Annotated in this window: 53 protein-coding genes, 1 pseudogene and 1 riboswitch (1 of these 55 running past the window's edge); of the genes and pseudogenes, 34 read left to right on the top strand and 20 right to left on the bottom strand. The window is 42.2% G+C overall.

Annotated features, from left to right (window positions below; all coding sequences use genetic code 11):
* Positions 1-815, bottom strand: partial view of a PTS transporter subunit EIIC gene (locus O2Q26_RS07770; RefSeq protein WP_289215380.1) — the 5' portion only. The gene continues 742 nt to the left of window position 1, outside the view; only the first 815 of its 1,557 coding nucleotides appear in the window; it begins with the start codon at positions 813-815; its stop codon lies beyond the left edge, outside the window.
* Positions 816-901: 86 nt separating this feature from the next.
* Positions 902-2,251, bottom strand: a complete 1,350-nt coding sequence (locus O2Q26_RS07765; protein WP_289215379.1) for a 6-phospho-alpha-glucosidase — start codon at positions 2,249-2,251, stop codon at positions 902-904.
* 148 nt (positions 2,252-2,399) lie between these two features.
* Between O2Q26_RS07765 and O2Q26_RS07760 the strand changes: the two genes are divergently transcribed.
* Positions 2,400-3,110, top strand: coding sequence for a GntR family transcriptional regulator (locus O2Q26_RS07760; RefSeq protein ID WP_289215378.1), 711 nt, complete (start codon positions 2,400-2,402; stop codon positions 3,108-3,110).
* Positions 3,111-3,405: 295 nt separating this feature from the next.
* Here the strand turns inward: O2Q26_RS07760 and O2Q26_RS07755 are convergent.
* A pseudogene (locus O2Q26_RS07755) lies at positions 3,406-3,747 on the bottom strand (6-phosphogluconolactonase); the annotation flags it as partial.
* On the opposite strand from O2Q26_RS07755, the gene O2Q26_RS07750 reads away from it, so the two are divergent.
* Positions 3,677-3,973: a PTS sugar transporter subunit IIB gene (locus tag O2Q26_RS07750; protein ID WP_352232224.1), complete on the top strand. Its 297-nt coding sequence runs from the start codon at positions 3,677-3,679 to the stop codon at positions 3,971-3,973. The pseudogene O2Q26_RS07755 and the gene O2Q26_RS07750 overlap by 71 nt on opposite strands.
* Before the next feature lie 793 nt (positions 3,974-4,766).
* On the opposite strand, the gene O2Q26_RS07745 is transcribed toward O2Q26_RS07750, so the two are convergent.
* Together O2Q26_RS07745 and O2Q26_RS07740 are read right to left on the bottom strand one after the other, a co-directional pair.
* Entirely contained in the window at positions 4,767-4,976 is a 210-nt protein-coding gene (locus tag O2Q26_RS07745) for a PspC domain-containing protein (protein WP_289215376.1), read from the bottom strand.
* A 14-nt stretch (positions 4,977-4,990) separates the two neighbouring features.
* A complete protein-coding gene (locus tag O2Q26_RS07740) occupies positions 4,991-5,443 on the bottom strand; it encodes a GNAT family N-acetyltransferase (RefSeq protein ID WP_253934924.1) in 453 nt (150 codons plus the stop codon).
* Positions 5,444-5,556: 113 nt separating this feature from the next.
* Between O2Q26_RS07740 and O2Q26_RS07735 the strand changes: the two genes are divergently transcribed.
* A complete protein-coding gene (locus tag O2Q26_RS07735; protein WP_289215375.1) occupies positions 5,557-5,727 on the top strand; it encodes a hypothetical protein in 171 nt (56 codons plus the stop codon).
* A gap of 115 nt (positions 5,728-5,842) precedes the next feature.
* Here O2Q26_RS07735 and O2Q26_RS07730 read toward each other — a convergent pair whose 3' ends face one another.
* Positions 5,843-7,339, bottom strand: a complete 1,497-nt coding sequence (locus O2Q26_RS07730; protein ID WP_289215374.1) for a sodium:solute symporter family protein — start codon at positions 7,337-7,339, stop codon at positions 5,843-5,845.
* 229 nt (positions 7,340-7,568) lie between these two features.
* On the bottom strand, positions 7,569-7,715 hold the full coding sequence (locus O2Q26_RS07725) for a YezD family protein (RefSeq protein WP_289215710.1): 147 nt from the start codon (positions 7,713-7,715) through the stop codon (positions 7,569-7,571).
* A 102-nt stretch (positions 7,716-7,817) separates the two neighbouring features.
* Positions 7,818-7,922: riboswitch (SAM riboswitch) on the bottom strand.
* A 144-nt stretch (positions 7,923-8,066) separates the two neighbouring features.
* On the opposite strand from O2Q26_RS07725, the gene O2Q26_RS07720 reads away from it, so the two are divergent.
* The 9 genes from O2Q26_RS07720 to argF all read left to right on the top strand — a co-directional run bounded on the left by O2Q26_RS07720 (position 8,067) and on the right by argF (position 20,551).
* Entirely contained in the window at positions 8,067-8,513 is a 447-nt protein-coding gene (locus O2Q26_RS07720; protein ID WP_289215373.1) for a hypothetical protein, read from the top strand.
* Between the two features lie 1,033 nt (positions 8,514-9,546).
* Positions 9,547-10,857, top strand: a complete 1,311-nt coding sequence (locus tag O2Q26_RS07715; RefSeq protein WP_289215372.1) for a lysine N(6)-hydroxylase/L-ornithine N(5)-oxygenase family protein — start codon at positions 9,547-9,549, stop codon at positions 10,855-10,857.
* Between the two features lie 323 nt (positions 10,858-11,180).
* Positions 11,181-12,215 (top strand): N-acetyl-gamma-glutamyl-phosphate reductase, encoded by a 1,035-nt coding sequence (gene argC, locus O2Q26_RS07710; RefSeq protein ID WP_289215371.1) that lies wholly within the window; start codon positions 11,181-11,183, stop codon positions 12,213-12,215.
* A gap of 22 nt (positions 12,216-12,237) precedes the next feature.
* On the top strand, positions 12,238-13,464 hold the full coding sequence (gene argJ / locus O2Q26_RS07705) for a bifunctional ornithine acetyltransferase/N-acetylglutamate synthase (protein WP_289215370.1): 1,227 nt from the start codon (positions 12,238-12,240) through the stop codon (positions 13,462-13,464).
* The gene (gene argB, locus O2Q26_RS07700; RefSeq protein ID WP_289215369.1) at positions 13,427-14,245 is read left to right on the top strand and encodes an acetylglutamate kinase; all 819 of its coding nucleotides are present in this window, start codon (positions 13,427-13,429) and stop codon (positions 14,243-14,245) included. Before argJ ends, argB begins: the two co-directional genes overlap by 38 nt.
* On the top strand, positions 14,242-15,399 hold the full coding sequence (gene argD, locus O2Q26_RS07695) for an acetylornithine transaminase (RefSeq protein WP_289215368.1): 1,158 nt from the start codon (positions 14,242-14,244) through the stop codon (positions 15,397-15,399). The genes argB and argD overlap by 4 nt, the downstream gene beginning before the upstream one ends.
* A 107-nt stretch (positions 15,400-15,506) precedes the next feature.
* Positions 15,507-16,571, top strand: coding sequence for a carbamoyl phosphate synthase small subunit (locus O2Q26_RS07690; protein WP_289215367.1), 1,065 nt, complete (start codon positions 15,507-15,509; stop codon positions 16,569-16,571).
* Positions 16,564-19,587, top strand: a complete 3,024-nt coding sequence (carB, locus tag O2Q26_RS07685) for a carbamoyl-phosphate synthase (glutamine-hydrolyzing) large subunit (protein ID WP_289215366.1) — start codon at positions 16,564-16,566, stop codon at positions 19,585-19,587. The genes O2Q26_RS07690 and carB overlap by 8 nt, the downstream gene beginning before the upstream one ends.
* A gap of 1 nt (position 19,588) precedes the next feature.
* Positions 19,589-20,551 (top strand): ornithine carbamoyltransferase, encoded by a 963-nt coding sequence (gene argF / locus O2Q26_RS07680; RefSeq protein ID WP_289215365.1) that lies wholly within the window; start codon positions 19,589-19,591, stop codon positions 20,549-20,551.
* A gap of 1,178 nt (positions 20,552-21,729) precedes the next feature.
* Here argF and O2Q26_RS07675 read toward each other — a convergent pair.
* Together O2Q26_RS07675 and O2Q26_RS07670 are read right to left on the bottom strand one after the other, a co-directional pair.
* The gene (locus tag O2Q26_RS07675) at positions 21,730-23,142 is read right to left on the bottom strand and encodes a Na+/H+ antiporter NhaC family protein (protein WP_289215364.1); all 1,413 of its coding nucleotides are present in this window, start codon (positions 23,140-23,142) and stop codon (positions 21,730-21,732) included.
* A 93-nt stretch (positions 23,143-23,235) separates the two neighbouring features.
* Positions 23,236-23,658: a VOC family protein gene (locus O2Q26_RS07670; protein WP_253934938.1), complete on the bottom strand. Its 423-nt coding sequence runs from the start codon at positions 23,656-23,658 to the stop codon at positions 23,236-23,238.
* 538 nt (positions 23,659-24,196) lie between these two features.
* On the opposite strand from O2Q26_RS07670, the gene O2Q26_RS07665 reads away from it, so the two are divergent.
* The 11 genes from O2Q26_RS07665 (at position 24,197) to O2Q26_RS19130 (ending at position 34,363) form a co-directional block, all read left to right on the top strand.
* Positions 24,197-25,225 carry a LacI family DNA-binding transcriptional regulator gene (locus O2Q26_RS07665; protein ID WP_289215363.1) on the top strand — a complete coding sequence of 343 codons (1,029 nt, stop codon included), beginning with the start codon at positions 24,197-24,199 and terminating at the stop codon, positions 25,223-25,225.
* The gene (locus O2Q26_RS07660) at positions 25,222-26,178 is read left to right on the top strand and encodes a sugar kinase (RefSeq protein WP_289215362.1); all 957 of its coding nucleotides are present in this window, start codon (positions 25,222-25,224) and stop codon (positions 26,176-26,178) included. The genes O2Q26_RS07665 and O2Q26_RS07660 overlap by 4 nt, the downstream gene beginning before the upstream one ends.
* A gap of 4 nt (positions 26,179-26,182) precedes the next feature.
* Entirely contained in the window at positions 26,183-26,833 is a 651-nt protein-coding gene (gene hxlA, locus O2Q26_RS07655) for a 3-hexulose-6-phosphate synthase (protein WP_289215361.1), read from the top strand.
* On the top strand, positions 26,802-27,356 hold the full coding sequence (gene hxlB, locus O2Q26_RS07650) for a 6-phospho-3-hexuloisomerase (protein ID WP_289215360.1): 555 nt from the start codon (positions 26,802-26,804) through the stop codon (positions 27,354-27,356). Before hxlA ends, hxlB begins: the two co-directional genes overlap by 32 nt.
* Before the next feature lie 11 nt (positions 27,357-27,367).
* Entirely contained in the window at positions 27,368-27,988 is a 621-nt protein-coding gene (locus tag O2Q26_RS07645; RefSeq protein WP_289215359.1) for a bifunctional 4-hydroxy-2-oxoglutarate aldolase/2-dehydro-3-deoxy-phosphogluconate aldolase, read from the top strand.
* 58 nt (positions 27,989-28,046) lie between these two features.
* Positions 28,047-29,072: a TRAP transporter substrate-binding protein gene (locus O2Q26_RS07640; RefSeq protein WP_289215358.1), complete on the top strand. Its 1,026-nt coding sequence runs from the start codon at positions 28,047-28,049 to the stop codon at positions 29,070-29,072.
* 40 nt (positions 29,073-29,112) lie between these two features.
* Positions 29,113-29,592: a TRAP transporter small permease gene (locus O2Q26_RS07635; protein ID WP_289215357.1), complete on the top strand. Its 480-nt coding sequence runs from the start codon at positions 29,113-29,115 to the stop codon at positions 29,590-29,592.
* Positions 29,589-30,878 carry a TRAP transporter large permease gene (locus tag O2Q26_RS07630; RefSeq protein ID WP_289215356.1) on the top strand — a complete coding sequence of 430 codons (1,290 nt, stop codon included), beginning with the start codon at positions 29,589-29,591 and terminating at the stop codon, positions 30,876-30,878. Before O2Q26_RS07635 ends, O2Q26_RS07630 begins: the two co-directional genes overlap by 4 nt.
* 141 nt (positions 30,879-31,019) lie before the next feature.
* On the top strand, positions 31,020-31,457 hold the full coding sequence (locus O2Q26_RS07625; RefSeq protein WP_289215355.1) for an SRPBCC family protein: 438 nt from the start codon (positions 31,020-31,022) through the stop codon (positions 31,455-31,457).
* An 864-nt stretch (positions 31,458-32,321) separates the two neighbouring features.
* Positions 32,322-33,461, top strand: coding sequence for a DEAD/DEAH box helicase (locus O2Q26_RS07620; protein ID WP_289215354.1), 1,140 nt, complete (start codon positions 32,322-32,324; stop codon positions 33,459-33,461).
* Positions 33,462-33,640: 179 nt separating this feature from the next.
* A complete protein-coding gene (locus O2Q26_RS19130) occupies positions 33,641-34,363 on the top strand; it encodes a CAP domain-containing protein (RefSeq protein ID WP_390216032.1) in 723 nt (240 codons plus the stop codon).
* 36 nt (positions 34,364-34,399) lie between these two features.
* Here O2Q26_RS19130 and O2Q26_RS07610 read toward each other — a convergent pair whose 3' ends face one another.
* On the bottom strand, positions 34,400-35,014 hold the full coding sequence (locus O2Q26_RS07610) for a hypothetical protein (RefSeq protein ID WP_289215353.1): 615 nt from the start codon (positions 35,012-35,014) through the stop codon (positions 34,400-34,402).
* Between the two features lie 901 nt (positions 35,015-35,915).
* On the opposite strand from O2Q26_RS07610, the gene O2Q26_RS07605 reads away from it, so the two are divergent.
* From O2Q26_RS07605 to O2Q26_RS07590, 4 genes are all read left to right on the top strand, one after another.
* A complete protein-coding gene (locus O2Q26_RS07605; RefSeq protein ID WP_289215352.1) occupies positions 35,916-37,439 on the top strand; it encodes a methyl-accepting chemotaxis protein in 1,524 nt (507 codons plus the stop codon).
* A gap of 141 nt (positions 37,440-37,580) precedes the next feature.
* Complete coding sequence (locus tag O2Q26_RS07600) at positions 37,581-38,549, top strand: Gfo/Idh/MocA family protein (protein ID WP_289215351.1); 969 nt, start codon at positions 37,581-37,583, stop codon at positions 38,547-38,549.
* Between the two features lie 28 nt (positions 38,550-38,577).
* Complete coding sequence (locus O2Q26_RS07595) at positions 38,578-39,984, top strand: amidase (protein ID WP_289215350.1); 1,407 nt, start codon at positions 38,578-38,580, stop codon at positions 39,982-39,984.
* A 96-nt stretch (positions 39,985-40,080) separates the two neighbouring features.
* Complete coding sequence (locus O2Q26_RS07590) at positions 40,081-40,224, top strand: hypothetical protein (protein ID WP_253934946.1); 144 nt, start codon at positions 40,081-40,083, stop codon at positions 40,222-40,224.
* 207 nt (positions 40,225-40,431) lie between these two features.
* On the opposite strand, the gene O2Q26_RS07585 is transcribed toward O2Q26_RS07590, so the two are convergent.
* The 7 genes from O2Q26_RS07585 to O2Q26_RS07555 all read right to left on the bottom strand — a co-directional run bounded on the left by O2Q26_RS07585 (position 40,432) and on the right by O2Q26_RS07555 (position 46,909).
* Positions 40,432-41,190 (bottom strand): class I SAM-dependent methyltransferase, encoded by a 759-nt coding sequence (locus O2Q26_RS07585; RefSeq protein WP_289215349.1) that lies wholly within the window; start codon positions 41,188-41,190, stop codon positions 40,432-40,434.
* 498 nt (positions 41,191-41,688) lie between these two features.
* Positions 41,689-42,309 carry a response regulator gene (locus O2Q26_RS07580; protein ID WP_289215348.1) on the bottom strand — a complete coding sequence of 207 codons (621 nt, stop codon included), beginning with the start codon at positions 42,307-42,309 and terminating at the stop codon, positions 41,689-41,691.
* Between the two features lie 171 nt (positions 42,310-42,480).
* Positions 42,481-43,470 (bottom strand): zinc-binding dehydrogenase, encoded by a 990-nt coding sequence (locus O2Q26_RS07575; RefSeq protein ID WP_289215347.1) that lies wholly within the window; start codon positions 43,468-43,470, stop codon positions 42,481-42,483.
* Positions 43,467-44,423, bottom strand: a complete 957-nt coding sequence (locus O2Q26_RS07570; RefSeq protein WP_289215346.1) for an ArsA family ATPase — start codon at positions 44,421-44,423, stop codon at positions 43,467-43,469. Before O2Q26_RS07570 ends, O2Q26_RS07575 begins: the two co-directional genes overlap by 4 nt.
* 16 nt (positions 44,424-44,439) lie before the next feature.
* Positions 44,440-44,706 (bottom strand): cory-CC-star protein, encoded by a 267-nt coding sequence (locus tag O2Q26_RS07565; RefSeq protein ID WP_253934951.1) that lies wholly within the window; start codon positions 44,704-44,706, stop codon positions 44,440-44,442.
* A gap of 30 nt (positions 44,707-44,736) precedes the next feature.
* A complete protein-coding gene (locus O2Q26_RS07560; RefSeq protein WP_289215345.1) occupies positions 44,737-45,108 on the bottom strand; it encodes a hypothetical protein in 372 nt (123 codons plus the stop codon).
* Positions 45,109-45,172: 64 nt separating this feature from the next.
* On the bottom strand, positions 45,173-46,909 hold the full coding sequence (locus tag O2Q26_RS07555; RefSeq protein WP_289215344.1) for a carbon starvation CstA family protein: 1,737 nt from the start codon (positions 46,907-46,909) through the stop codon (positions 45,173-45,175).
* Positions 46,910-47,150: 241 nt separating this feature from the next.
* Here O2Q26_RS07555 and O2Q26_RS07550 point away from each other — a divergent pair, with 241 nt between their 5' ends.
* The 4 genes from O2Q26_RS07550 (at position 47,151) to O2Q26_RS07535 (ending at position 50,766) form a co-directional block, all read left to right on the top strand.
* Positions 47,151-47,756 carry an anthranilate synthase component II gene (locus O2Q26_RS07550; protein ID WP_289215343.1) on the top strand — a complete coding sequence of 202 codons (606 nt, stop codon included), beginning with the start codon at positions 47,151-47,153 and terminating at the stop codon, positions 47,754-47,756.
* A complete protein-coding gene (gene pabB, locus O2Q26_RS07545; RefSeq protein WP_289215342.1) occupies positions 47,753-49,480 on the top strand; it encodes an aminodeoxychorismate synthase component I in 1,728 nt (575 codons plus the stop codon). Before O2Q26_RS07550 ends, pabB begins: the two co-directional genes overlap by 4 nt.
* 14 nt (positions 49,481-49,494) lie before the next feature.
* Entirely contained in the window at positions 49,495-49,860 is a 366-nt protein-coding gene (locus O2Q26_RS07540) for a thiol-disulfide oxidoreductase DCC family protein (protein WP_289215341.1), read from the top strand.
* A gap of 69 nt (positions 49,861-49,929) precedes the next feature.
* Entirely contained in the window at positions 49,930-50,766 is an 837-nt protein-coding gene (locus tag O2Q26_RS07535; RefSeq protein WP_289215340.1) for an STAS domain-containing protein, read from the top strand.
* 569 nt (positions 50,767-51,335) lie between these two features.
* Here the strand turns inward: O2Q26_RS07535 and O2Q26_RS07530 are convergent.
* On the bottom strand, positions 51,336-52,337 hold the full coding sequence (locus tag O2Q26_RS07530) for an NADP-dependent oxidoreductase (protein ID WP_289215339.1): 1,002 nt from the start codon (positions 52,335-52,337) through the stop codon (positions 51,336-51,338).
* A gap of 122 nt (positions 52,338-52,459) precedes the next feature.
* Here O2Q26_RS07530 and O2Q26_RS07525 point away from each other — a divergent pair, with 122 nt between their 5' ends.
* The gene (locus O2Q26_RS07525) at positions 52,460-53,197 is read left to right on the top strand and encodes a GNAT family N-acetyltransferase (RefSeq protein WP_289215338.1); all 738 of its coding nucleotides are present in this window, start codon (positions 52,460-52,462) and stop codon (positions 53,195-53,197) included.
* 76 nt (positions 53,198-53,273) lie between these two features.
* Entirely contained in the window at positions 53,274-54,053 is a 780-nt protein-coding gene (locus O2Q26_RS07520) for a DUF4037 domain-containing protein (protein ID WP_289215337.1), read from the top strand.
* Positions 54,054-54,101: 48 nt separating this feature from the next.
* Here O2Q26_RS07520 and O2Q26_RS07515 read toward each other — a convergent pair whose 3' ends face one another.
* Both O2Q26_RS07515 and exaC read right to left on the bottom strand, forming a co-directional pair.
* A complete protein-coding gene (locus tag O2Q26_RS07515; RefSeq protein WP_289215709.1) occupies positions 54,102-54,473 on the bottom strand; it encodes a DUF779 domain-containing protein in 372 nt (123 codons plus the stop codon).
* Positions 54,474-54,728: 255 nt separating this feature from the next.
* Positions 54,729-56,249, bottom strand: a complete 1,521-nt coding sequence (gene exaC, locus O2Q26_RS07510; protein ID WP_289215336.1) for an acetaldehyde dehydrogenase ExaC — start codon at positions 56,247-56,249, stop codon at positions 54,729-54,731.
* 234 nt (positions 56,250-56,483) lie between these two features.
* On the opposite strand from exaC, the gene O2Q26_RS07505 reads away from it, so the two are divergent.
* A complete protein-coding gene (locus tag O2Q26_RS07505) occupies positions 56,484-57,359 on the top strand; it encodes a 5'-3' exonuclease (protein WP_289215335.1) in 876 nt (291 codons plus the stop codon).
* Positions 57,360-57,671 lie beyond the last annotated feature (312 nt).

The following is a 57,671-nucleotide window of genomic DNA, read 5'->3' as shown; positions in this document are numbered from 1 at the left end:
AAGCGGCCAGCTGTTACCTCTACACCTTCTGCAACCTGAGCTAGGAAAATGTACTGGTCACCAGACACAGAACTGCCGGCAACTTCAACGGTACCCCCAAGAGAAGTCCATAGAAACGGAGCGTACCAAATATGGTGAAGACCTGTTGGTATCAGAACTCGTTCAAGGAAACCATATAAACCAATGTAAAGAGGGTTAGTTGCTCCATTGGCGATAACATTTGCTACAGCGTTGATTCCGCCCTGGATAGGCGGCCAAACAATCATCATAGCTATAGCTAGAAAAATAGAGGAAAAAACCATGGCAATCCCCACAGAGCGGTCTCCGGCAAAAAAGCCTAGAACTTCTGGCGGATCAAATTCATGAAATTTGTTGTAAATCCAAACGGCAAGTAATCCCACGATTATACCGCCAAGAACCCCGGTTTCTAACGTCGGGATACCAAGCGCCATTCCATATTCTCCGCCCTCCTGAGCCATTTCAGGGGTTATATCAAGGGCAAAAGAAATAGTTTTGTTCATAATAATATAACCTAATAACGCTGCCAAAGCTGCAATCCCAGAGCCGCTCGTAAGCCCTATGGCTACACCAATTGCGAATATAATCGCTAAATTGTCAAATATACTGATTCCGATATCCGACATCCCGGTACCGATGAATTGGATCGTATCATTTTGTAAAAAAGTTAATGTATCTGCCAGCGGACCGGTGAGAGCAGCACCAATTCCAAGTAGTATACCTGCAGCGGGCAGAAGGGCGACAGGAACCATGAGTGATTTACCAAATTTCTGCAAACTTCCGAAATACTTTTTCACTTTTTAAATCCTCCTTTTAGGCAAGCGCTTTCTTTATAAGGGGAATAATAGACCCGAATTGTATATTGCGGGTCTATTATTTTCCATTAAATGTTTAAGGCTTGTTTGCTCGCGTGTAGTTCAGGCCAGTAATTTTTGTTTGCATCAATCATATCGTCAAGAATCTTTCTGGCTCTTGGCGCATCGATAACTGTGCGGTTCAACGTTAAAGCTTGAAGTGCTTTTTCGTAGCTGTTTTCGTAATAGGCGTCAACGACAAGTTTCTCATAGGCAAGCTGCCCTTCAATTAACCCTTTGTAAAAGGTGGAAATATAGCCGACCGAGAAAGGTTTAGGGCCGCGGTTCGTAATGACAGATGGAACTTCAACCATGGCATCATCTGGCAAGTTAGCGATGGTCCCGTTATTTTCAACCATCACGATAAAGATATCTCCGTTGTTATAAGCCATAGAAGCAGCTACACGAATCATATAACGTCCGTGAATATCGACTTCTAATTCGACATTTTCAGTTGTGTCATCTGCAATGATTTGATCAGCTAGAGAATGCACTCTTTTCTCGCGTCCATTAATAACCTGGCGTGCGCGAGTGTTGTCAGGCTCCTCTTTTTCAACCATCTGCGAAGGGTATAAATAATACTGCAAGTACGTATTCGGTAAATATTCAGGGAAATCGGTGACCATTTGTTCTACTTGCTTAAACGTTTTAATCCAGGAAGGGTCATTAGCAATCTCAGCATCTTCAGGAATAAAGCCATCTTCAGTTATAGCCCGTTTAATCGTGTCCGTGTGGTCAACACCGTCTTTGTCTAAAATGCTAGTAAACCAGCCAAAATGGTTAAGGCCGAAGTATTCAGGCACCAAGTCGAATACATCTTTGCCAAGAATCCCCGCGTAGCTGACCATAATAGCTGCGGGCATATCGCAAATGTTCAGAAGCTTCTTATCGTCAGGGAATTCACGACGGAGAGCCTCTGCCACGATAGCGGCTGGATTTGTATAATTTAGAATCCAGGCATTCGGTGAAAAATGACGAATATCGTTAACGAGATCGATCATATCTCCAATTGAACGAAGACCGTAGGCCATACCGCCAGGTCCGCACGTTTCTTGACCTACCGCACCATGACGTAGAGGGATTTGTTCATCTTGTTCACGCATTGCAAGGCCACCGGTTCGAATTTGAACGAATACAAAATCTGCATCAGTTAATGCTTCTTCTTTGTTCGTAGTATAAGAGAAATTTTCGAGTTCAGGATATTTCTCACGCAAAATGATTTCGGAAGCTTTAGCTATCTTCTCCTGGCGTTCAGCATTCGTATCATAAAACGTAATTGACTTTAATGGAAATTGCTCTTTCTCTGCTACTAAACTCATAATCATCCCGATGGTATACGTACTGCCACCGCCTACAACAACAAGATTTTGCTTTTTCATAGGGATTTCCCTCCTGATAGGTATTATATTTGTATTAATTAGTATTTAATATGAATATAATACATATTTATGAAAGCGTCAACATTTGTATCGAATTTTTTATAATTTTTCTGTATAATGTCTAGTGTGAAGAACAGGAGGAATACGTATGTCAGCGCCTTTATATAGAAGAATTGCACAAAAAATTAAAGAAGATATTTCTGAAGGGATTTGGAAAGATGGGGAGGCAATACCGACCGAACTTCACCTGTCTGAACAATATCAAGCCTCTCGTGTGACAGTACGTCAGGCAATTAAGGTCCTAGTGGAAGAAGGTTTACTTGAAAGAATTCAAGGAAGCGGGACTTATGTAAAAGAACAAAAAATTGAACATAATATATTTGACTTGCTGAGCTTTACAGAAGAAATGAGGCAGCTTGGTAAGGAACCGGTGAACAAAATCCTTAATTTTCAATTGATAGACCCTGATGATCATGTAAGGAAAATGCTTCAGCTTGCCGAAGGGGAAAAGGTATTTTATATACGGAGGCAAAGGTTGGTCGATGATGTTCCGTACGTGGTAGAAGATACTTATTTGCCAGTTTCTCTGTTTCCGAACTTATCCTATGGGATTATGAAGAAGTCCAAGTATGACTATATAGAGAAAGAGGTTGGCAAAAAAATAAAGGAAAGTTTTCAAGAAGTGATTCCTGTTTTGCCGAGTGAGGATGTCGCTCAAGCATTAACGGTAGATGAGTCTACTCCAATATTGAAAATGCAGTCCTACAGCGTTTTAGTAGATGGGACCGTTTTTGAATACAGTGAGAACCATTTTAAGAGTGATGAATATAAATTCACTCTTCGAGCCAAGAGACCGTAATGACATGAAATTGATAAGATTGCGTTTTGTTGTATCGGCTCCAGGCAGCATGTGGTTCGTTCATTATTGGTAATATAGAGGGGACGTTACTTTAAAAAATTGGGTGGCGGAAAATAACTTGTTTTCTATAAGCGTTAGACGAGTTCCCTCGGACTAAAGCCCTTTAGGGTCTTACCAAACATGCGTAAAGTAAGAGAGAGCTTTAAAGAAATTAGCAACTAAAAATAAACGTCCAGGATCACTATCCTAGACGTTTTCGCATTTGTTTTTTAAATATTTGATGCCAGCTTTTTGCCTATAGCTCCGTATGAGATAAAGCTGCTTCATCAGCAATTAAGGTGACGTTCAGGTGATTTCTTAAAATAGAGGCTGGGAAGTCTCCTGATATCTTTCCTTCAAGAAGCTTGGAAATGGCTTCTGCTTTTTTCTGTCCTGAAGCGAGCAGCAAAATTTCTTTACTTTCAAAGATGGATTGAATACCCATAGTGATAGCTTGTTCCGGGACGGATTCTAAAGTAGGAAAATAGCGGGAATTCGCCTTCCTTGTAGATTCCATCAGATGGATAATGTGGGTCTTACTATTAAAGGGAGTACCTGGTTCATTGAAGCCGATGTGCCCATTTAAATATATGGCTAAGAAAATCCTCCAATACATCGGAGGAAAAGAAAACGTAACGACGAACGACCATTGTATGACAAGATTGCGACTGGAATTAAAAGATACAGATATTGTAGATACTGAGAAAATCAAACAGACAGGTGCTCACGGAGTCGTCAAGATCGACAAACACAACCTTCAAATTATAATTGGTTCAGAAGCGACGACTGTGAAGAAGGAAATGGATAAATTTCTAGATGAATAAGAAGAGAGGGCTTTCCACTAAGTTTTTAAAAAAGAAAACCCCTTCTAATTAATCGTTCCAATCGTTTATATTTAGGCTTAGTCGCTTACAATATAACGATTGGAGCATTTTTTTGTATTGAACAATGACGAAGGCTGTTTTGATATTTCAATAAGAAAGTTATTCAATGATATGAATGAACGAACCCCTGACATCGGGTGGGGAGGTCTTCCTTAAGCTGCATTAAAGAAAGCGTCCTGCTGTAGGATTCCATATCTTTGCCACGTGAAGCAGTGCCTTAGTAGTTTCCGTTATTCACCCAAACGCAAGAAGGTCCGGGAAATTGCGAGACTCCTTTTTTAAATGCGGAAGCGCTTCGTTCAGCGGCGTGTGGACTGGACTGAGCTGGCGGAGATAAAGGAAACACGAAGAACGGAGCGATTCGATGTTTACTTATCGTACAGAAGTGAAGGAAGTCTCAGTAGCCGCTAAGCGCTGGAGCTGGATAATCCCCCATAAGGTTTATGAGCTGATGTACGGCTCTCAACTAATTTACGTGTAAGAGATGGGAAGATAGTACAGGGTGAGATCCCACAGGGCGTTAGCTTGAGGAAGCTCACCGTACGCCCATGGAAAGCGAGTGATTTCCCGGACCTTCAATCTCTATTTATAGAGACGGAAACAGTCCAATCTACCCAAACTGAATTTTCAATATAAAGGAGCTTATAGGGGGGATTTCAACAAGGGTATTAAACAGAGCTTGGAATAGAAAAAAAGAGCTGTCCCAAAATAACATGGGGACAGCTCCATTTCTCTATTCCGCTTCTTTATTGACCTCAATATCTTTAGGTATGATCAGAGCAGCTACAATGTAAACCAGTAAAAGAAAACCACTGCTTAAAAAGACTCCGACCGCATACAATATTCTTAATAAGCTTGTATCGATATCGTACTGCTCGCCTATTCCGCCTAATACACCAGACAACATTTTATTGCTCGTTGATTTGTAAAGCCTCTTCTTCACTGTAATCCTCTCCTTTAAGAAAGATCTCTGGAAAATACAATCATATCGGTTGCTAGGATTCCATTCTCATAAATGGGTTCTGGGTAGTCTAAGAAGAAATCTTTTCTAATAGAATCCATACGAAATCCGCATCTTTGATAAAAACTGATATTCGCAAGACTTGAATTCGCTGTTCCTACTATCATTTCACTAAATCCTCTATCTTGAAACATGGAAAAGCTCTTTTGAATAACAGACGTTCCAATTCCTTTTCCTTGCTTTGTGAAAATGACGGCAATATTTTTTATCTCAACAACTTTTGGAGAAGGGAAGGTGAATAAACACGCGCCAATGACCTGATCGCCATCAACGATAGCGTATAATTCACCTTCTTGTATATAATCCATTACCTTTTCTTCATCTTCATCTGCTAATAGGAGGTAAGGGAGGTATTCTTCTCGGTTCACTACATGCTTCAGTTCGATCATCGTAAGTTTCTCCTTATTGAGTGAGGTAGTATCAGTCATATTTTCTATAAAGTACAGAATTTGTCCGTTCATGGTACAATTCTTAATAAGTTGATTATAGAGGAGGAATCCTGATGCAGCGAAAATTATCTGTTGCCGGGTGGCTGTTGTTTTTAGTTGGGGTAGGCCTGTGGTTATTCAATATTGAGGCAAGCTTCGAAGAGGCTGATTCTGTACTGATCGGTTTAGGTGCCATTCTCCTGCTTTTCTCCGGTATTATGAAGATGAAAGATCAACAAGATTAGCTTAAACAGCGCTCGTTAAAAAAACAGGCTTTCAGGAATATTTTAACATAAAAAAAGTGTGCTCTCCAGATGATCGATCCTGAAAAGCACACTTTTATCCTAGGTTTCCTATGATTTATTTCAAAAGGTTCAATACAGAGGCATGACGCAAACGAGTGTAAGATGTTACATAACTGATTACGTACATAGTAATGAAGCTTAAAACAGAACAAAGGAATAAAGCCACATATATATTTCCTAGTACTTCAAAGCTGGTGAGCCAAATGTAAGTACCTGAACCGACAAGTACAGAGGCGGTTGCGCCATAACGGTTTCCTCCATCCCAGAAGTACCCTAAAAGGATGGCTCCGAAAGTACCACTGATAATGGCAGAAAAACTGAATTGAATCAATAAAGCCAATGATTCTGGCGGTTGGATGGACAAGTATAAAGATAAGCCTCCCACAAGAATCAGCGACCATTTTGACGCGGTGACTGCCCACTGATCGACTGCATCTGCGGAAAGGGTTGAAAATCGTTCCAGCAATGGTTTAACAATATCATTCCCAATACTGGACGTAACTGTTACGTACAACCCATCGGTACTTGAAAGAATCGCTGACAGCAGGCCGATGACTAAAATACCGACGATAATCGGAGGGAAAGCCTCCATCAAATATATTGGCAGAGCATGGTCCATATTAGATATACCGGGTGCAATGACTCGGGCAGCCAGGCCGCCGAATACCATTAAAGTACTTATGAAAAATAAATTGATTCCTGCTGACATCGTAAACGGCCGTAAATCTTCTTCTTTTTCCAGGGATAGAAACTTATTAGCGAGTTGTGGAGTCAGGACAAACCCTATCATCAGAAATTGGATCGCTATTACAGCGAGAGCATTATCATAAGGCCCGCCATCTGAAAAAGGAGTCACGAGGCCTGGATCTGCTGCAGCTAATTGACTTTTTAATTCAGAAAAAACAGAGAATCCACCGCCAATTGTCCAAAATAAGGAAAGAAAAACGATGATCCCTGTAATCCCCATCAAAATTCCTTGTATACCATCGGTTATCAGTTGAGCGAACATTCCTCCGAGCCTAATGTAAAAAACGGTAATAACCACGCCTATTACAATCCCTGCACTATAAGGAATTCCCATGATCGTCTCAAATATCGAGGCCATGCCGACATTTTGTCCTACAATGTAATAAATATTGAATAGCAGCAGTAAGGATACGATAGTCTGTAAGGATTTACTATTGTATCTTTTTCCGAGCCACTCAGGCAGGGTAGAGACTCCCCCTGCACGATGATGAACTTTCCAGAACTTTTTTGCAAGAAGCAGTAAAGCGATCCAGGCTACCCCGAATGCCCCAAGTACATACCAGAGCACTGATAATCCATGAGCATAAGCGAGGCCGGGGACTCCTATGTAAAGGTTGGCGCTGGCAAAAGTGGCGGAGAAACTGGCTCCTACAATCCAGGGTGGCACCTTTCCCTGGGCTGTGGCGAATCCTTTCATGGATTGGCTGAATTTCTTACCTTTATTTCCGATGTAAGAAAGCAGGAAAATATAACTTATAAATAAACTGACTGATATCCATAGAACGGGTCCTGATAATACTTCCATAATTAAGCTTGCTCCTTTCTCTTTTTAGGATAAATTTTTTGCCATAATACAATACCGCTGATCCAGAAAAATACTATTCCGATAAAATATATAGTCAACATATGTAGAACACTCCTTTTAAATGGGGGACAATCATAAACTATTCAAAAAAAGCAGCCATAAGCAGATTGCCCCTTTAAAAAGGAGAAAGCTTATGGCTGCCTCTAGTTTATCTAGTCAGCAACGCTATTTATTTAACTCTGACTTTTTCACTTTTTTCCAGTTGAATGACTTTTCCATCCTGGACGACGAGTTTTATCGAACCAAATTTCATAGTCGAAAGCATCGATTCGATCTCATTCGTGACCTTTTTTAAGTGTTCTTCCTCATTCTGCAGTTTGATCCACTCCTTTCCCTGAACGTTTCAAGGTACAGTCGACAATAAAAAAAGCCCCTCAAAAATTTGAGAGACTTCTAATAAACGTACATCGCTATATGTACCTTATCTCTCAAAATGGATTTCCATTTTGCTGGAGTTAGCACCTTGCAGATTGCAGGTTGCCGGGCTTCACAGGGCCAGTCCCTCAGCCGCTCTTGATAAGAGCTATTTAACTTATTTTTTTGAATTTTACATTAATTACTGAAAAGTGTCAATGTCCTCTGTGTCTAACTTTGGAAATTAATTATAGGTTTAAATCGGGTACTTCTGGGTATTATTCTGATATAACTTAAGAGAGCGGGTGAGCCTATGAATCAAAATATTTCCCATGAAGAGATGGATAGCATTCTGGCGAATTTAGAGGGTGAATACATTCGAGCACTGAATGGAAATGACTCGACAAACATAGAGGAGTTTGTTGAGCAGTTTCTTTATGACTCCTGGGACTACAACGACCGTAATATCGAATCAATCCAAAAAGTCATGAGCCGATATTCAGGAGGCGAGATCCATGCGAACACCTTTGCAGGATCTTTTCAAAAAATGGTGGATCACTTACAGAAGAAGTTGGCCAGTCTGGATGAAGATGACCAGTATCCGATGGTCCATTCTCCATTAGGCGCTTCTATACTAGTTGCATTTGTAGATGGTCTAGTCATCCAATACTATACAGCAGTTTACACCGTAGACGATTTGAAAGAGGCAACACCTCATTTCAAGCAAATCATATTAAATGCTTTGCGTATGGAGCGATAACGGTAAAAAAGCCACGAGGAGACTCTCGGGGCTTTTTTAATTTTTAACGATTTATAGTTTACAGGAGCTTATTTCAGAGTATTGATAAACTCTGTAGTAATGGAATATTTTACATAAAAATAATAATTGCTAGTATAGTAAAAACTAAACTTAGAAAGAAATTTCTTGAGAAGCCAAAAGGTATATATGGCAGCATTGTGGAAGGCTTGGTTTTGAGACATTGGGTGAGAGGAACAGGGCGGCGGGGAATGACTCGCTTTCCGTGGGAGCGCGGTGAGCTTCCTCGGACGTCCCGTCCTGCGGGATCTCACCAAGCACTCTCTTCCCACAGGAGTCTCCCCATTCCCCGCTGCCCCTCACTATAAATGTGCTTCTCGATATTGCTTAAAAAGAACTTTCTCAGTAATAGTGGGACCATTAAACTCCAGTGCTCTGTTTATGGCATTTTAGTTTAAAAACTTCCTGCACTTTAAGGTAGGTCCAAGCATTTGCATGCATACAAAAGTCTCGCTGGTGATCACTCAAGAGCAGTTATTTTTTAAGTGAAGCACCTCAAAAAATGCTTTCGTTATCCTCGAAAAGGCAAGAAGTTCCAAGAAGAGGCTAGACTCTTGGAATACACAGTGTTTTCTAATATTTCCAATAGTTGGCTGATATTTTTAAACTTGGTATAGTTTCGAGCACCTTCCCATCGTATGGTGGCTTTAGAAAACGGTGAGACTCCTGTGGGATGTACATGATCGGTGAGATCCCGGAAGGCGCAGCCTGAGGAAGCTCACCACATGCCCACGGAAAGCGATCCGTTTTCTAAAGCCACCATCTCCTCATACAAAAGTCTCGAAACGGATTCTTCAAGAATAGGGAGCTTTTATGAATATCAATACGGAAATTTAACAGAGCCAAATGAAATAGTTCTTTCTGTAAACTCATTCTCAGAAAGTTTTATATATTTCAAAGGGAATATGATACCATGAGAAAAGCGAAAGATTCTTAGCGCGCAGGCTTTTTTTGAAAAAGGAGTAGTGAATGAGTAATGAAACAGCAGGATAGAATGCACGACCTGATTGGGGTGGGGGTTGGCCCTTTTAATTTGAGCCTAGCCGCCTTATTAGATGAAATAGACGATGTTGACAGTGTCTTTTTTGAGCAGAAAGAGCAATTCGACTGGCATCCAGGCATGTTGATCGAAGGCACTAAGCTTCAAGTCCCTTTCCTCGCAGACCTTGTGACGATGGCAGATCCGACGAACAAGCATAGCTTCCTCAACTATATAAGTAAAAATGATCGTATGTATCAGTTCTACTTCCTCCAAAGACTCGATATCCCTCGTCGAGAGTATAATGATTACTGTCAGTGGGTGTCCCGCAGGCTTTCGAGCTGTAAGTTTGGACACGAAGTAACAAGCATTCGTCATGTGAAAGAACATGAAGATTATTTTGAAGTCACGGTAAAAGATTTAAAAACAAACCAATCGAACGTCTATAAAACGAAGCATATCGTCATGGGGACGGGAAGTGTACCCGTTATGCCTAAATCGTTTAAGGGGCTTCCTGAAGAAGATGTTTTCCATACTGCAGATTATGTCCCGAACCAGGATCGCTGCCGAAGTGCTCAATCTGTAACAGTGGTAGGTTCCGGCCAAAGTGCAGCAGAAACTTTCCGGGAATTACTCAAGGAACAAAGGGAATGCGGCTTTCGCCTCGACTGGATTACACGCTCGGCAAGCTTTGAATCCATGGAAGAGTCGAAGCTGAGTCTTGAGCACTTTTCTCCAGATTACGTGAAATATTTCTATCAGCTTCCCCAAAAGGATAAAGATGAAATATTTGCGAACCAGGGACTGTATTACAAAGGCATCAGTAATCATACCATCGAAGATATTTACAATCTTCTGTATGAATACTCCATTGGGGAAGATCAACTGAATGTTGGTATGCAAGTCTTAAGTGAAGTGAGAGGGATCGAGGAGAAGGATGACGGCTCTGGTTATGTGCTCGATTGCTATCACTGGCAGAAAAAAGAAACATTCAAACATCATAGTGAAGTAGTCATAACTGCAACAGGATATAAGCCTCACGTGCCGGATTTCGTTCATTATTTAAGTGATTTCTTAGAATGGGATGAAAAAGGACGTTATAAGGTTGAAGCGGACTATCGTTTAAAGAAAACGGAAGAAACCGACAACGAAATTTATGTTCATAGCGGGATCTCTCATACCCACGGGGTAGGTTCAACTAACCTGGGTCTTGCCGTACACCGAAATAAAGTTATTATCAACCATCTATTAGGAAGAGAAGAGTATAAGCTTCCAGACAGAAGTATTTTTCAATCTTTTGATATCTAGTAAGTGAAAACCAGCATAATGATGCTGGTTTTTTTATGCAATCATTCACCATTATTCCGTATATTCAGTGAATATTCGTATATGTAAATTTCTATCTATTTCAAAAATAACGGTTCCATTAACGAGAGATGATCAAAAAAATTTTATTTTTTATTGAAAGCGCTTACTAATAACGTGTGACTGACATTGTTTAACGTATTTTATATCCTTAAAATTAAATTTTCACCCCGAGCTGTTGACAGATTTTATTACAGGGGTAATAATGTCATAAATATACGGTATATATAATAATTATACATAAATGAAAAAGAGGTGACTGAAGTTTGGATATCGGAATAATCGGAGCGACAGGATATGGAGGAGTAGAACTCTTCAGGCTCTTATATAATCATCCAGAGGTGAAAACTATCAATCTATATTCTTCCTCACAAAGTGGAGAATTTATTCAAGAGATATACAGCCATTTGAACAATGAAGAATATGTTTTAAAAGACCTTGATACGGAAGTAATGAAGCAGCAGCTGGATGTCATTTTTCTGGCCACGCCCGCAGGAGTTTCGAGTGAACTTACGCCACAGCTTGCAGGAGGCAAAGGAGTTGTCATCGACCTCTCGGGCGACCTTCGTCTTAACAGTCCAGAAGAGTATACAGCCTGGTATAAAAAAGCCCCGGCTTCAGAGGAAGTACTAAAACAGTCGGTTTATGGACTTTCGGAGTGGAACAAGGAAGCGATCCAATCTGCAAAAATAATCGCCAATCCTGGATGTTACCCGACAGCTGCATTAATTGGGTTAGGACCTGTCATGCATGAACGATTAGCAGACCCTTCCCGAATCATCATCGACGCTAAGTCCGGAGTATCAGGAGCGGGTAAAAACTCTAATCACGTGACACACTTTGCGAATACTCAGGAAAACTTCCGAATATATAAAGTAAATCAGCATCAACATATACCAGAAATTGAGCAGCAGCTCGGAAATTGGAATGAAGAAACGGAACCTATTACATTTTCCACCCACTTGGTTCCCATGACTCGAGGAATTATGGCGACGATGTATGTAGAGCTGAATAATGTACTCAGCTTAGAAGAATTGGTCGACTTATATCAGACGGCCTATAAAGATCATCCATTTGTAAGAGTAAGGGGAGCAGGCGATTTCCCTTGTACGAGAGACGTGTATGCATCTAACTACTGTGACATAGGGCTCGCAATGGATGAACGTACAGGCAGACTGACAATAGTAGCAGTCATTGACAATTTGATGAAAGGCGCAGCCAGCCAGGCTGTCCAGAACATGAACCTGACACAAGGAATAGATGAAACAACAGGGCTGATGCATGTCCCTGTATATCCATAACGAATAGAAAGGGAGAGAGCGATTGATTCAAATAACGGACGCGCACAAGATTTCAAAGGTGGAGAATGGAACTCTTACATCGCCTAAAGGATTTATGTCGGGAGGACTGCATTGCGGCCTGCGACGAGCAAAAAAAGATTATGGATTATTGATGAGTGTTCAGCCCGCCTCTGTCGCGGCCGTTTACACCCAAAGTCACTTTCAAGCTCCTCCTTTAAAGGTTACACAAGAGAGTATTGCTTCTTGTAACAAAATTCAAGCTATAGCTGTAAATAGTGCAATTGCTAATGCGTGCACAGGAAAAGAAGGTCTTGAGAATGCATATAAAATGAGAGAACTGATTGCAGAACGTTATGAGCTGCCTGCAGATCATGTCGCTGTTGCATCAACAGGTGTCATCGGTCAGCAGCTGGAAATGGACAAGATCGAATACGGCTCGCAAAATGTCCAGCTGAGTAAAGAAAATGCCCATGATTTTCAACAAGCGATTTTAACGACGGATACATGTGAAAAATCAGCATGTTACCAAATCGAAATTGATGGAGAAACGGTTACGGTAGCTGGCGCAGCTAAAGGATCTGGGATGATCCATCCGAATATGGCTACCATGCTGGGCTTTATCACTACGGATGCAGCAATAGGTTCAACCCATCTTCAGACGGCTTTGAGCCTATCTATCGAAAAAACCTTTAACCAAATCACTGTGGACGGCGAAACATCGACGAATGATATGGTGTTGACCATGGCAAACGGAACAGTAGAGAACAACCCGCTTTCCCCTGAACATCCGCAGTGGAGTGCATTTCAAGAAACGCTCCAGCTCGTCTGCGAAGATTTGGCTAAAAAAATAGCTAAAGACGGAGAAGGAGCGACGAAATTGATAGAAGTCAACGTCACAGGAGCTCATACAAACGAGGAAGCTCGTATTGTTGCGAAAAAAGTGGTCGGTTCTAGTTTAGTGAAAACGGCCGTTTACGGAGTGGATGCAAACTGGGGAAGAATCGTAGGCGCAATTGGTCATAGTGAAGCCAAAGTCGACGCTGAACATTGCAAGATATACATCGAAAGCCAGCTTGTATTCAGTGATGGCACTCCTTCTCCTTTTTCTGAAAAGCAAGCAGAAGAAGATATGAGTAAGGAGACGGTGACGATCAATATCGAACTGCAAGAAGGTACGGGATCAGGGACAGCCTGGGGGTGTGATTTAACATATGACTATGTCAAAATCAATGCAAGCTATCGAACGTAAACAGAAGCCCGTCCTCGTTATTAAACTAGGAGGGAGCATGATCAACCACCTATCGGAAAGCTTTTATAAAAGCTTCTGCGAATTGAAAAAAAGGTACCAATGCGTAGTTGTACATGGAGGCGGTCCGGCTATCACAGCACTGCTGGAGGACTTGGACATCAAAGGAGAGTTCTTCGAAGGGCTTCGGAAAACGACGGCAGAAACCCTTGAAGTGGTGACGATGACGTTAGGCGGAACGGTCAGCGCCCAGGTAACCTCCGCATTTACTAAACAGGGGGTTCCCTGCGTAGGCCTTAAAGGCTCTGATGGCGGCTTGCTTCAAGCACGTTTGATCGATGAAGAGAAACTAGGTTTTGTTGGAGAAATAGAAGGTGTGAATGGCGGATTGATCCAGCAGATTTTAGAGAAAGATTATATTCCTGTCATTGCTCCGCTCGCAACTACAGCTGATGGCCAGATGGTGAATGTTAATGCTGATGTGGCTGCAGCAGCTGTAGCTAATGCTCTGAATGCAGAAAAATTATTGTTTGTAACAGATGTGCCGGGCATTATGAATGAAGACGAAATTATTGAACGAACGACACCAGAAGAGATTGAATCTATGATCACAGCAGGTGTCATCTATGGAGGCATGATTCCGAAGGTCAAATCAGCTGTCAATGCCTTATCAGAGCACTTGCATGAAGTTCTGGTCGTAAGTGGAGAGCAATCATTAGTACAAGGAGACGTGATTAAAGGAACCACGATCCATCAGACAGTAAAGGAAGGAGTAGTCAAATGAGTGTATTTCCAACCTACAACCGTTTTCCTCTTACGATTGAATCAGGGGAAGGCACAGTAGTGACTGACCAGAAAGGCAGGGAATATTTAGACTTTGTATCTGGAATTGCGGTATGTAATTTAGGACACCGTCCTCCAGCTGTGGAAAAAGCCATTCAAAAGCAGCTCGGAAAAGTATGGCACGTTTCCAATTTGTATGAAATCCCAGGTCAACGAGAAGCGGCTCAACTTTTGACGGGGCCAACGGATTTGGATTATGCGTTTTTTTGCAATAGTGGGGCAGAAGCGAATGAAGCTGCCATCAAGCTGGCCCGTAAGCATACAGGCAAGGATAAGATCATAACGTTCAAACAATCCTTTCACGGTAGGACGTTCGCTACGATGAGCGCCACCGGTCAGGATAAAATTCATGAAGGGTATGGGCAGCTGCTGCCGACATTTGAATATCTTCCTTACAATGATGCAGAAGCTGTATTTGAACTGGCAGATCGCGGAGAAGTGGCCGCCATTATGGTTGAAGTGATTCAAGGCGAAGGAGGCGTCGTTGAGGGGACAGAGTTGTTTTTGAAGGCTGTGGAGCAAAAATGTCAGCAGATCGGTGCTTTATTGATCATCGATGAAGTACAGACCGGTATCGGAAGAACAGGGAAGCCCTTCGCTTATCAGCATTTTCATCTGGATCCGGACATCGTAACTTCTGCAAAAGGGTTAGGAAGCGGTTTTCCAGTCGGAGCTATGCTTGGGAAAGCCGAGTTAGCAGAGACATTCACCGCTGGTACTCACGGATCAACTTTCGGCGGCAGTCCTTTAGCATCAGCTGCTGTTACAGCTACACTGCAAACCATTTTTCCAGAAGAATTTTTGCAAGGTGTGCAAAGTAAAGCTGAGTATTTTCGAAAAATGCTGGAAAGGAAGCTGTCGCCGGTAGCGAGTGTAAAAGAAGTCCGGGGCAGGGGACTTATGATCGGCATAGAACTTGATGACCCGGCTATCGATTACATTCATAAGCTTAGAGAAAAAGGTTTATTAGCTGTACTGGCCGGACCACAGGTTATTCGCTTGCTGCCGCCACTGAATGTGACAGATAAAGAGATTGATCAGGCTGTTACGATTTTGGAAAATGTGCTGGCTTTTGAAAAAGCGGCACATAAATAATCACTTAACTTTGTGGGAGGGGGGTCTTCCTTTCTACGAAGTTTTTTAACTTAATAAATGTATAAAAATACTAAAAAACTAATAAAAATGCAGCGAGGTGGAGTATGATGCAAGGATTCTTAACATTACAAGAGGGACAAAGCTATCAAGGCGAGGCTTCTTCTGATTGGCAGAAGCCGGTTGAAGGTGAGGTAGTATTTTTTACAGGGATGACAGGCTATCAAGAAGTATTGACTGATCCTTCTTATAAGGGCCAAATCGTTGTATTTACGTATCCGTTGATCGGAAATTATGGAATCAATGAAGATGACTTTGAGAGCGAAGAGCCACAGGTCAACGGCGTAGTTATGCTTCAGTGCGCTGACACAGTATCTCATTATCAAGCTACGATTTCATTGAAAGATTATTTGAAAAAATGGAATGTTCCATTTCTAACAGACGTCGATACAAGAGAGATCACTAAATCTATCAGAAGTGAAGGCACTTGTCAGGGAGCCTTAGCCAAAGAATCTGTCTTGCCGTCAGACAAGGAGCTTATGGGTCAAATCTATCAAGCGTATAACCCAATTACAACTTGTCATGGAGAAGGTAAGAAACATATCGTAGTCATCGATTTTGGATATAAAAGCTCAATTGTGGAGCAATTAGTGGAAAAAGAAGCGAAAGTCACTGTCATTCCATTCACGAATTTGAGTGACGTTTATAAATTGAATCCTGACGGAATCGTGCTTTCTAACGGACCTGGTGATCCAAAAGATGCGACAAAGTATCTTGCTGAAATAAAAGAAATTCTGGAAGCTTATCCTTCATTAGGGATCTGTTTCGGTCATCAAATTATTGCTCTGGCATTTGGCGCAGACACAAAAAAGCTGAGTTTTGGGCATCGAGGCGCGAATCATCCGGTGAAAGACGTCCAGTCGGGGCGTATTTTCATTACTTCTCAAAATCATAATTATGTTGTTGATGAAGAAAGCCTTAACGATACGGTGCTGGAAGTCAGTTTCAGTAATGTGAATGATGGATCGGTAGAAGGACTATTGCATCCATCCAAACCCATCCTTTCGGCACAATTTCATCCAGAAGCCAACCCCGGTCCGGAAGACGCTCTCTGGCTGATCGATGAATTCCTAACTGACATACCAAGTAAGAAAGGAGTGCAAGTTTATGCCTGAAAAAGTGTTAGTGATCGGGTCTGGTCCTATCGTGATCGGCCAGGCAGCTGAATTTGATTATTCCGGGACGCAAGGATGTCTTGCTCTTAAAGAGGAAGGACATGAGGTAGTGCTCGTCAATAATAACCCGGCAACTATAATGACGGATAATGAAATTGCAGATACCGTATATTGCGAACCCCTTACGGTCACAAGTATAGAAGCGATTATTAAAAAAGAATCCCCTGACGCAGTTCTAGCAGGGCTTGGCGGCCAGACGGCCCTTAACCTTGCCGTAGAGATGGATAAACACGATCTTTTTGAAAAATATAACCTGACTCTACTGGGGACGAGTATTCAATCGATACAGCAAGGGGAGGACCGAGAGCTGTTCCGTGAGCTTATGGATGAACTGAATCAGCCGGTACCTGAGAGTCAAGTCATCGCAAGTGTAGAAGAAGCCCTTCAATTCACCGATACATTCGGCTATCCGGTAATCAGCCGTCCCGCTTATACACTTGGTGGACGCGGAGGAGGAATTACCGACAATCAAAAGGATTTAAAAGAACTGATTCATAATGGTTTAAAGGCCAGTCCAATCGGCCAGGTCATCATCGAAAAAAGCATCGCAGGGTTCAAAGAGGTTGAATATGAGATCATGCGGGATGTGAACGGAACATGTATCAGCGTATGTAACATGGAAAATTTCGATCCCGTCGGGGTGCATACAGGCGATTCTATCGTAGTTGCTCCGTCCCAGACGCTTACGGATCAGGAATACCAAATGCTCAGAACAGCAGCTTTTAACATCGTCGCTGCACTTGACGTTGTCGGCGGCTGTAATGTTCAGTTCGCTCTTGACCCTTACAGTAAAGAATATTATGTCATCGAGGTAAACCCGCGTGTCAGCCGCTCCTCCGCGTTGGCCTCCAAGGCAACCGGCTATCCGATTGCTAAAATGGCGACGAAGCTGGCACTTGGCTTTCAGTTGGATGAACTGAAAAACCCGCTGACAGGTACGACTTTCGCGAGCTTTGAACCGGCCCTTGACTACGTTGTCGTCAAGTTTCCGCGCTGGCCATTTGATAAGTTTACCGGAGCTGATCGCAAGCTCGGTACAAAAATGAAGGCTACTGGGGAAGTAATGGCCATTGATCGTACACTCGAAGGAGCTTTTCAAAAAGCGGTATCTTCGATGGATCAATCGATTCCATTCATTCCGGAGGATGAGCTTTATGTTCATTTGAAGAAGCCGACAGATTTACGCTACTTCGCCATTGTACAATTACTGCAGCAGGGGGAAAGTGTAGAGGCGATTCATAAAGAGACAGCTATCGATCTGTTTTTCTTAAATATCGTGAACAACATTGTAGAAATGGAAGAAAAGCTTGAAAGTACTTCATTGGATAAAAAGCTTTTACAAATAGCAAAAGTGCAAGGGTTTACCGATAATAAAATAGCCGAACTGCAGCAGAAGACCCCTGCAGAAATTAAAAAAATTCGCAGCGAATACGGCATAAAGCCTGGATATAAAATGGTCGACACATGTGCAGCGGAGTTTGAAGCTGCTACCAACTATGTTTATACGACTTATGCTGGAATCAATGAAATAGAACCGCTGCCATCTAATAAAAAAGCCTTGATTATAGGATCGGGGCCTATACGGATCGGACAAGGGGTGGAATTCGATTATAGTGCGGTTAAAGCTATTCAAAGCCTGCGGAACCTTGGCTGGACGACCGTCATGATTAACAATAACCCCGAAACGGTGAGTACGGACTATACGACAGCCGACCGTTTGTACTTCGATCCAATTAATAAAGAAGTAATCGAGTCGATAGTTGAACATGAGGACATCGATCTCATATTCACGCAATTCGGCGGGCAGACGGCGATCAACATTGCGGATGAATTAGATGAAGCAGGCCTCCCTTTAGCTGGAGTACCGATCGATACGATCGCTCAGCTTGAAGATCGAGAACAATTTTACGATGTACTGAATCGTTTAGAAATCCCTCATATCCCTGGCTCCATGTGCCATACGATGGAGGAAGCATTAGAAGCAGCAAGTTCTTATGAGTACCCGCTGCTCTGCCGTCCTTCGTATGTGATCGGAGGCATGGGGATGGTGAAAGTAGAGAACGAAAAAGAATTGAAAAGTGCCTTGGAACATACAGATGCTCGTCATTATCCGATCGTACTCGATCAGTTTATGACGGGAAGTGAGTCGGAGATTGATTTAGTTGCAGATGGCCACGATGTTTTCATTCCTGAAATCATGGAACACATCGAACCGGCAGGGGTACATTCAGGCGATAGTATGGCGATCTTCCCATCAACGAATTTATCTTCTGAGGTCAAAGAAACCATGAAGAAATATGCACGACAGCTTGTCCAAAAAGTAAATTATCATGGACTGATGAACATCCAATTTTTACTGTCAGGCGATACTGTTTATGTGCTGGAGGTCAATCCGAGGGCAAGCCGTACGGTGCCGATCATCAGTAAAGTTTCAGATGTATCTCTTGTGGAGCTGGCGGTAAAAGTACTCGTGAAAGATCCTGATTTTAGTTTGGGAAATGAGAAACAGCCACTTATTCAAAAGGCAGCGGTCAAGTATCCTTTATTTTCTTCCCATGCCATGCCTGAGCTTGACCACAAGCTGGGAGCCAATATGCTTTCCACGGGAGAAGGAATGTGTCTTGGAAATACCGTAGAAGAGGCTATGGCCAAAGTGTTCGCACACCTGCCTAATCCTTACGAAGATGAGGATGTATGTTTGATAGAAGCGGTTTCGATTGTAAAAGGAAAATCGAGCGACTTGAGCTTTTCAGATTGGATTCAGACGAAAGAAGCGAAAGTTTATATGAATGATGGAAATTCGAAAGATGATTCATATAAAAGAATCCAGGCCTTGAAAAGCGGGGTCACCGTATTCACTGAACCGACAACGTTCAATGCATATATAGATTCACTGGCGTATGACCCATATCAGCCGACCCCGCTGCCCGGGAATACAAAAAAGGAGTGTGTTTAGAATGAACTTAATGGACGAAATGATGACTCACACCCACACATTAAAAGGCCGCAACGTACTGAGCTGGCTTGATTTCACACAAACGGATGTGTCTCAGCTTCTGGCACAAACCCAGGACCTTAAAGAAAATCCGCACAATAACATGATGAGCGGAAAAACATTAGGTATGATTTTCGAAAAATCTTCGACACGTACAAGAGTTTCATTCGAAGTAGGTATGGTTCAGATGGGGGGACACGCCCTCTATTTGAACAGTAGGGACATTCAAATCGGCCGTGGTGAAACAATCGCTGATACTGCAAAAGTGTTATCAGGTTATGTAGATGCCATCATGTATCGTACGACATCCCATGAAAAATTAGCTGAACTTGCGGAACATGCCACCATTCCAGTTATTAATGGCCTATGTGATATATACCATCCATGCCAGGCTTTAGCTGATGTATTCACTATCCTTGAGCTGAAAGGAAGATTATCGGGAGTTAAAGTCGTTTATATAGGTGACGGCAACAACGTAGCCCATTCTCTTATGATTCTATCCGCAATGATGGGGATGGAGGTCGTAGTGTCTTCACCGAAGGGATATGAACCAGACGATGAAATCGTAGAAAAAGCAAATCAGGCAGCTAAAGAAAATAGAGGTTCTGTAAAAATTGAACATGATCCTATGATTGCGGTACAGGGTGCCGATGTAATCTATACCGACGTATGGACGAGCATGGGGCAGGAGGAAGAAACGGAAGTGCGTTTAAAAGATTTGGCTGATTATCAGGTGAATGACGAATTACTGAAAATCGCTAAGGAGGATGTCCACTTTTTACATTGTCTTCCCGCACATCGTGAGGAAGAAGTGACAGCTTCTGTTATAGACGGACCTCATTCGGCTGTTTTCCAGCAGGCAGAAAACCGCCTGCACGTTCAAAAAGCAATATTACAATCGGTGGCTGGTCATCGTTGTTCATAAAAAAGATCCCTGCTGTGATGGCAGGGGTCTTATTTTTTACATAAAATTAGTGCTGCATTATTGTTGATGTTTGGTAAAGAGTTATTCAATAATATAGCAGGATCATGGAAGACTTGGTTTCGCAACCTGGGGTTCGGTGCCTTAATAAGAGTCAGGGGTGGTTGGGAAGCTACTCGCTTTCCTGTGGGGGAACTGGCGAGCTTCCTCGGGCTAAAGCCCTGTGGGATCCCGCCTATTTCCTTCTCCCACCTCTTACACTCATAGTAGTCTAGGGCGTGATTAAGTTCATAAACCTTATGGGGGACTATCCAGCTCCAGCGCTTAGCGGCTATTGAGACTTCCTTCACTTCTGTCCGATAAGTCAACATCGAATCACTCCGTTCTTCGTGTTTCCTTTATCTCCGTCAGCTCAGTCCAGTCCATACGCCGCTGAACGAAGCGCTTACGCTTTTACAAAAGGAGTCTCGCAGCTTCCCAACCACCCCATTCGATAGAAGTTAGAAACGAACCCGTTTGGATTGGATTAAAAAACTTTTGAGCTCTCATTTAATCAGCGTATCTTCTATAGCGAGATTTGTAAGTCAACAACGAACCTACTACGTTGTTCTGATTTTCTTTATCTCCGTTAGCTCTGCCCAATCGATACGCTGCTGAACGAAGGCTTCTGCTTTCAACACTAGGAGTCTAACCGTTTCCTTCAGCCCCATCCGCTATAAATTCTCTCGGAAATAATCACAATCAATCTTAATCGATAGGGAATAAAGTGAACAAAAGTCAGTGACCTAGCCTTTCAGACAATCAACAATTAGGTGGAAAAGGTCAATTTGTTGTAATGGGGTATTGGAGACAGAGCGACTTGTCGTTGTCACTCAAAATGAGTTTCACATCATTCAAAGCTCTATCTCAAATGTTTCCGTGATTCTAACAATCGCAAAGAGCTCCGGGAAATTGTGAGACTCCTGTGGGAAGAGAGTGCTTGGTGAGATCCCGCAGAGCGTCAGCTCGAGGAAGCTCACCGCGCTCCCACGGAAAGCGAGTGATTTCCCGGAGCTCTAAACGCTGTCTTTCATAACGGAAACTGTCCGAATATATCGAAACTGAATCCTCAAAATAAGGGCCCCCCTACGAAAAATTAGATTTAATGTTTTTGTACTACAAACGAGTTTTACTTAGTCAGCCTACATAAAAAAGGATAAGCCTAAATACCCGGCAGCCGCTACTCCGGCTGCAATCAAAGCCGGCTTAAGCTTGAATTTAGCATACTCAATAGTATTCAAGTTTAAAATACCGGCAGACGTATTCGTATCATCGCTAAGCGGAGAAGAAAAAGCACCGAACGTACCACTGGCAAATACCGCGCCTATAACTATGGGAAGGGAAGTCCCGGCAGTTACCGCAATGGATAGGGCCACAGGCATAAGAATCCCCCAAGTACCCCAAGCCGATCCGATAAAATAAGACAATCCGCATCCAAGGATGAAAACTACGACAGCTACATAATTTTCTGGAATCCAGTTGAATGATTCTGAAATCGTCTCAGCAAACTCTAGAGCTTCCGTTCCTTTACTCAGCCCCCATACCATAGCCAGAAGAATGATGACGTTCATCATATCGTTTCCGCCGTCAATCAACCCATCCATCATACGTTTAAGATGCTCTTTTTTGAACTTTAAAAAGACGACAAACCAAACGATGGTTACGACGACAGCCAGAACCATAGCATCAAGCACTCCATCATTGATTAACGCTCCAAATCCTGATTTTCCGTTATCTACACCAATGAAATACATAAAGAGAAAAGTCAAAGCAATGACACTGATCAGAGGTGCAATTAAATTCCAAGGTTTTGCGGGTAAATCTTTCATAACTGCGGGGTGGCAGTCTTCCCACTTATCATCTTCCTCTTCTTCCTTTTCTTCAGGTGTTTTTTCTTTATCATTCGCTCTTTTTTTACTGCTATGAAAGAAGCTCAGATAAAATCCGAGGATCAGCATGGCGAATGCAAAAAAGTTGAAGGGGATACTCTGAAGGAAAAGGGTATATGCATCACCAGAAGCATCAGCCTGATGCAAGGAAAGATCGATTACGGAAGTCATATAACCGACAAAGGCTGTAGCCACAGGTATGATAACGACCAAAGGAGTAGCTGTCGTTTCTATGACAAATGCAAGCTCCTGCTTGGCCATCGGAATTTTTTTACGCATCGCTTTCATAACAGGTCCGATCGTGACGATCCGAAAGCTTGGTGCAGCAAATGTACCCACGGATGAAATCCAGGTGAGTATAAAAGCGCCTTTTTTATTTTGGATCCTTTCCGTCGCTGCTTTAACAAAGCCTTTAATGCCGCCTGACATACGAATTAAGCCGATTAAAGCAGAGAAGGCGTACAGGAAGATGATGATTTTCAAATTACTCTCATCGGACAGCCCTTCCATGATAAATTGTAAGGTTTTGATCATCCCGCTCAGCCAGTGTGGTTCTACTAAGTAACCAGCTACTACGACCCCGAATAACAAACTGGGAATAACCTGTTTCGTCCAGATTGCAGCTATGATAACGACTATAAAAGGGATTACTGACAACCAGTCCATTTGGCCACCTCTTCCGTTGCTCATTTACTTCATTAGCTTGAGTGAAGAGGACCTTTTGTATGCATGTAATAAAAAAATAACCAGAAGTAGTCATCACTCCTGGTCATTTGGATAATCACAGTATTCTATAATTGTACCCTCGGTATCTGCGGGGTTCAGATAAATTAAACGTCTTCCGTGCTTGTTCGTACGACGAGTATCCTCCATAACTCGGATTCCTTCATCTTTTAACTCCTGCAATGCATCTTCAAGATCATCTACCCGATAAGCGATATGATGGACACCTTTCCCTTTTTGCTTAATAAAGCGTGCGATAGGGGAGGTTGTATTATTTGTAGGGCATAGTAATTCGGTACGGTCCCCGTGAATATCCATAATGGCTATTTCACTTTCTACACCTGGGGCTTCACTGCGGTAACGGTCTATCATAGTCGCACCTAATATATTTTCATAAAAGTTGATCGTTTCATCTAATTGCCGGACAGCAACTCCGATATGATCTAATGTTTTCTCCATGATGACTCTCCTCATAATAGAATGCATTTATTTTAACATAGCATGCCGAATGGCAGGAACGATCTGGATTTATTAGTATATCGAATTTTATTAAATCTTTTATCTATAACCTCGTTTCGTTATTTTTGTTTGTGGAAATGGGGTCTTGGAAATGGATCGCTTTCCGCGGGGATGACGGCCAGCCTCCTCGAGCTAACGCTCTGCGGGGTCTAGCCAGTCCATCCATTCCCGCAGGAGTCTCACCATTTCCAAGACCCCAATATCATGAAGGGAGAAACGAAACCGTCTTTGGTATATGAGAGCCTTTTACCTTTCCACCGTCAATTTATTACGATGTCGAATCAGCAGAGAGTCTTAAGCCGAGCCTTCAGCAATCCTATCGAATTGAATCATACTCATATGAAAATCACTACTACAGTTAGCTATAGTTTTTTATTAAAAGGGGTTGTAAAACGCTTACATTCATCTTATACTGAACTAAATCGATTTACTAAACCGATTTAGTAATTTTTAAATTGATGGATACGGGGTTGTTGAAATGAAGACAGTAACAATGGCAGACGTAGCGAATCAAGCGAATGTATCAAAGAGTACTGTATCTCAATATTTAAATAAACGTTATGACTATATGGGTGAAAAAACGAAAATTAGAATAGCCCAGGCAATTGAGGAGCTGGGGTATCAGCCGAACATTGTCGCACGAAGTCTAAAACAAAAATCGACTAAAACGATTGGCGTTATCGTAGCGAACATTCTCCACACATTTTCTACAGAGGTGAGCCGTGCTATCGAAGATGCCTGTAACATGGAAGATTTTCATACGATCATTTGTAATGCAGACGATGATCCGGCGAAAGAAAAAAAATATATCGAAATGTTGAGAGCGAAACAAGTGGATGGACTAATTATCTTTCCTACCGGCAATAACCGGGAGCTTTACAGAAAAATGCTAGATGAAAAATATCCCCTTGTATTTATGGACAGACCGGTCGCGGAAATTCCGGTATCCTCGGTCATGTTGAACAATGAAAAAGCATCGGGACTCGCAGTGAATCATTTAATAAACAATGGTCATCGCCGGTTAGCTATGATTACTGCTTCAACGACGGAAAATGTATCACCACGTGTTGAAAGAATGGAAGGGTTCAAGAAGGCTCTTCACTCACACAAACTTCCAGTTTCTGAAGATTATATGAAAAGCGTCGAGCCTGACCAAGTGAACGGAACGCTCGAAGACATGTGGAAGCTCGATGAACCACCAGAAGCTATCCTGGCAGGGAATGATCTCGTTTTAAAAGAAATTCTTCAATTTGTAAAACAGAAAGATTTAAATATACCAAGAGACTTATCGATTATCGGAATTGATGACGTACCGTACGCAAGCTTTTACAATCCACCGCTGACAACCATCGCTCAGCCGACGTTTCAAATGGGTACCACTGCGGCTCAAGTCTTGTTAAACAAAATAAATAAAAAGCAGCCAGCTGATAATCTGCCGGACGATCGCTTCGAACCTGAATTGAAGATTCGAGAGTCTGTAGCAGATAAAGGAGGAGTTCAGTCATGAGTCACGATGTTCTTACGATAGGAGATGCGATGATCACTTTTAATCCATCACATCATGGGCCTATGCGCTATGCTTCATCATTTGAACGAAAAGCAGGAGGTGCGGAGTTCAATTTTGCTATAGGTTGTGCAAGGCTTGGATTGGACACAGGATGGATCAGTCGCCTTGGACATGATGAGTTCGGGAAATTCATACGTAATTTTGCCAGAGGAGAAGGTATTGATGTTTCGAATGTGAAGTTGCTTGAAGGCTATCCTACCTCCATGAATTTCAAAGAGATTAGGGAAGATGGAAGTGGAAGCACTTTTTATTACCGCGATAATTCGCCTACTCAGTTTTTGACTGAAGATACATTAAATGAAGAGGCACTGAAAAACTGCAGGATACTTCATATAAGCGGGGTTTTTGCAGCGATTGATCCTGCTAAAAACATTCCATTATTAAAAAAAGCGGCTATAATCGCTAAACAACATGGCGCACAAATCTCACTTGACCCTAATATCCGTCTGAAGCTATGGACGAAAGAAGAAGCGCAACTAGGGATAAAGGAATTATTGCCGCTGGCAGATGTTTTATTAACGGGTGACGAAGAAGCTGAGTTGATTTTTAATACTAAGGATTCTGCTGATCTTGAGAGAATTAGTGAAGAGTTTGGCATTTCGACAGTCGTACTAAAGAAGGGAGCGGAAGGTGCGATAGCCTATCGCAATGGTGAACTTCTCAAAGGCCCACCGGTCCCGCCAAGTAAAGTAGTAGATACCGTAGGAGCTGGAGATGGGTTTGACGCTGGTTTTGTTTACGGAATGCTGCAAGAGTGGACTCTTAAACGCACGCTTAGGTTCGCCAATACGGTGGGATCAATGGTTGTCAGTGTTTACGGAGATAACGAGGGATTGCCAGAGTTGGAAGACGTGCTCGTTAAACTCGGCGAAAAAGAATGGGTAGAGAGGTGATATAGTGAAGCTTCAATTAGCATTGGATCGATTAACCGACAATGAATGTAGAGAAATACTGGAAGATACCATTGAGGCAGTTGATTGGATCGAAGTGGGAACAGGAGTTATCAAAGAATATGGAATGGATATTGTACGTAACATACGAAGTCGATATCCTGATGCCGTAATAGTCGCTGATATGAAGACATGTGACGCAGGTGAGCATGAAGCTGTTCAGGCTTTTAAAGCAGGTGCGGATATTACAACAGTCATGGCTTACTCAGCCGATCAGACGATTACAGATATGGTAGATGTCTCCCGTGAATATAACACGCGTGTCATGGTGGATCTGCTCGGGGTGACGGAGCAAGAAAGGATTCATGAATTGGAGCGATTAGGTGTCGACCTGGTCAGTCTTCATTTTGGTAAGGATATGCAGAAGAGTGGAAGCATGGATCAATCTTTATTCGACCTAGTCAAAAACTCGTCTATGGAAGTTGCTGTTGCTGGGGGAATCAACCTTCACTCTCTTCCGGATGTCCTGCCACATCGTCCTGACACTTTAATTGTCGGAGGGGCGATTACAAAGCAGAAAGATCGCAAGAAAGCAGCAAAACAGATCAAGGAGGCTATTAAACATTATGAAACATACAATACACACCGTTGCACATGAGATAAGTCAGGTACTGGCCAATACAGATGAAGAACAAGCGATTCAGCTTTCTAAGGCGATCGAGACGGCAAAACGTATTTTTGTAACAGGAGAAGGACGCTCCGGCCTTATGGGCAAAGCGTTTGCTATGAGACTGATGCACGCGGGGTACGACGTATATGTAACGGGAGAGACAATTACACCAAGTATAGACAAAGGTGACCTTTTACTTGCTATTTCCGGCTCAGGTTCTACTGAATCCATATGTAATTATTCTGAAAAAGCCAGAGAGCAAGGAGCGGCCGTTACGGCCGTTACGACCAATGCTTCATCGAGATTAGCTGCATCCAGTCACAGCGTACTGACCATTCCAGCTGCGACGAAGAAGCGGCTGCCAGAAGAACCAGATACGATCCAGCCGCTGGGAAACCAATTCGATCAGTCTCTGCATTTACTTTTAGATGCCATCATTATATATACTGTCAATCAATCACAAAAAACGACCAATGAAGAAATGACTGGCCGTCATGCAAATCTTGAATAGGGGTGGACGAGATGCAAGCCTTACAACAAGCGAAAATTATTCCAGTTATCCGAAAAGCAAGTTTCGAAAACATTAACCAGATATTAAGCTCCCTCTATGATGGAGGGATTACAGCTATAGAAATAACCGCAGAAACTCCAGACGTTGAGAACTTAATCAAAGAAGCAAGGGAAAATCATGATGGCCTGCTGATTGGAGCGGGGACAGTATTAGATGCTGAAACAGCAAGGGCTGTCATTATGGCTGGAGCTCAGTTCATTGTTTCTCCAACAGTCAATGAACAAACGATCCGTATGGCAAACCGCTACGGAATTCCTTGTATTTCAGGAGCCTTGACTCCTACGGAAATTTTGAAAGCGTTTGAATCAGGAGCAGATATGATCAAAGTATTTCCTGCGGGCACCATGGGCCCTGATTATATAAAAAATGTTCTAGGTCCGCTGCCCCACATTCCAATTATGGCTACTGGGGGCATTCATATCGATAATATGGCAGGATATTTTAAAGCGGGAGTAAAAACGGTGGGAATAGGAAGCCAGCTAGTATCCGCGTCTAAGCTTCATACGGAAGAAGATTATAGACAGTTGACGGAGACCGCCAAAAAATACACCGAAAACGCTTCTGCTCTTTAATTTTTTCAATTTAATGTAAGCGCGTTCAATAATGCCCCGAATAAGGAGGGAATGACCTATGAGAAATCTAGTATGCTCATTATCTTTAATAGTTTTCACGCTTCTGATTCTAACAGGATGCACGCAGGCAAATGGCGAGAATGATGACGGTAAAATTAAAGTCATTGCTGCCCATAACCAAACATCTCCAGAGAGTCCGTATCAGTACGGTATGGAAGAATTCAAGAGAGTTGCAGAAAAAGAATCAGACGGGAAAATTGAGGTGGAAGTCCATGCCGGTACTTTAGGAACCAGTGAATCCGAGCTGGTAGAAAAGCTGAAACTAGGAGGAGCCGACGTCGTTCTTGTTTCACCTGGATTCATGGCACAAACAGGAATAAGAGAAATAGACCTTTTTGCGATGCCTTACGTTTTCGAAGATTATGACCATTGGGAAAAAACTGTGGATGGAAACGTGGGAGAGCAAGTGGCTCAGGCAATCAATGAAAAGTCTAACAATGATTTTAAAATGCTTGGCTATTGGAGTGCAGGCGTACGTCATTATTATGGAAAAAAGCCGCTGGAGTCGATGGAAGACATTCAAGGAATGAAATTTCGGACGCAGACTTCAGGAGCCATCGCTGATTATTGGGAAGAGACAGGTGCTGTCCCTACCTCAGTAGCATGGGGAGAGTTATACCAGGCAATGCAGCAAGGGGTCGTTGATTCATCAGAGAATTCCTATCCTTACTTTGTACAGCAAAACCACCATAAAACGAAAAACGGGAAATACATTACTGAAACGGCTCATGACTACACGACACGATTTTTACTGACGAACGGAAACAAATTCGACGAGTATTCAAAAGAGCAGCAGGATATACTGTTGCGGGCTGCCGAAGCGGCAGTTGAGGAAGAACGTAATGTGGATACGGAACAGGAAGAACAATATAAGCAGCAAGCTTTAGACGATGGAGCTGTAATAAATCAGATTGACCGTCAACCGTTCATAGATCTTGCTGAACCGATACATAAACACACAGCTGAAGACATCGGTGAAAGTGCCACGGAATTATTACAAGAGATTAGAGAACTGAAAGATTAAGAAGACGGTTCGCTAGACTCTTAAAAAAGGGGATGAACAGATGTTTATCAAAATGCTTGAACGAATACAATTGACTTTGGGTATCCTGTTTCTCGTTGTGTTTTTCGTAACAATCGTTTTTCAGGTCATCACCCGTTACATGGGAGTATCGGCTATATGGACGGAAGAAGTGGCCACTTATTCATTTATCTGGTCGGTTTTCATGGGGGCCGCCGTCATGCTTAACAGAAGAGAACATTTCCAATTCGATCTTCTGTTGAACAAACTGAAAGGAAAAAAGAAAAAGTCTCTTTATCTCCTTAATGATTTAATCCTTTTGCTGTTTTGTTTTGCACTGTTTGTACTAGGGGTGATTGTAGTCGATAGTTTCTGGAATTTCAGGTGGCAGTCAATCCCTGAAATGAAGATGGGTTATGTATGGATTTCTATTCCGATTATGGCAGGGACTATGGTCATCTATACAGTTGCTCATATGGTCACCAATATCACCACTTTTAAGAGGGAGGAGTCGGTTCAATGATCGGATTACTATTAATCGGTTTATTCGTCCTCTTATTAGTGATTGGAATTCCCATCGCTTTTGTTATCGGAATTGTCGCCCTTCTTGGCTTTATGAACATCCCTTACACTCCTGAAGCTTTAATGCCGGTGAAAATGCTTAATGGGCTTGATTCTTTTGTATTGATTGCCGTCCCTTTGTTCATTTTAGCTGCCAATTTAATGAACAGCGGGCAGATTTCCCAAAAGCTGATCGATTTCGCCTTATCGATTGTTGGTCACATAAAGGGAGGACTAGCTCACGCAAATATACTTGTTTCGATGTTATTTGCAGGGATTTCGGGAGCATCACAAGCCGATACGGCAGGAGTGGGAAAGATCCTTATCCCGAATATGAAAAAGCAAGGGTATGACAATGCGACGGCAGTGGGTGTTACTGCAGCTTCTTCAACAATTGGAGTCATAATACCGCCAAGTATTCCTATGATTATATTTGCTGGTTTAACTAATGTCTCTGTCGGTGCTTTATTTTTAGTGGGAATCATCCCCGGTGTGCTGATTGGAGCAGGAATGATGATTATGATTTATATCCTTGCCAAAAAACGAAATTATCCTGTCTACCAAAGAGCATCTTTTAACAATTTTATTAAGCAGTTCCTTGATGTCATTCCAGCCCTGATGACCCCTGTCATTTTAATTGGAGGAGTTATTTCAGGTATATTTACAGCTACAGAAGCTGCTGCTTTTGCATCAATTTACACAATTATCATTGGGATGTTCTACTATAAAACGTTGAAGTTAAAAAACTTTCCTAAGATATTAGGAGATACACTCGGATTGAGTTCGCTATCCCTATTTGCCTTAGCCGCTGCTAATGCACTGGGAGAATTGATGAGCTACTATCAGTTGTCTGCATGGGCTGAACAATTTTTTGCTTCCAACATCGATAGTAGATGGGTCTTCTTATTGATTGTCATCGCCTTTTTCTTATTTGTAGGGACCTTCATGGATTCAATTCCTGCGATGATTTTGTTCATTCCAGTTATTCTTCCAATAGCTGAAACCTTTGGAATCGATCCTGTTCTTCTTGGAATCATAACGATTATGACATTAGCTATCGGACTAGTGACGCCGCCATATGGTTTATGTCTGCTATTAGCTGCTAAAATTGGCAAACTGCCGATTGAACGGTCGTTTGGTGCGGTTATTCCGTATATAGCGATTGTATTAGTCGTTCTTTTAGCAATTACATTCATTCCAGGAGTTGCGATGTACTTTCCTGAAATATTGAGTCCTGAAATGTTCTGAAAAAAGCAGCCAAGCATCAGTCTTGGCTGCTTTGTGGTTCCGTGCGTCGATATCTAAGAAAAGTTCATACATAGGAAAAGGATTTGAAAGATCCATGACGAATTATTATTACAACAACCAATTGTAACCGGAGGGAAGACTATGCCTTTTCTAGAACGTACTGTTATCATCAAAAAACCTCTTGAAGAAGTATTTCAAACAGCCACTAATTTCGAAATAAGCCCACAAATCATGGAAGCTGTCGTTGAAGTGGAACCGTTGACAGAAGGACCAGTAAGAAAAGGGTATCAATTTAAGGAAGTTCGGGAGATACGGGGCAGGAGGGCGGCCTCCACTATAGAGATAACGGACTTTGATTCCAACAAGTCGTATACAGCGAGCAGCGAACAAAACGGTCTTGAACTCCATTATCATTATACTTTTCTAGAAACGACGGAAGGGACGAAGATCAGTTTCACAGGTGAATTATTTACTAAGGGCTTACGAAATAAGCTGGCTAAGCCGATGATCAAAAAGATCATTAAGAAAGAGGATCAAAACCACTTGGATAAAATGAAGGATTATATCGAAAAACAGTAGTTCATCTGAATGTTTCGTTCTCCTTTATGGTATAATCATTAATAAGAATAAAGAGCGTAAAGAGGTCTCTCCATAGCATTATGTGGAGGCCTGTTTTTTATGAAGGCAATGTTAGAGGTGGTTGTTGATATTGATAAGTTAGTTATTCAGCAATATGGCAGGATAGCAGAAGACTTGATTTCGAGATAGTATGGGTTCGTTGCCGTGTTGAGAGTCAGGGGTTGGTGTGAAGCTACTCGCTTTCCTGTGGGATCTCGCCTACATCCTTCTCCCACGGGAGGCTCGCAGCTTCACAACACCCCCATTCGATGAAGGTGAGAAACGAACCCTCACATAAGAAAGAGCGTCTTCCCGATTCCTTCGAAATGAAAATATTGCTTTCACCTCAGTTTTTTAACCAGAGCTCTTTGTTACGACCCTCAGTATTTAACGCCAATGTTCGTATTTAATTAAAGAGAGAAGCTACTTCTATTTAGGTATGACACACTACATGTTTGGAGGTGGTGTATGTCTACCGCTAGCCATGTTCTGAGTGAAAATATTCATGATTTAAATTCTTCCTCGGTTCGTCGATTCTCTGTTTTATCAAAGAGGTTTCCGTTCTACTAATGATCGTAAAGAGCTCCGGGAAATCGCGAGACTCCTGTGGGAAAAGAGTGCTTGGTGAGACCCCGGAGAGCGAAGCTCGAGGAGGCTCACTGCGCTCCCACGGAAAGAGAGTGATTTCCCGGAGCTCTTCCCGCTGTTAAACATAACGGAAACAGCACGGACATCTCGAAACTGAGTCTTCCACTACGAGGGAGCTTATATGAATATCAACACGGAACTTTAACAAAGCCTTAATGAAAAGGAGAATATATTACGATGACTCAATCAAATCAACCGACATGGCTGCAGGAAATGCTGCCTTCAACTAAAGAGGTATGGGAGCAGTCTCAATTCACCCAGCCGACTGCTGTGCAGACGGAGAGTATCCCATTCATCCTAAACGGTGAGGACCTCGTCGCGGAGGCTCCCACAGGAAGCGGCAAAACTTTAGCGTATCTTATCCCGCTGCTTCAAAAGATAGATGTTGAGAAAAAACATACACAAGTTCTCATTTTAGCTTCTTCACATGAATTGGTTATGCAAATTCATCAGGAAGTACAGCTCTGGTCCAAAGGAAGCGGTGTGAACAGTATATCGCTCATTGGAGGAGCCAATGTGAAACGGCAAATTGATAAGCTGAAGAAAAAGCCTCAGCTGGTAGTAGGTACTCCCGGACGCGTTTACGAACTGATTCAAAAGAAAAAATTGAAGGCTCACGAAATTAAAACATTAGTATTTGATGAAGCCGATCAGCTGCTCGTTCCTGAACACCTGCAAACGGTCAAAAATATTATAAAGAGTACGTTGAAAGAAAGACAAATTCTGCTTTTTTCGGCCACTCTCCCGGAAGAGGTTGAAGTTCTGGCTCAAGAATTCATGAAGGAACCGGAAGTCATTCGTGTAGAGGAAGAAATATTGAAGCCTGATGTTCAGCACCTTTATATTTCGTGTGAAGACCGCGACAAAATAGAATTACTGCGTAAGCTTGCACGAATGGAAGACTTTAAAGGGCTTGCCTTTATGAGAGATATAGCCAGTTTGAGTGTTTACGAAGAAAAATTAAAATTTAAAGGTCTGGATCTTGGATTGATTCATAGTGAGGCAAATAAGGAACAGCGCGCTAAGGCTTTACGTGGATTCAGAAATGGCGAGTACAATTTACTACTTGGCACAGATGTTGCAGCACGGGGGCTCGATATTAAAGATATCACGCACATTGTTAATTTGGATGTTCCAAATGACGGCGCAAGTTATATCCATCGTGCCGGTCGCACTGCCAGGCTCGGAGCTGTGGCTGGAACAGTCATTTCTCTAGTCAATCCTGTGGAAGAGAAACGACTGAAGAAGTTTGCCCGGGATTTGGACTTTTCATTGAACCGAGCTTCCATCATCAAAGGAAATATTAGGATACATTAAGCTTTCCCCTTACATACACTGTAAGGGGAGAATTGTTTTAGTTTAAAGGAGAAAAGGGTAATATAGAAATAGTTGGAGAGAGAACCATCAATTACACTGAGGTTTTCTTTCGGTAGTCACTTGTGGATGGAATGTAGTCATGAAATACTTAAGGTAATAAGCACAGGGAGTGGACATTTATGATAAAGAAGTACCTGTTTGTCTTTGCCGCTGTTTTGTTTATGGTATCTATTGCCACTCCAGCCTTAGCTGATCAACTGTGGAAATCAGAAAATAATGTCCCATCGACGTTTGAAAAATGGACGAACAATATAAAAGGATGGCTGTCTGAACAAGACATAACGATTGAGGAGTTTGAATCGAATTTAGAAAAATTGTTCAATCCTGAAGAACTTCCTCCAGAAGAAGATATACCTGAGCAGCGGGAATTTGAGCAGTTAGATAAAGATGAAAGAGAAGTAAATGAGGATGAGCAGTCATCCCCTGACTCTTTAGATTCACAGGACCCTTCAGAATTTGAGGAGAAAGTTGTGGAGCTAGTAAACGAGGAACGGGCTAAAGAAGGGCTTGAGCCTTTGGAAATGTTCGATCGATTAAGTGACTTAGCTCGTTTGAAATCACAAGACATGGCGGATAATGATTATTTCGATCATACTTCACCTACGTATGGGTCTCCTTTTGACATGATGAACCAATATGATTTTTCTTATTGGTCTGCAGGAGAGAACATTGCGGCTGGACAGCGTAGTCCCGAACAAGTAGTGGAAGGTTGGATGAATAGTCCAGGTCACCGTGAGAATATTATGAAAGAAGATTTTACACATATCGGAGTCGGGTATGTTGAAGAGAGTGGTGACAGGTACGGCACGTATTGGACGCAGCACTTTATGACACCTAGATAATGACCCTTTTTAGACAGGCATAAGGCCTGTCTTTTTTTATGATTTCTTTTCCAGTGGACGGATATACCCTTCCACGGTGCTTCGATCTATCGTTTTCTCTGATTGATGCCATTTAATGCATAGATGCAGGAGTGTGAAGATCATGACGGTCAGCCCGGCAGCCATGAAAGCAAAGGTGGGAGAACTCTTATAATATAAAAAAGCAGCTTGGTGATAAATGAAAAACAAGGCAGTAGTTATGGCGAAATAAACAGCGCGATCAGAAAAAGCTCTTTCTTTGTAAAACGTACATCTTAAAAGTAGCGGGGCCCAATAAATAAGAGAGCTTAAACTAAGTATGATCAGGTGGAAGATGAACCCTGCTCTTGAAGGAATCAAGTTCAAAGCCTCATAGCTGAGAAGGACACCTATTGTAAATACAGCTATACTTGCCGCGAGCTTATGACTCATCGTAACAACCCAGCGCAAGGATTTATGGAACCAAAGAGAATGTTTATTGGCGAATATGATCCACAAAGGGATGAAGACAAAAGCAATAGCACTTCGGCTTATATTTTCAACAACAATCCCATTCATGAAGAAGAAGGGTAAGCTATTGAAAAAAAGGAAGGCTGCAGCGAGCAATGAATTGCGAAGCGGGTGAGTGTGCACTTTATTCATCTCCTTTTAAAGTGTCTCTGGTAACTTTAAGTATTTATTTTTTCATATAAGCTCTCTTATCTGTAGACCAGGTTTTGCACATTTTCGTTCCTGAGAGTGAAGTTTGAAGCCTGTCGTTTTCCATGGCCATAGGTCGAATTGCCTTGAACTAGTGCCCTGAGAGGTCTGAGTATGTACTGTCATCCCATAGGGTTCTCGCAATTTCCTAGAACTTATGCGTATTGTAAGACGGAGCATCTGAAGCATTGTTTCACGTGAAAAAGAGTTCCTTTGGGGTGAAATCCGAACAGAAAGAGAAGAAAGGGTGAGAACTTTTTCGGGCCGGAGCTAGTTTATACATTCTTGCAGAAGTCCCGCCATTTCCAAAACTCCTACGGTAATCTGATGTTACGATTCCATGATCATAAAGAGATTATGGAACTGTTCATAGTAGTTTGTTGGCCGCTGTTTTCACCTTGTTAGATTGGATTGAACAGGGGTGATTTCCAACACAATTATATCGTGAGGAACGTTTGGGACGGGGAAGGTCCCGAGGGGAATTAGTGCTGAGTGAGACCCCGGAGTACAAAAGCCCGAGAGCGAGCCTTTCCCAAGTGATTCTTCTCCCAAACAAACCTCTGAATCAAGTCTACCTGATTACTGACTTACCATTGATTACCTCTTATGAAATGCCTGCTTTTTAAATTATTTATAGGATTCCCGTTTGGATAATTAATAAACGAATATCTCTTAAATCTATTGGACCGTATATTGATCAAAGCTAATCTCCAAAGAATAATTTACAAAAGGTTTATGAATATCATACAAAGGTTATATACGTGTTGGGTGTATAATTACCTAAATCAAAAGTCTTAAAACATAATAAAGCAGTTCCAAAGAAAGGGATGGGTATATGATTGCACAAAAAAATAAAGTGATGTTGATATTTTCGGGGATAGGGATTTTAATTACTATTGGAATTCAGGCGCTCCATAGAATGCACCCGATGAATTGGAGCCAACCTGGCATGGATGGATATTCCGTAGCTTTATACATAGGTTTAATGATTCCTATCCTTTTGTTTGCCAGCACTTTAGCCATGTACAGATATAACAATGAACACAAGAGTATTCCCTGGCTCATAACGGTTATGCTGACCTCTATAAGTATAGCCATGATCGTGAGTGGTGAGGGGATGGTGGTTTATCATTTCTCTATATTTTTAGTTATAGCATTAATTGCTTTCTACGATCAGGTCAAATTGATTACATTGATGAGCGGTATATTTGCTGTCCAGCATCTGACAGCTATGTTCGCAGGTACAGAATTTGTTTACGGTTCTCCCGATTATTCGTGGGTGATGTTCGCTTTGCACGCCTTTTATCTTGTTCTTACTTCAGCAGGAACTTCCTTTCAGGTTTATAAAAAGAATATGTTCGTGGATGCAATCCAGGCTGAGCAATCGACTATGGAAGCCCAATTGACACAGATGTTGAGCAATGTAGAGAAAGCCTCCCTCCAAGTACTGGACACGGTGAAGGTACTGCACCATTCATCCCATGATTCTTCAGATGCTTCTGCCCATGTAAATTCAATTATTGAAAAGATGAATGTGGATTCGCAGAGTCATACTCAAAAAGCGGAAGAGAGCATGTTAAGTATAAAAGACATTCAGCAAGGAATTGAACAAATGACACAGAGTACTGCTGCTGTATCAGAAGCTGCTTCGGAAACAAAACGATTAGCTGTAAAAGGAAAAGATTCACTGGATCAGACGAGCAGGGAAATGAGTTTCATTCAGGAAACAATGGGTGACACATCTGATATAATAATCAGCTTGAAGGAACGATCTAAAGACATCGGCAGCATGAGTGCTGAAATTACAAGCATTACAGAGAGGACAAATCTTCTTGCATTAAATGCTGCCATTGAAGCGGCAAGAGCAGGCGAGGCTGGAAAAGGATTCAGTGTCGTTGCCCAGGAAGTAAGAACACTAGCTTCCCAGTCTGAAAAAGCAGCAGCAAACATTTCTAGTATTGTAGAGGAGATTCAGGCCCAAATTTCAAACGCAGTTTTCTCATCTGATCAAAGTAAGGTGGAAATGGAAGAAGGGAATGAAACTATAAAAGACACCCAGAGCCTATTTGAAGAAATTGTAGGCAGCACAGAGAAGGTTGAGAGACAAATCCAGGAAGTCAGTGCTGCCTCCGAAGAATTATTTGCTGGCTCTGAGCAGGCGGCTCGATCATTTTTAGAGTTCGCCTCATTCGCAAGATACGCTGAAACACAAAATGGTGAAATTGCCGCAGCCTCAAAACAGCAGAAAGATTCTATGGAGCAAATCAATGCTCATGCCTATTCACTGCAGGCTATGTCCGACCAATTGAATGACCTTGTTCAAAAAGCAGCTTATAGCAGAACAGTGAATGGGACATAACCGGTGAAAAACACCTTACCGGTTTTAAGAAAGGTGAATACTCGTCATAGTGATTAAAATAGGTGGTTCAGGACTTCGGTGAAGTTGAGGAGAAGTGGTATAATCTTAGACAAACTAGATGAATAGGGAGGAATTGTATTTATGAAATGGGGAATCATGAGCACAGCAAATATAGCAAAAAAGGCACTGATCCCAGCCATCCAGCGGACGGAAGGTGTGGAGGCAGCAGCTATTGCAAGTCATAGTGGAAAAGAAGAAGAAGCTGCCGAGCAATTCAATATTCCTAAAACCTATAATACTTACGAAGCACTTCTGGAGGACCCAGACATTGAGGCCGTTTATATTCCGTTACCCAACCATTTACATAAGGAATGGACGATAAAAGCTGCTCGTGCGGGTAAACACGTACTATGTGAAAAGCCAGCCGCGCTAACACGGAAAGATGCGGAGGAAATGATAGAATGTTGTGCAGCTAATGACGTGCACTTTTTAGAAGCGTTCATGTATCAGTTCCATCCTCAGCATAATAAAGTAAAACAACTGATCGAAGAAGGGCAGGTTGGGGAAGTTTCCCTCATCCGTGCAAGTTTTTCTTTTCATTTCGACCAATCGAATGATAATATTCGTCTCGACCCTGATAAAGGCGGAGGGTCTCTTTGGGATGTAGGCTGTTATGGCGTTCACTCCGCGTTGAACATAATGAATGAAGAAGTGCTAAATTCTACGATCCTCGGCCAAATCGATCCGAAACTAGGTATTGATACATCAACTGCAGCCACGCTTTTATTAGGAAATGGTGTTCTGGTTCAAATTGACTGCGGGTTTGACGCGGCCGCTAGAAATGAATATCAAGTGATCGGAACGAAGGGGATTATCACCGTACATGATGCATACCGCCCTGATAAGCAGAATCACCAGGGCCGAATTACGGTAGTTAATGAGAATGGGGAACAGAGCTTTACTGAATTTGGCGACCAATACAGCCTGCAAGTTGAAGCATTCATGAAAGCAGTTGAACAGGATGAATCATTTGAAGGTTTCCATAAGGCTACGCTCCAGTACTTAGAGGTTATGGAAAAGTTGCAGCATGAATTGACCGGGCATAAGTAGTCGTGCACTTTACGAGAGGAGGGGTTTCATGATTCATGACCTCAATCAATTAGATGGAGTGGCACAGCTTGAACTCCTGAAAAAAAATCAATTGAAACTATCAGAAGTCAATGAGCATTATAAAGAAAAGCTAATAAAAAAGAACCCTGATTTACAAGCGGTCGTACATACAATGTTCGATAATTTTAATGGTGAATGGGATGAATCTAAAGGACCATTCGGAGGTTTTCCTTTTCTCATAAAGGATCTTAATGCCGTGAAAGGGGAGCCGCTGTCCTTAGGGTCGAAAATCATGGAAGGTTTTTATGCCGGTGCAGACGACGAAATTGTACGACGCTACAAAAAAGCTGGACTATCCATCATCGGAAAAACAAATACGCCTGAGTTTGGGTTTACGCCTGCTACCGAGTCTGAGTATCTCGGATTCACTAAAAACCCATGGAATTCTAATTTTTCTCCTGGAGGTTCAAGTGGAGGAGCCGCGGCAGCTGTTGCTTCTGGTATGATTCCATTTGCTCATGCCAGTGACGGAGGGGGATCAATACGAATCCCAGCCTCTTGCTGCGGCCTGTTCGGTTTAAAGCCGACCCGCGGCCGCACCCCGATGTCGATGCGGATTAACAGCTTAGCTGTGCATCATGCGGTGACCAGATCGGTAAGGGATAGTGCTGCTTTATTGGACGTCCTTGAAGGGCCACAGCTTGGCGATTCGTTTTCTACACCAGAAAAGGGGGCTCCTTTTCAAAGGTATACAGAAGAGGATCCACCTCCATTGAAGATAGCCTATATGGCTGATTTCGGTTCTCTCATGGATATTGATCCGGAAGTGCAGCGTGCCATCCAGTCTACGGCAGAGCTTTGTGAGGAACTCGGCCACCACGTAGAAATCGCTTACCCTGATTTCGATCTTCACCGCTTTATGAATGCCTATGTGACGGTATGGGTGGTAGGGGGAGCTCTGGCAGTAAAAAATGCGGCCAGGTTGAACAATAAAAAAATCACATCAAAAAACGTCGAACGGTTGCTTTATACCATGATCGAGAAGAGTGAAAGATTCACGGTTTTCGAATATGAAGAAGCACGGCAGTTTTTATTTGATGAAAGTATAAAGGTTCATCAATTCTTTGAAACCTATGATGTGTTGCTGCACCCAGTAAATTCAAGAACTCCTTTGCAGCTTGGAGAATATAACGGGAACCAAAAACATGTGGATGATATTCTTGAAGTATCTTCCAATTATGCTCACCTCACTCCCGTTGCTAACGTAACAGGACAACCTGCGATGAGCGTGCCGCTTTATTGGGGAAAAAATAATTTACCAATCGGCTCACATTTTATGGGGCGTTTTGGAGATGAAGCTTTATTATTCAGACTGGCGGGTCAGCTTGAAAGGGCTCGCCCCTGGTGGGGAATGTACAAGCAAATCGATGATTAAAATCGTTCGACAAAGAAACTCATTGAAAAAAATTGAAAGAGGAGTAAAATGAGTTTATCCGCTATAAGAGGGTTTATCCATAAGGAGGAATATCAAATGGCTTGGTTACATGGACTCCATGCTGCGAGGTTTCTATTTATCGGGTTTTTCTCATTAACAGCGTTAAGCTTGATCACTTTTCAATCGATAGCGATGGTGCAGGCTTTCATCGATTTCTTTGAGGTTTTTCGCCGTAAATAAAATTAATGAGAGAGGCTGAGTCAATGGACTTGGCTTCTTTTTTTATGCTTTGTAAAAATTTCTTGTTAATTTTAAATTATTTAGAACGGTTTCCCTGCTTTTTGCAGGGATGGATGGGGGTGCGAACCGTTGGCAAGCATTATTGAGCTGAAATTGTGCGGGGGCTAGCCGCAGAAGCCTCAGCGATAGCAACAAAGCCTATAGAAGTTATTTTTTCCGTTGCGCTTCGAAAGTGATCGTTTCTGTATCGGAACCAGGTTCTTTACGGTATTCATAATTACTCGATATCACTATATTTTCAAATCCTAAAGCTTCTAAAAGCAATCTGAATTCTTCAACTCCGTACCACCTCAATGGGAAGCGTTCCAATTCTGTTTGGATGAGTGTCCCATTTCTCCACTTTTCATAACGGTTATGAGAAACAGTCACTTGGTTGATGAAGTCTACATCAATCAGCTTTTCTTCAAGGGTTACCACCTCTCCAGCAGGTAATTCCCAAGTTCTTGTAAACACTTGGCCGACAGGAAATTCCTTAGGTATGAAGATGTCCACTATCAATCGTCCTCCCGGAGTTAAATGCTGATGAAAATTTTTCAGGGCATTCTGGGAGTCTTCTCGTTTCTCCAAAAGTAAAAATGTCCCTGTCGGTATAATAATAGCAGCATATTGCTCATCCAATCGAAAGGATTCCATAGATGCCTTGAACAAGTGTGTAGAGAGCTGTCGATCTTCGCAATTGCGTTGACATACCTCCAGCATTTCACTAGATATATCAAACCCTTCTACGTCTAAACCCTTCTCCAGCAATGGAATGAGAATTCTCCCAGTTCCTACAGCAGGTTCCAGGATTTTACCATCGATGTTAGATAACCGATGAGAGTAATATTCAACATCACCAAATGAGTGGCCGATTGGTTTATCGAAAGCATAGATTTCTGTGGATAATCGATTATAATAGTTCAGCATGGGGTATCCCTCTCTTTTTTTAGTTGTAATTCAAACATTCTACATTCCCATGTTCAATTCCTTTTAAATGAGAAGGGAGGGGCAGGCTGGAGGGGTTATTTTCTATTTAAGGAAAAAAAGGGCCGGTAACCTGGAAGGCTACCGGCTATTGGAAAAAGGGGGGTCAAATAGTGAACAGCTCCCTCAGCATCGGCCAGACCCTGCGGAATCGCCGTCTGTGGGAACGGTTTCGTTTCCTGACATGTTATAAGTAACTTGGATGCAACTGACAACAACACGGGAAGCGAAATCAGGACTTCGGTTTTATCTTCCTTCCTCGACTAAAGAAGAAAGATTCCTTATATATATGTTACCACGGGAAGGTGTGAATTGTTATTGGGAAATATGGGGGCGGACAAGCCGTCTAAAGAGGCAAAATAAGTGTGGACTTGTATAAGTGACTGTCTCATTGAACAAACAAAAACGCCGCCAGTCGACCTGGGGCGTTTCTTTTCATTTTTAGTGGGTGTACCATTCATATAATTTTTTTGGGCGGCCGATTTTCTGGTGTCGGACGACTTGTTTCACTTTTCCTTCTTCCAGCAAATGCATCAAATATCTGTATACCGTCGGGTAAGCAAGGCCGACACTCGAGGAGATTTCATCCACTGATTTTGGTGTATGGTGATCTTGAAGGTAAGCAGCGATTGAGTCAAGGGTCCCTTTACTGATTCCTTTTGCGGTATATACATCTTCTTCTACTTTTAGACGCTGTCTCATGTTGACAATTTGAATGTGAAGGTGAATGCGGGAGATGATATCCAGAGCTTTGATCGGCTTCAGGGAAAAGTCAGTCGCTCCTTCTTTTATGAATCTGTCCGCTGTTTCCTGACGGTCATCTTCTGTAAGTACTAAAATAGGGATTTGCTGGTTCTCGTAGCGGATTTGCCGAACAAATTCTAAGCCGTCCATAATCGGCATGTGATAATCCACAATAAGTATGTCGTAATGATGCTTGTTGAATAAATAGAGGCCATCGCGCCCGTCAACTGCGGTATCAGCTTTCAATCCATCTTTTTCGCATAAGGTTTTCATCATTGTACGAAGGGATTCATCGTCATCTACTATTAATATCTTCATAGTCGCACTTCCTTTCCGTGCTCTTTACCGCGTCACAGTGTCAATACTATTAATATTATAATTTTAAGCTGAGATTATCAATGCTTTAAGCTTAGAAATTAAAGTAGAACGATGGCTGATTTTCGGGAGAAGAAAACCCCTATGATGCAGCAGCTCATAGGGGGATAGGTTCTATATCGTAAAGCCGATTTTTCCGAAGTTTTTAGAGTCGCGTAAATATTCAAAGGCTTCTTTATAGTCGGATAGAGGGAACATGCGGTCCACTTCAGGCTTAATCTTATGATTTGCAAGAAAACCGAGCAGTTCTTTGAATTCTTCCGCACTGCCCATCGTCGATCCTAACAAGTTGAACTGACCATAGAAAAATTTGCGAATGTCGATGGTCACTTCATCATCAGTAGTGGCTCCGAAGGTAACGATTGTACCGCCTTTGCGGATAATGGCTAGAGACTTATCAAAAGTAGCGCCGCCAATGCTTTCTACAAGGACATCTACTTGTTCTTCTTTTAATTCTTCATTCCAATCTGATTCAGTCAACACGCCGACGTCAGCGCCCAATTCTTTAGCTTTAGCGAGTTTGTCTTCACTACGGGAGGTGACAATTACTCTCGCACCAGCGGCCTTGGCAAATTTTAATGCAAAGGTCAATACGCCGCTGCCGATTCCCGGAAGCATTACGGTATCGCCAGACTTAATTTTTGCACGGGTGAACAGGACACGATAAGCAGTGAGGGCAGCCAGGGAAAGGACTCCGGCTTCTTCCCAGTTCAAGTGTGCCGGCTTCCGTTCTATATTAGCCGAGGGAAGAGTGATATACTCTGCAAAAGTCCCGTGCTCAGGAAGTCCGACGATCTCAAAACCAGCAGGGGGAGCGTCGCTGTTATTTTTCCACCCAATGCCTGGGTTTAGAATCACTTCATCACCTTTGCTGACGTGCTGAACATGTTCACCCACTTCATCTACGATACCGGCACCGTCAGATCCTAAAATCAAAGGTGGCTGCTCGGGTTTGTGTCTGGATGTGACGGCTACATCTCTACGGTTTAACCCTGCTGTTTTAAGCTTTACTCTTACTGTGGTCGGTTCAACTTCAGGAAGGTCCATTTCCCGGTAGGTCAATCCCTCTAATCCTTCTATTTCTTCGTGTACTACAGCTTTCATTTAGATGTGTCCTCCTTCATTAATTGGTTTAAATGGTCGGCAAACGTTGATAGCTTGTCCATATCTGAAACGTCTTCTTCAAAGAGGGGAACTTGAATCTTCCGCTGTTTAGGAAACGTGCGGTCGATTTCTTCTAAATAGTTTCGCTCTTGCTGACGCCTTTTTTCTAGAAATACTCCATCTGCATAATCGGGAAGTACTTTATTAACGATAAGCGTTTTAATATGAAGGTGATGCTGGTCCAGCTGCTTGATCGCTTGTTGGGTTTCCAGAATAGGGAGGCGTTCAGGGATTAATACAAAAATGAAACCCGTTTGCCTGCTGTCTAGGATAATTTCTCTAACCGCTGCAAACTTCTCTTTTCTTTTCTGCAAAATTTCATAAATGGGATCATCCACAGGCTCTCCATCATTGAGCAACTGTGTATAATTGTCGGTGATTTTTTTTCTGCGTTCAAGCATCCCGTCTATCCAGACACTCATAAGTTCAGGAAGGGTCAATAAACGGATCGTATGGCCAGTGGGTGCCGTATCAAAAACGATTTTGTCAAAATGCTCTGATTCCTCCAATATGATGGATATCAAACGGTCAAATAGAGCTGCTTCGTCTGCTCCAGGTGATGCACTTGCCATATCGATTTGACGATGCACTTCTTCGACCATACGGGATTTGACCAATCCCTGCAGGTTATCTTTGACACCTTCAATGTATCGCTTGGATTCTCGTCCAGGGTCGACTTCAATTCCCCATAAGTTTTCTTCGAGTCTGGTTTTATCGTGTTTGATCTTTTTATGGAAAATGTCTCCTAAGTTATGGGCAGGGTCAGTAGAAACAACTAACGTCTTATGCCCAGCTCTGGCAAAGGCGACAGCTATGGCGGCAGACGAAGTAGACTTACCTACACCGCCTTTACCTCCAACGAAGATGATGTTGTTGCTCTGTAAATGATTCACAAGCGACACTTCCTTTCTAGCAGCACCTGATCCCATCTAATGGAGATTTTTCCATACCCATTCGAAGGTGCCAGTCGTGAAACTTTTCAATGATGTAAGGATACAACTCCAGCGTGTAATAAAAAGCAGGATTAGGAATGCCGAGTAAGTCTGAATAGACGAGAAGGAGGAAGAGATCGTCTTCATCCCTCAACTCCCGTGCTACCTCGTTTTTATGGGGGAGACTTAATACTTCATCATAAAACTCGAATAACCGCTTTAATGAAAATTTCTTGTCTGTCATCGATGACACCCTCACCTATAATGAGACTTGTTAGAGCATATCTTCAATCAGTGTATCATAATCCTGTTCGTGTTCAGAATGTTTCCCATTGATGAACACGGCGTTATATTTCATTTGGAAAATGAAATTGTTCATTCCTTCTAAGATCGAGATATTCTTCTGCTTTGTCTGCTTTAGGAAATAAAAACCAATAGCGATTATATTTCTAGGGTCTAAGAAAGAGATATTTACTCGGTCTCCATGTTTTTCTTTGAGCTCCTGATACAATTCACCTAATCTCAAGCGGTCTTCATCGTGGTGGCTGAACTCATCTTTCATCTCGACAAGTCCTTCTCCGCAAATTCCTCCACAGCAGCCCATTCCGACTTCCTTTTCAGCACGAAGAATCATAATTTCAACCATCTGAAGATCCTCCTTTAATTAAATAGAGAAAGCCGCACAACGATTTGAGCGACCTTCTTTGTATTTAAGCACTTTTTTCTATCCTGTCTTTATCGCTTTTGAATATTGCGCTGAATGCAGTAAATAAGATCCATAAAGCAAATACAAGGACTATTGCTCCGAACGAAAAGAGGAGCCAATCACTCTGTTCTGCCCATGGTGCCCATTGCGTCAATACTTGAAGTATCATGGCATATAGAGTCATGAACATCAAAAATGCCATCGGTATAAAAGCAGGCCAGTAATTTCTACCTTGTCGCTTAAGCCAAATAGATATAAGGAGTAAGCTTATGCCAGCTAACAACTGATTGGAGGTACCGAACAGCGGCCAAAGAAGGTATCCACCGGACCCGAATCCGTTTGGACCTTCAGGAATCAGAGTAAGACAAGCACTGGATACAACCGCCACTGTCGTAGCAACGTGTGTTTTGGTAAGTGGTTTAATATTATACTCTGTACCCAGCTCTGCGATAATATAGCGCATAAGACGAACTGACGAATCTAAAGTTGTAGCGGCGAAACTCACCACGATAACAGAAACGATTGTGGCAGCTACAGAAGCAGGGATGCCCAGTCCTGAAGCTAATACACCGGCGCCCTGAATAAACACTCCTAAACCTTCACCGCTGGCTGCTGCAAAACCACTATACGTAGCACTAAACTCAGCAGTGCTAGGGAAGAAGGTGATAACGGCGATGATAGCGACAAGAGCTAATGCGCCTTCACCGACAGCTCCTAAATAACCGACAAAGCGAGCGTCTGTTTCTTTGTTTAGTTGTTTAGAAGAAGTTCCAGACGCTACCAGGCCGTGAAATCCAGAAATAGCACCGCAAGCAATGGTGATGAATAGGAGCGGGAACCACGACGTATCAGCTGATGAATTACTGACAGGTGCAGTTATTTCAGGATTTGTAAACAGCATACCTAGATAAAGTAACCCTAGACCTACGATCAGCTGGTGCGAATTAATATAATCGCGGGGCTGCAAAAGCTTCCATACAGGTAAAGTAGAAGCGATATACACGTAAATCATAAGCACAATAATCCAGACAAAGAACGCCATAGATGTAGCATCCAGTCCAAATAAAACACTGGCTCCTTCGCCACCGAAGTAGCGGACGAGGTCAATTTGCAGGGCGGGAACACCGCTTGCCACTACGGCAGCAAGATACATAACCGCGAGGGCTACAATTGACGGCAACAGCATATTTCCTTTTCGTTTGTAAACACTATACCCTATCCATATAGCTAAAGGAATTTGAATGAATACGGATAATACACTGGCAGGGAATGAAATGAATAAGTTTGCTATGACCCAAGCAAATACTGCGTTTACCATCAATACAAGTAATAAAATTATGAATAAGAACAAAATTTTAGCTCTCTGGCCGATCAATTTATCCGCAAGTGTACCTACCGATTGACCTTTATTCCTGACCGATAAGACGAGTGTTCCAAAATCGTGGACCCCGGCCGCAAAAACAGTACCGAGAAGCACCCACAGTATGGCGGGCAGCCAGCCCCAGTAAACGGCGATCGCTGGTCCCACAATAGGAGCAGCTCCCGCTACAGAAGTGAAGTGATGTCCCCATAATACGAATTTATTCGTAGGTACGAAGTCTACACCATCTTTATATTGATGGGCGGGCGTTTTAAAATTCGGGTCCAAACGATAGATTTTTTCTGCAATGAATTTTGAATAGTATTTATAACCTAAAGTGAAAATAATCATTCCACCTACGGCTAACCATATGGCACTCATCCTAACCCCTCCTTAGAGTTTATAGTTCGTCCATCTTTGTATGCGCTTACATACACGGTTAATTATACTACTATATTTTCACAACTTTCAATAAATTCAGGGAATTATTTGAAAAGTTGACCTTGTATCACTAATTTTCAATCATATAAAGGATAAAGAGGAAAATAGATCCAAAGTGAAAAGTTCTTTCAGTATCGATATAATAGAAGCGTGAGAATATATAATTGAAGGTGTTACTCTGATGATTGTGATAATTGATAACTATGATTCTTTTACTTATAACTTGGTCCAATATTTCAAACAGATGGATAATCAAGTGATGGTATACAGGAACGATGACCTAACTTTGGCAACTTTGCGATCATGTGATCCGGATATGATTGTTCTGTCACCAGGACCTGGAAATACAAATGAAACAGGTATATGCAGGGAAGTGCTGGGATTTTTATATAAAACAGTACCTATATTGGGGGTATGCCTGGGCCACCAGCTGATAGTAGACTATTTTGGCGGACAGATTGTTGAAGGGAAAAAACCTATGCATGGGAAGGTCTCTAAAATGATACATGATGGAAGGTCTGTGTTTGAACACATTCCCAACCCCGTTCAAGTGACACGCTATCATTCGCTTGAAGCTTCAATAGAGCAGATGCCCATTTGTTTGGAAATCAGTGCGATGTCTCATGATTCTTCTGTCATGGCAGTTCGCCATAATGCTTACCCGGTTGAGGGGATCCAATTTCATCCTGAATCCATATTGACGGAGTGGGGGTTTGAAATGCTGGAGAATTTTTATTCCAAAGCTAAAAAGTTCAGCAATGACCGAAGAAAGGAGGTAACTTCATGAATGATGCCCATCTTTATTTTGAGTTTGAAGACGATAATGGCAAAAAACAACCAATGCAGTTCACTCGTCCTTCTGGTGTCATAACCGCTTATAGTGGGGAAGAAGTTAAAGCTGCTTTCCGTAAAATAGAACGTGAACTTTCAATAGGCAATTACGTGGCCGGGTATGTATCATATGAGGCAGCTCCTGCGTTTGATGGAGCAAGTCGAGTGAAAAGCGGTACAAAGTGGCCACTTCTATGGTTTGGTGTTTTTAAGAGTCCTTTATGTGAAGAGCTAGTCCATGAGAATAAACCTTATCAAGTTTCTGAATGGAATATGGATGGTGATTTTGATAACTATTCTGATGGACTAAGAAAAATCAAAGCGGCAATAAAAAAGGGGGATACGTACCAGGTAAACTACACGACTCGCCTTAACGCATCGTTTCATGGAGATGATTTTGCTTTTTATAAGCAGCTTGTCAATAATCAACGTTCCCGCTACAGCGCCTATATGAATATGGGAGAAGGACGGAGAGTTCTTTCCGCTTCGCCTGAACTGTTTTTTAGAAAACAGGAAGCAAAGTTGAAAACAAAGCCCATGAAAGGTACGGCGCGACGGGGAGTAACACTGGAAACAGATCGAGAGCAGGTGAGAACTCTTAAAGAATCGGAAAAAGAGCGGGCGGAGAACCTGATGATCGTTGATTTATTAAGGAATGACCTCGGGAAGCTTGCTGTTTCAGGTACCGTTCGCACCTCTAGTTTGTTTGAGGTAGAAACTTATCCCACTGTTCACCAAATGACCTCGACCATAGAAGCTGAAGTTAATCGAGAGCTCTCATTTTATGAAATTTTCCGTGCTCTTTTTCCTTGCGGATCGATAACAGGTGCTCCTAAAATAAGGACGATGGATTATATTGCTGATCTTGAAGCATCTCCTAGAGAAATATACTGCGGGGCAATCGGGTACATAACTCCTTCGAGGGATGCCGTATTTAATGTCCCAATAAGAACGGTGATGTTGGATGAGAATCAAGCCGTATATGGAACCGGTGGAGGGGTAACCTGGGATTCCACCCCTATAGGCGAATATGAAGAAATGCAGACAAAAGCACAGTTATTAACTGAAAAAAGACCTGAGTTCAAGCTGCTTGAATCTCTGAAATTAGAAAATGGAAGGATTCCATTGCTGGAAAATCATCTTAATAGACTAGAGGATTCAGCCAGCTATTTTAATTTCATTTTCGATAAGAATGAGGTTATCACCCAGCTGAATGATTTAGTAAGCAAACACAACGATGGAGAATATAAAGTAAGGCTGCTCCTCAGCGAACATGGGGTGGCAGAATTAGAAGCCATAGAAATAAACGAAGAGATAAATGAAGTGACTTGCTGTTTGGCTGAGGAGCCAGTAGATGAAAGGAATCCATTCTTGTACCATAAAACCACTCATCGCTCCGTCTACGATATCCATAAGCGTGAAGGAGCTTTTGCTGCATTATTGTGGAATACGAGAGAGGAACTCACCGAATTCACTATGGCCAACCTAGTAGTTAAACACCAAGGAGATTTTTTCACTCCTCCTGTACAATCAGGATTACTGGCAGGCACTTTCAGGGAAGAGCTATTAAAAAATGATAGAGTGAAGGAGAAAGTGCTGCATGTGAAGGAACTTTCCTCATTTGAAGAGGTTTGGATGGTCAATGGAGTCAGAGGCTGGGTCAAAGTTCAACTATTGTGAGGAGATGATCAAGAGTGAAGAACATTGTGTTCTATGACGCAACTTGTCCATTTTGCTACCGTGTGAAAAAACTGCTCAAGCCTTTGGATTGGCTGAACCAGGTGAAGTGGGTGTCGGTACAGGAAGTAGAAATTAATGGACGTTATCCTTATTTAGAAGGAAGGAATATCCTCGAAGAAATTCATCTATTAACAGAACAAGGTGAGTTAAAAAAAGGATTTTCCGCCATCCGGCTATTATTACTTAAACTTCCTCCAGTTTCACTGGTTGGGATGATTTTTTATTTACCGGGAATATCTCGGCTAGGTTCGCCTCTATATATAGGGTTTTCAAAGAGAAGATACCAATGGTTTGGTCAATATGATAAACCGAGGTATTAATTCACAATTTACAAATGGAAAATGAAAACATATTATAGAGGTAAAATGATTGAAGGAGACCCCCTCATTATGAAAGAAGAACTGAACTATATTGGAAATAAAATAATAACAGATTCCATGACGCTGGCAGAGCAAGTAGAAAACTTTGAAAAGGATGAGTATGTTCTTAGTCTTGCTAATTCATCTCTTTCACGAGAGGAAGTCCTGGCTTGGAGGGCCCAGATGTTCATATTCATGGGTGAAGCCTTGATTGAAGACTATGAATCAGTGAAAAACAGGGTGATTGCATGGACGAAAGAAGTTGGGGAAAAAGCTATAGAAAGCGATGTCCCTTTGAATGAAACTATTGCTTTAATGGGGGCATATCGCAATATTCTATGGCAGACATTTGATAAGGAATTGCAGGAGAATCGGTTCGCTGCAATTACGGTATTGGATGTAAATAAACTAGTTAACCCTTTACTTGATGAAGTCATTTTTCAATTCAGCCAGTTGTATATCAGGTATAACAATCGCAAGTATCAAAAAGCTCAGGATAAGCTGACAGAGTTGTCTGTGCCTGTTGTTCCTGTAGCAGAACGTGTGGCTGTCTTGCCAGTGGTCGGAGAAGTGGACGAGGACCGTGCCCAGCTGATTATGGAAATGTCTCTTCAGAAGAGCTCCCATTACCAATTAGAGTATTTACTTATCGATATTTCTGGCGTACCGAAGATTGACGCAAGGGTCGCTCATAATTTGCTGCAGGTCGTCCAGTCCTTAGAACTTGTAGGAGTTCAAACAATATTAACAGGGCTGCGGCCGGAAATTGCCCGCTCGGTCGTCGCGATGGGCGTTAATTTCAGTAAAGTGAAAACACGAGCTAATTTAAAGCAGTCCCTAAGCGAAATAGGAATAGGGGGCTTATAAGCTCCCTATTCTTGAAGGCTTAGTTTCGAGATGTTCGGATTGTTTCCTTTACTAAGAAATAGTGCTTGAAGGTCCGGGAAATCACTCGCTTTCCATGGGCGTACGGTGAGCTTCCTCGGGCTAAAGCCCTCCGGGATCTCACCCTGTACTGTTTTCCCATAGGAGTCTCGCAATTTCCCGGACCTTCTTGCTTTTATGAGAATAACGGAAACAACTTATGCGGTGCTTCATATAAAAAATAACTTTTTTGAGTGATAACCTGCTAGAAAATGCTTGAAACTACCTTAAAGTACAGAGGACTAAAGTACTGAAATTTAATGCTTCTAATAGTATTAAGAAAGTTCTTATCCAGGCGATTTCGAGAAGCAGATATATGGTGGAGCGAGCCATTCCCTGCCTCACCGATCATATCTTCAAATATCTCGAAACCAACCCTAAAAAAGGAAATAGAGCGATTTTTTAAGGTCTCTTCTCTTTTGAAAGGGTATTAGAAAAGCTCCTTAAGAAAAACAAGGCTGCCCATAAAAGTCCATTTCTTAGACTTTTGGGGCAGCCTCATTACATTATCATTATTCAGGATCCGCAACTTTAACTAGTTGTTTTCCTAAGTTTTCACCTTTGAATAGACCGAAGAAAGCGTCTGGAATTTGCTCGAAACCTTCTTGTATAGTTTCTTCGTATGTCAGCTTACCATCTTTCAACCAACTTGAAAGGTGATCGAAACCTTCTTTGAAACGATCCTGGTAATCTCCTACAGTAAACCCTTTGACGAGTGCGCTCGCTTTGATTAAATGCATATGGATCCTAGGACCCTGGTCATTTGGTGTGTTGTAGGAAGATATTGCACCACACTGGATGATTCGCGCAAATTTATTTAGCAGAGGATAAAGAGCATCAGAGATCGATCCACCAACATTGTCAAAGTAAACATCTACTCCGTTAGGACAAGCGGCTTCAAGTGCTTCTTTCACATTTTCTTTCTTGTAATCGATCGCCACGTCTACACCTAGCTCCTCTTTCAAGTAACTGGTTTTCTCATCCGTTCCTGCAATACCGACAACACGACAGCCGTAAATTTTACCAATTTGTACTACCGCAGAACCAACAGCTCCGGCAGCTCCTGATACAACAAGAGTTTCACCTTCTTTAGGCTGACCGATATCAGTCAATCCAAAATAAGCAGTAAGACCTGGCATGCCAAGAATTCCTAATGAAGTAGTAACGGGCCCAAGTGAGGGATCGACCTTTCTTACGCTTTCCGCTTTAACGGTAGAATACTCTTTCCAATCAAGGCTTCCAGTTACGATGTCTCCTTTTTCGAATTCTGGAGAATTGGATTCTGTCACTTGCGCAACTGCACCGCCTGATATCGCTTCATTTAATTGAAATGGTGGAATATAGGATTTTCCTTCATTCATCCGGCCTCTCATATAAGGGTCTACAGAGACATAGAGCGTTTTAAGTAAAAGCTCTCCTTGTTGTGGCTCAGGTATATTTGTATTCATAACTTTCAGGTGATCATGGTTCGGGGTTCCTTCTGGTCTCTGAACTAATTGTATTTCGCGGTTCATAAGTATCGACTCCTTTTCAATTTCTTACCTCTTCATTGTATATCGCTAGACGTTCATATTAAAATAATCGGCTTGGAAATAGAACATCGTATTGTACCAATACATATAAAGGAGTGGAGATTATGGATGAGCGAGTGAAAGTAGTAGAAGGGGAGAATTCCCTAATCTATGAAGATATAGAAAAACTCTCAGTTAATGAGATTATCAACATGTTAAGGTGTCATTCAGCTTCGTTGACCACGTATATTTCAGTGTTGATCACTCCAAAACGAGCTGTTTCTTTAGACGAACCTTTAAAAAAACTTGGTTATGAATATGCAGATACTACAGTTTTTGTTTATAAAAATCTCGCGGACCACCGGGTTGGACAGTCATCGGCTATAACATTGAAACCAGTAAAAGAATTTTCAGAAGCTTTCTTTGTAAAGATTTGGGGAGAGGTAATGGAAGGGTCATGGAATCCTCCATCTTCTTTGAGCATCGATGAGCATATGGCCAGCTTGAAAAAAGAAATAGGGGAAGACTATCAAACCAGCTGTTTACTTGCTTTTGAGAATGATACCCCCATAGGTGCAGTCATCCCGCATATTGAACCTGGAACCGGGGGAGAAGGACGCTTATTCTATATTGGAATTCTCCCCGAATTTCGCGCTTATGGAAGGGCTAAATACGTGCATTCCCTCGCCTTGGAATCGTTGAAAAAAGACTTTAGTGCGACTCATTATATAGGATCTACGAGTCACAATAATATCCCTATGCTGAAGGCGTTTACTCATAATGGTTGTAAAGAGCTCGTCAGGAAAAGAGTATATAAGAAAAAATATAGTGACCGTGGGGAAAAGAAGTATTTTTGTAGATAGCCATATTGGTAAATATTTGGTAAGGTGAAGGTAACCATTACGGAATTTTTATATCCTAAAAGTTTGGAGAGAGCCAATGACGCTAAAAGAGTTAGCAGCTAAAGCAGCAGAAGTCTATAAGGACAATCCTAAAGTTGAAGCAGTCTACATTGCTGGATCTATTTCGAGAGAATGGGAAGACGAACACTCGGACATTGAACTGCATGTTTTGTGGGGAGAGGGTCCTTCGGAAGATGATCGAAGAACTCCCATGGAGCGTTTGAATGGGAAAGTGATCAGCTTTTATGAGTATGAAGATGAAGAGTGGTCAGAAACCTATGAATTGGAATTCAAAAAGCTGGAAATGAGCCACTTTCTGACTGAAACAGTGGTCCGGAAAATTCAAAAAGTGACCAGGGAATTTCAAGTGGATCTTGAGGATCAATGCATCGCAGCTTCCGTTCACTTTGGCATCCCTCTATATGGTGAAGAACTACTAGATGGACTTAAGGCTAAAGTACTCGTGTATCCCGAAGCGTTGAGCCAAAGTATGATTGAAGCACATTCTAATCTAGGTCCTCGTTGGAATCATCGTCAAACTTTGCTGGAAAGAGAAGACTGGCTGATGTTTTATTCTTTGATGGCTGCTACTCAAGAAAAAGTCATGGGGCTGTTATTCGGATTGAACTGCATGTACGTCCACCATCCAGCTTACAAGTGGCAAAAACAAAGTCTGGAACTGATGAATATCAAGCCTGATCAAATAAAAGAACGATTGGAAAGTGTATTTCTTTCCAGTCCAGCAAAGGGATTAAAAGATTTAGAGTCTGTTGTTGAGGACTTACAGATACTGGTTGATGAAAGAAAAGATACGTAACCATAACAATCCCCCTGATCCACTGAGGAACAGGGGGATTGTCGTGTATTACGAAGGAGTATCTGCTGCGTTCAACTTTTTATACTCTTCATCAGTAAAAGCGCGAGATCGAGATAAAAAGCGCTTGCCTTCAACGCCCTCTAATGAAAACATTCCACCCCGACCGTCCACTACATCAATGATCAGCTGCGTATGTTTCCAATAATCATACTGCTTTTTATTCATATAAAAAGGTGTGCCGCCAATTTCTCCTAAAAGAACATCTTGACTTCCTACTAATAAATCACCTTCTTCATAGCACATAGGTGAGCTGCCATCACAGCAGCCGCCTGATTGATGAAACATGAGAGGTCCATGTTTTTCCTTCAGAGTCGTAATTAATTCGAGGGCCGCATCGGTAGCGGTCACTCGTTCAACCATAATTGTTCGCCTCCCTTTGAAATTCTTATCCATGTGTAGCTCTCCTAAGAGCCTTCTTAACAGTAGCATATTTGGTTTTAGAAGCTCCCTGTACTTAAAAGGTTGTTTTGAACAACTTGCAATCGTATGGTAGATGGGAGAATGGTGAGCCTCCTTAGGAAGCTCACCATTCTCCCATCTCCTCATACAAAAGTCTGAAACGGGGGATTCAGGTGCAGAGAGTTTATAAGAATTTCATTTTAACTAATCCTTTTCTTAAAAGAATCCTAGTTTCTGTGGGCTGTAGCTGACGAGTAGGTTTTTGGTTTGTTGGTAGTGATCCAGCATCATTTTGTGGTTTTCTCTGCCTACGCCGGACATCTTGTAACCACCAAAAGCTGCATGAGCAGGATAGGAGTGGTAGCAGTTCGTCCATACTCGGCCTGCTTGGATCCCTCGTCCAAATCTGTAGGCTGTATTCATATCCCTTGTCCATACGCCGGCACCTAGTCCGTATAGTGTATCATTGGCAATTTCCATTGCTTCTTCGTGGTCTTTGAAAGTAGTAACAGATAGGACAGGTCCGAAAATTTCTTCCTGAAACACTCTCATCTGGTTATTTCCCTTAAACATCGTAGGCTGGACATAATATCCTTCCGCCAAGTCTCCATCCATTTGATTGCGCTCTCCGCCTATGAGGCATTCTGCGCCTTCTTCTTTACCGATATTCAAGTAAGATAGAATTTTATCTAGTTGTTCCGATGAGGCTTGAGCTCCCATCATCACTTCCGGATCCAGCGGGTTACCGGTCTTAATAGCTTTTACCCGTTCAATTACTCTTTCCATAAATTTGTCGTAAATGGATTCGTGGATGAGGGCTCGAGATGGACAGGTACATACTTCTCCCTGATTCAAAGCGAACATGACCATCCCTTCAATGGTTTTGTCTAAGAAGTCATCATCTTCATTCATTACGTCTTCGAAGAAAATGTTAGGTGATTTTCCTCCGAGTTCTAGTGTTACTGGTATGATGTTTTGAGAAGCGTACTGCATGATCATGCGTCCCGTAGTTGTTTCACCGGTAAACGCGACTTTGTTTATTCTAGGATGCTGGGCCAGTGGTTTTCCGGCTTCAAGGCCGAATCCATTTACAACATTCAGTACACCGGCTGGTAATAGATCTTCAATCATTTCTAGTAAGTATAAGATAGAGGCAGGTGTTTGTTCAGCAGGTTTTAACACGATTGCATTTCCAGCTGCTAATGCGGGTGCGATTTTCCATGTCGCCATAAGAATAGGGAAGTTCCATGGTATAATTTGGCCAACCACCCCAAGAGGTTCTTTAAAATGGTAGGCGACTGTATCGTTATCAATCTGCCCGATCGTACCTTCTTCGGAACGAATGACTGATGCAAAGTAGCGGAAGTGGTCTACTGCAAGTGGAATGTCTGCATTTAACGTTTCTCTTACTGCTTTTCCATTTTCCCACGTTTCAGCTACAGCTAGCTGCTCTAAGTTTTCTTCTATTCGATCAGCGATTCTGTTCAGGATGAGCGAACGTTCTGTAGCTGAAGTCTTGCCCCAGGTATCCTTAGCGGCATGTGCAGCTTCTACCGCAAGCTCAATATCCTCTTCTGTGGATCTCGCTACCTGACAGAAATTTTTCCCTGTCACAGGTGAGACGTTATCGAAATATTGACCTTTGACGGGGGCTGTCCACTTACCGTCAATGAAATTGTCGTAGCGTTCTTTAAATTGTACAATCGATCCTTCTGTGTTTGGAAATGCATATACCATTTGTTGAATTCCTCCCGTTGATCCGCTATTTGTGCAAGCGCTTTCAATAAAGTGTAATCAAAAGGAATGCACATATTTCGAAAGTATCACTGTATCTGAATTTTGTCAATTATTAGATAATATTGGAGAGTATATGAAATAAAGAGATAAGCGATCAAGAATGACTGAACTCCCGCTTATTTGTCATTTTTGTTATAATAGATTCATATTTACGTTAAAAAGGAGAACTTTATCATGACGACAACGAATAGAATCATGCTGGTAGACGGTATGGCGTTATTGTTCCGTGCCTTCTACGCCACTGCCATGAGCAATTATTATATGATCAATAGCAAAGGGATGCCGACCAATGGTGTTTACGGAATGTTAAAGCACTTATTCACAGCAATTGATACGTACCAGCCTACCCATGTCATCTGCTGCTGGGATATGGGGAGCAAAACTTTTAGAAATGACTTGTTTCCTGACTATAAAGCGAATCGCAGTTCCCCTCCGGAGGAGCTTATTCCACAATTCGACTTGGCAAAAGAAGTAGTCGAATCTTTGGATATTCCGAACGTTGGAACTGTTGGTTATGAAGCGGATGATTGTATGGGAACGTTGAGCCGTGCATACAGTGAACATTCTCAGGTATTCATTTTAACAGGGGATCAGGACATGCTTCAGCTGCTGGAACCGAATATTTCTGTTGTCTTATTGAAAAAAGGATATGGAAATTATGCGCAATACGAAGAGAGTTCATTTTATGAAGAAAAAGGGATTACTCCTCAGCAAATGGTAGATTTAAAAGCATTGATGGGGGATAGCAGTGACAATTATCCAGGTGTTCGCGGCATCGGCGAGAAAACGGCTTTGAAGCTGTTGATGCAGCACGAAACGATTGAAGGTATTCTGGAAAACATAGATCAATTGACTAAAGGACAGCGTGCTAAAATTCAACAGGATCTAGACATGCTTCATTTATCGAGAAAACTCGCCCGGATCAACTGTGAGGCTGATGTAGATTGTTCTTTGGAGGATGCTTTGTTTTTCATTGATGAGAACCGGATGGCCAATAAATTCAATGAGCTTGAATTCAAAAATTGGCAGAAAAACATTATTGGTTCATAAATAAAAAGCAGCAGACCAAATCGCATATGATTTGGTCTGCTATTTAGTATGTTAATTTTTATAGTTCAAATTAAGAAATTGTATTTTGTATTAAAATAATTGTGGAGTTAATCCGGATTGTTGTTAAACTATATGGCAGGATACTTTAAGACTCAGTTTCGAGATATTGGCTGAGTGGGTCAGGGCGGCGGGGAATGGCTCGCTTTCCGTGGGAGCGCGGTGAGCTTCCTCGGACGTCCCGTCCTGCGGGATCTCACCAAGCACTCTCTTCCCACAGGAGTCTCCCCATTCCCCGCCGCCCCTCCCTATAGA

Origin of the sequence: Halobacillus campisalis, assembly GCF_030345335.1 — a bacterium.
GTDB classification, from domain to species: domain Bacteria; phylum Bacillota; class Bacilli; order Bacillales; family Halobacillaceae; genus Halobacillus_A; species Halobacillus_A campisalis.
The sequence above is the reverse complement of the archived record's forward strand: the minus strand, read 5'-3'. Positions and strand labels throughout refer to the sequence as shown.

Bases quoted from the DNA above. Each gene is read 5' to 3' on its own strand.
- O2Q26_RS07595 (WP_289215350.1), top strand. From the start codon at position 38,578: ATGATTCATGACCTCAATCAATTAGATGGAGTGGCACAGCTTGAACTC.
- argD (WP_289215368.1), top strand. From the start codon at position 14,242: ATGAGTGTATTTCCAACCTACAACCGTTTTCCTCTTACGATTGAATCA.
- O2Q26_RS07735 (WP_289215375.1), top strand. From the start codon at position 5,557: ATGCAGCGAAAATTATCTGTTGCCGGGTGGCTGTTGTTTTTAGTTGGG.
- O2Q26_RS07565 (WP_253934951.1), bottom strand. From the start codon at position 44,706: ATGACAGACAAGAAATTTTCATTAAAGCGGTTATTCGAGTTTTATGAT.
- O2Q26_RS07600 (WP_289215351.1), top strand. From the start codon at position 37,581: ATGAAATGGGGAATCATGAGCACAGCAAATATAGCAAAAAAGGCACTG.
- O2Q26_RS07560 (WP_289215345.1), bottom strand. From the start codon at position 45,108: ATGGTTGAAATTATGATTCTTCGTGCTGAAAAGGAAGTCGGAATGGGC.
- argF (WP_289215365.1), top strand. From the start codon at position 19,589: ATGAACTTAATGGACGAAATGATGACTCACACCCACACATTAAAAGGC.
- O2Q26_RS07585 (WP_289215349.1), bottom strand. From the start codon at position 41,190: ATGCTGAACTATTATAATCGATTATCCACAGAAATCTATGCTTTCGAT.
- exaC (WP_289215336.1), bottom strand. From the start codon at position 56,249: ATGGTATATGCATTTCCAAACACAGAAGGATCGATTGTACAATTTAAA.
- O2Q26_RS07720 (WP_289215373.1), top strand. From the start codon at position 8,067: ATGAATCAAAATATTTCCCATGAAGAGATGGATAGCATTCTGGCGAAT.
- O2Q26_RS07690 (WP_289215367.1), top strand. From the start codon at position 15,507: ATGCAAGGATTCTTAACATTACAAGAGGGACAAAGCTATCAAGGCGAG.
- O2Q26_RS07630 (WP_289215356.1), top strand. From the start codon at position 29,589: ATGATCGGATTACTATTAATCGGTTTATTCGTCCTCTTATTAGTGATT.
- O2Q26_RS07530 (WP_289215339.1), bottom strand. From the start codon at position 52,337: ATGAACCGCGAAATACAATTAGTTCAGAGACCAGAAGGAACCCCGAAC.
- O2Q26_RS07575 (WP_289215347.1), bottom strand. From the start codon at position 43,470: ATGAAAGCTGTAGTACACGAAGAAATAGAAGGATTAGAGGGATTGACC.
- O2Q26_RS07550 (WP_289215343.1), top strand. From the start codon at position 47,151: ATGATTGTGATAATTGATAACTATGATTCTTTTACTTATAACTTGGTC.
- O2Q26_RS07645 (WP_289215359.1), top strand. From the start codon at position 27,368: ATGCAAGCCTTACAACAAGCGAAAATTATTCCAGTTATCCGAAAAGCA.
- O2Q26_RS07715 (WP_289215372.1), top strand. From the start codon at position 9,547: ATGAAACAGCAGGATAGAATGCACGACCTGATTGGGGTGGGGGTTGGC.
- O2Q26_RS07760 (WP_289215378.1), top strand. From the start codon at position 2,400: ATGTCAGCGCCTTTATATAGAAGAATTGCACAAAAAATTAAAGAAGAT.
- O2Q26_RS07640 (WP_289215358.1), top strand. From the start codon at position 28,047: ATGAGAAATCTAGTATGCTCATTATCTTTAATAGTTTTCACGCTTCTG.
- O2Q26_RS07665 (WP_289215363.1), top strand. From the start codon at position 24,197: ATGAAGACAGTAACAATGGCAGACGTAGCGAATCAAGCGAATGTATCA.
- O2Q26_RS07515 (WP_289215709.1), bottom strand. From the start codon at position 54,473: ATGGTTGAACGAGTGACCGCTACCGATGCGGCCCTCGAATTAATTACG.
- O2Q26_RS07505 (WP_289215335.1), top strand. From the start codon at position 56,484: ATGACGACAACGAATAGAATCATGCTGGTAGACGGTATGGCGTTATTG.
- O2Q26_RS07605 (WP_289215352.1), top strand. From the start codon at position 35,916: ATGATTGCACAAAAAAATAAAGTGATGTTGATATTTTCGGGGATAGGG.
- O2Q26_RS07555 (WP_289215344.1), bottom strand. From the start codon at position 46,909: ATGAGTGCCATATGGTTAGCCGTAGGTGGAATGATTATTTTCACTTTA.
- O2Q26_RS07535 (WP_289215340.1), top strand. From the start codon at position 49,930: ATGAAAGAAGAACTGAACTATATTGGAAATAAAATAATAACAGATTCC.
- O2Q26_RS07670 (WP_253934938.1), bottom strand. From the start codon at position 23,658: ATGGAGAAAACATTAGATCATATCGGAGTTGCTGTCCGGCAATTAGAT.
- O2Q26_RS19130 (WP_390216032.1), top strand. From the start codon at position 33,641: ATGATAAAGAAGTACCTGTTTGTCTTTGCCGCTGTTTTGTTTATGGTA.
- O2Q26_RS07675 (WP_289215364.1), bottom strand. From the start codon at position 23,142: ATGGACTGGTTGTCAGTAATCCCTTTTATAGTCGTTATCATAGCTGCA.
- O2Q26_RS07625 (WP_289215355.1), top strand. From the start codon at position 31,020: ATGCCTTTTCTAGAACGTACTGTTATCATCAAAAAACCTCTTGAAGAA.
- pabB (WP_289215342.1), top strand. From the start codon at position 47,753: ATGAATGATGCCCATCTTTATTTTGAGTTTGAAGACGATAATGGCAAA.
- O2Q26_RS07750 (WP_352232224.1), top strand. From the start codon at position 3,677: ATGTGGGTCTTACTATTAAAGGGAGTACCTGGTTCATTGAAGCCGATG.
- O2Q26_RS07635 (WP_289215357.1), top strand. From the start codon at position 29,113: ATGTTTATCAAAATGCTTGAACGAATACAATTGACTTTGGGTATCCTG.
- O2Q26_RS07590 (WP_253934946.1), top strand. From the start codon at position 40,081: ATGGCTTGGTTACATGGACTCCATGCTGCGAGGTTTCTATTTATCGGG.
- O2Q26_RS07740 (WP_253934924.1), bottom strand. From the start codon at position 5,443: ATGATCGAACTGAAGCATGTAGTGAACCGAGAAGAATACCTCCCTTAC.
- carB (WP_289215366.1), top strand. From the start codon at position 16,564: ATGCCTGAAAAAGTGTTAGTGATCGGGTCTGGTCCTATCGTGATCGGC.
- argB (WP_289215369.1), top strand. From the start codon at position 13,427: ATGACTATGTCAAAATCAATGCAAGCTATCGAACGTAAACAGAAGCCC.
- hxlB (WP_289215360.1), top strand. From the start codon at position 26,802: ATGAAACATACAATACACACCGTTGCACATGAGATAAGTCAGGTACTG.
- O2Q26_RS07525 (WP_289215338.1), top strand. From the start codon at position 52,460: ATGGATGAGCGAGTGAAAGTAGTAGAAGGGGAGAATTCCCTAATCTAT.
- O2Q26_RS07765 (WP_289215379.1), bottom strand. From the start codon at position 2,251: ATGAAAAAGCAAAATCTTGTTGTTGTAGGCGGTGGCAGTACGTATACC.
- O2Q26_RS07520 (WP_289215337.1), top strand. From the start codon at position 53,274: ATGACGCTAAAAGAGTTAGCAGCTAAAGCAGCAGAAGTCTATAAGGAC.
- O2Q26_RS07580 (WP_289215348.1), bottom strand. From the start codon at position 42,309: ATGAAGATATTAATAGTAGATGACGATGAATCCCTTCGTACAATGATG.
- O2Q26_RS07620 (WP_289215354.1), top strand. From the start codon at position 32,322: ATGACTCAATCAAATCAACCGACATGGCTGCAGGAAATGCTGCCTTCA.
- O2Q26_RS07730 (WP_289215374.1), bottom strand. From the start codon at position 7,339: ATGGAAGTATTATCAGGACCCGTTCTATGGATATCAGTCAGTTTATTT.
- O2Q26_RS07660 (WP_289215362.1), top strand. From the start codon at position 25,222: ATGAGTCACGATGTTCTTACGATAGGAGATGCGATGATCACTTTTAAT.